This is a genomic window from Ensifer sp. NPDC090286, from assembly GCF_044769565.1.
Taxonomy (GTDB): domain Bacteria; phylum Pseudomonadota; class Alphaproteobacteria; order Rhizobiales; family Rhizobiaceae; genus Ensifer.
Genome location: NZ_JBIVYF010000013.1, coordinates 1 through 53,631, shown reverse-complemented (window position 1 = coordinate 53,631; position 53,631 = coordinate 1). Strand labels below are relative to the sequence as shown.

The 53,631-nt window shown below is 60.3% G+C and carries 48 protein-coding genes and 3 pseudogenes; 28 read left to right on the top strand and 23 right to left on the bottom strand.

The window, feature by feature from the left end; all coding sequences use genetic code 11:
- Together istB and istA are read right to left on the bottom strand one after the other, a co-directional pair.
- The coding region (gene istB, locus ACIQUG_RS34200) for an IS21-like element helper ATPase IstB (RefSeq protein WP_402326832.1) at positions 1-631 on the bottom strand (631 nt) is incomplete at its 3' end.
- Between the two features lie 14 nt (positions 632-645).
- The gene (gene istA / locus ACIQUG_RS34195; RefSeq protein WP_402326837.1) at positions 646-2,157 is read right to left on the bottom strand and encodes an IS21 family transposase; all 1,512 of its coding nucleotides are present in this window, start codon (positions 2,155-2,157) and stop codon (positions 646-648) included.
- A gap of 552 nt (positions 2,158-2,709) precedes the next feature.
- On the opposite strand from istA, the gene ACIQUG_RS34190 reads away from it, so the two are divergent.
- From ACIQUG_RS34190 to ACIQUG_RS34170, 5 genes are all read left to right on the top strand, one after another.
- Positions 2,710-2,964, top strand: a complete 255-nt coding sequence (locus ACIQUG_RS34190) for a type II toxin-antitoxin system VapB family antitoxin (protein WP_402326831.1) — start codon at positions 2,710-2,712, stop codon at positions 2,962-2,964.
- A complete protein-coding gene (locus ACIQUG_RS34185) occupies positions 2,964-3,350 on the top strand; it encodes a type II toxin-antitoxin system VapC family toxin (RefSeq protein WP_402326830.1) in 387 nt (128 codons plus the stop codon). The genes ACIQUG_RS34190 and ACIQUG_RS34185 overlap by 1 nt, the downstream gene beginning before the upstream one ends.
- Before the next feature lie 9 nt (positions 3,351-3,359).
- Complete coding sequence (locus tag ACIQUG_RS34180) at positions 3,360-3,557, top strand: hypothetical protein (RefSeq protein ID WP_156134100.1); 198 nt, start codon at positions 3,360-3,362, stop codon at positions 3,555-3,557.
- Positions 3,554-4,711 carry a site-specific integrase gene (locus tag ACIQUG_RS34175; RefSeq protein ID WP_402326829.1) on the top strand — a complete coding sequence of 386 codons (1,158 nt, stop codon included), beginning with the start codon at positions 3,554-3,556 and terminating at the stop codon, positions 4,709-4,711. Before ACIQUG_RS34180 ends, ACIQUG_RS34175 begins: the two co-directional genes overlap by 4 nt.
- A gap of 99 nt (positions 4,712-4,810) precedes the next feature.
- Positions 4,811-5,986: an ATP-binding protein gene (locus ACIQUG_RS34170; RefSeq protein WP_402326828.1), complete on the top strand. Its 1,176-nt coding sequence runs from the start codon at positions 4,811-4,813 to the stop codon at positions 5,984-5,986.
- Positions 5,987-6,699: 713 nt separating this feature from the next.
- On the opposite strand, the gene ACIQUG_RS34165 is transcribed toward ACIQUG_RS34170, so the two are convergent.
- The 3 genes from ACIQUG_RS34165 to ACIQUG_RS34155 form a co-directional block, all read right to left on the bottom strand.
- Complete coding sequence (locus tag ACIQUG_RS34165; RefSeq protein ID WP_402326827.1) at positions 6,700-6,882, bottom strand: hypothetical protein; 183 nt, start codon at positions 6,880-6,882, stop codon at positions 6,700-6,702.
- Between the two features lie 1,004 nt (positions 6,883-7,886).
- Positions 7,887-8,486 carry an NADPH-dependent F420 reductase gene (locus ACIQUG_RS34160; protein ID WP_402326826.1) on the bottom strand — a complete coding sequence of 200 codons (600 nt, stop codon included), beginning with the start codon at positions 8,484-8,486 and terminating at the stop codon, positions 7,887-7,889.
- Positions 8,487-8,512: 26 nt separating this feature from the next.
- Positions 8,513-9,265: a 3-oxoacyl-ACP reductase family protein gene (locus ACIQUG_RS34155; RefSeq protein WP_402326825.1), complete on the bottom strand. Its 753-nt coding sequence runs from the start codon at positions 9,263-9,265 to the stop codon at positions 8,513-8,515.
- 111 nt (positions 9,266-9,376) lie between these two features.
- On the opposite strand from ACIQUG_RS34155, the gene ACIQUG_RS34150 reads away from it, so the two are divergent.
- Positions 9,377-10,306 (top strand): LysR substrate-binding domain-containing protein, encoded by a 930-nt coding sequence (locus ACIQUG_RS34150; protein ID WP_402326824.1) that lies wholly within the window; start codon positions 9,377-9,379, stop codon positions 10,304-10,306.
- 261 nt (positions 10,307-10,567) lie between these two features.
- Here the strand turns inward: ACIQUG_RS34150 and repC are convergent, their stop codons facing one another.
- The 3 genes from repC to repA form a co-directional block, all read right to left on the bottom strand.
- Positions 10,568-11,782: a plasmid replication protein RepC gene (gene repC, locus ACIQUG_RS34145; protein WP_402326823.1), complete on the bottom strand. Its 1,215-nt coding sequence runs from the start codon at positions 11,780-11,782 to the stop codon at positions 10,568-10,570.
- Between the two features lie 187 nt (positions 11,783-11,969).
- Positions 11,970-12,974, bottom strand: coding sequence for a plasmid partitioning protein RepB (gene repB / locus ACIQUG_RS34140; protein WP_402326822.1), 1,005 nt, complete (start codon positions 12,972-12,974; stop codon positions 11,970-11,972).
- Between the two features lie 142 nt (positions 12,975-13,116).
- On the bottom strand, positions 13,117-14,334 hold the full coding sequence (gene repA, locus ACIQUG_RS34135; RefSeq protein ID WP_402326836.1) for a plasmid partitioning protein RepA: 1,218 nt from the start codon (positions 14,332-14,334) through the stop codon (positions 13,117-13,119).
- Positions 14,335-14,708: 374 nt separating this feature from the next.
- On the opposite strand from repA, the gene traI reads away from it, so the two are divergent.
- From traI to ACIQUG_RS34070, 13 genes are all read left to right on the top strand, one after another.
- Positions 14,709-15,335, top strand: coding sequence for an acyl-homoserine-lactone synthase TraI (traI, locus tag ACIQUG_RS34130; RefSeq protein WP_402326821.1), 627 nt, complete (start codon positions 14,709-14,711; stop codon positions 15,333-15,335).
- 10 nt (positions 15,336-15,345) lie between these two features.
- A complete protein-coding gene (gene trbB, locus ACIQUG_RS34125) occupies positions 15,346-16,323 on the top strand; it encodes a P-type conjugative transfer ATPase TrbB (protein ID WP_402326835.1) in 978 nt (325 codons plus the stop codon).
- Entirely contained in the window at positions 16,313-16,690 is a 378-nt protein-coding gene (locus ACIQUG_RS34120; RefSeq protein WP_402326819.1) for a TrbC/VirB2 family protein, read from the top strand. The genes trbB and ACIQUG_RS34120 overlap by 11 nt, the downstream gene beginning before the upstream one ends.
- Complete coding sequence (locus tag ACIQUG_RS34115) at positions 16,683-16,982, top strand: conjugal transfer protein TrbD (protein WP_402326817.1); 300 nt, start codon at positions 16,683-16,685, stop codon at positions 16,980-16,982. Before ACIQUG_RS34120 ends, ACIQUG_RS34115 begins: the two co-directional genes overlap by 8 nt.
- Before the next feature lie 9 nt (positions 16,983-16,991).
- Positions 16,992-19,469 (top strand): conjugal transfer protein TrbE, encoded by a 2,478-nt coding sequence (locus ACIQUG_RS34110; RefSeq protein ID WP_402326816.1) that lies wholly within the window; start codon positions 16,992-16,994, stop codon positions 19,467-19,469.
- Positions 19,441-20,244 carry a P-type conjugative transfer protein TrbJ gene (trbJ, locus tag ACIQUG_RS34105; protein ID WP_043617623.1) on the top strand — a complete coding sequence of 268 codons (804 nt, stop codon included), beginning with the start codon at positions 19,441-19,443 and terminating at the stop codon, positions 20,242-20,244. The genes ACIQUG_RS34110 and trbJ overlap by 29 nt, the downstream gene beginning before the upstream one ends.
- Positions 20,241-20,441, top strand: coding sequence for an entry exclusion protein TrbK (gene trbK, locus ACIQUG_RS34100; RefSeq protein WP_082006032.1), 201 nt, complete (start codon positions 20,241-20,243; stop codon positions 20,439-20,441). The genes trbJ and trbK overlap by 4 nt, the downstream gene beginning before the upstream one ends.
- On the top strand, positions 20,435-21,616 hold the full coding sequence (trbL, locus tag ACIQUG_RS34095; protein ID WP_402326813.1) for a P-type conjugative transfer protein TrbL: 1,182 nt from the start codon (positions 20,435-20,437) through the stop codon (positions 21,614-21,616). Before trbK ends, trbL begins: the two co-directional genes overlap by 7 nt.
- Before the next feature lie 17 nt (positions 21,617-21,633).
- Positions 21,634-22,296, top strand: a complete 663-nt coding sequence (locus ACIQUG_RS34090) for a conjugal transfer protein TrbF (protein WP_402326812.1) — start codon at positions 21,634-21,636, stop codon at positions 22,294-22,296.
- 16 nt (positions 22,297-22,312) lie between these two features.
- Positions 22,313-23,125, top strand: a complete 813-nt coding sequence (trbG, locus tag ACIQUG_RS34085; RefSeq protein WP_402326810.1) for a P-type conjugative transfer protein TrbG — start codon at positions 22,313-22,315, stop codon at positions 23,123-23,125.
- Positions 23,126-23,127: 2 nt separating this feature from the next.
- The gene (trbH, locus tag ACIQUG_RS34080) at positions 23,128-23,565 is read left to right on the top strand and encodes a conjugal transfer protein TrbH (protein WP_402326809.1); all 438 of its coding nucleotides are present in this window, start codon (positions 23,128-23,130) and stop codon (positions 23,563-23,565) included.
- Positions 23,566-23,575: 10 nt separating this feature from the next.
- Positions 23,576-24,859 carry an IncP-type conjugal transfer protein TrbI gene (trbI, locus tag ACIQUG_RS34075; protein ID WP_402326808.1) on the top strand — a complete coding sequence of 428 codons (1,284 nt, stop codon included), beginning with the start codon at positions 23,576-23,578 and terminating at the stop codon, positions 24,857-24,859.
- A 304-nt stretch (positions 24,860-25,163) separates the two neighbouring features.
- Positions 25,164-25,868: an autoinducer binding domain-containing protein gene (locus ACIQUG_RS34070; RefSeq protein WP_402326807.1), complete on the top strand. Its 705-nt coding sequence runs from the start codon at positions 25,164-25,166 to the stop codon at positions 25,866-25,868.
- Here ACIQUG_RS34070 and ACIQUG_RS34065 read toward each other — a convergent pair.
- The gene (locus tag ACIQUG_RS34065; RefSeq protein ID WP_402326805.1) at positions 25,821-26,183 is read right to left on the bottom strand and encodes a transcriptional repressor TraM; all 363 of its coding nucleotides are present in this window, start codon (positions 26,181-26,183) and stop codon (positions 25,821-25,823) included. The genes ACIQUG_RS34070 and ACIQUG_RS34065 overlap by 48 nt on opposite strands.
- 190 nt (positions 26,184-26,373) lie before the next feature.
- Here ACIQUG_RS34065 and ACIQUG_RS34060 point away from each other — a divergent pair, with 190 nt between their 5' ends.
- Positions 26,374-26,586 (top strand): helix-turn-helix domain-containing protein, encoded by a 213-nt coding sequence (locus tag ACIQUG_RS34060; RefSeq protein WP_402326804.1) that lies wholly within the window; start codon positions 26,374-26,376, stop codon positions 26,584-26,586.
- A 158-nt stretch (positions 26,587-26,744) separates the two neighbouring features.
- On the opposite strand, the gene ACIQUG_RS34055 is transcribed toward ACIQUG_RS34060, so the two are convergent.
- The 7 genes from ACIQUG_RS34055 to traA all read right to left on the bottom strand — a co-directional run bounded on the left by ACIQUG_RS34055 (position 26,745) and on the right by traA (position 42,148).
- The gene (locus ACIQUG_RS34055) at positions 26,745-33,110 is read right to left on the bottom strand and encodes an FG-GAP-like repeat-containing protein (RefSeq protein ID WP_402326802.1); all 6,366 of its coding nucleotides are present in this window, start codon (positions 33,108-33,110) and stop codon (positions 26,745-26,747) included.
- Positions 33,111-33,136: 26 nt separating this feature from the next.
- Positions 33,137-34,270: a hypothetical protein gene (locus ACIQUG_RS34050; RefSeq protein WP_402326801.1), complete on the bottom strand. Its 1,134-nt coding sequence runs from the start codon at positions 34,268-34,270 to the stop codon at positions 33,137-33,139.
- Between the two features lie 166 nt (positions 34,271-34,436).
- Positions 34,437-35,867: a hypothetical protein gene (locus tag ACIQUG_RS34045; protein WP_402326800.1), complete on the bottom strand. Its 1,431-nt coding sequence runs from the start codon at positions 35,865-35,867 to the stop codon at positions 34,437-34,439.
- Between the two features lie 628 nt (positions 35,868-36,495).
- Complete coding sequence (locus ACIQUG_RS34040) at positions 36,496-37,104, bottom strand: TraH family protein (protein WP_043617652.1); 609 nt, start codon at positions 37,102-37,104, stop codon at positions 36,496-36,498.
- A 16-nt stretch (positions 37,105-37,120) separates the two neighbouring features.
- Positions 37,121-38,284: a conjugal transfer protein TraB gene (locus ACIQUG_RS34035; protein WP_402326799.1), complete on the bottom strand. Its 1,164-nt coding sequence runs from the start codon at positions 38,282-38,284 to the stop codon at positions 37,121-37,123.
- Positions 38,274-38,840: a conjugative transfer signal peptidase TraF gene (gene traF / locus ACIQUG_RS34030; protein ID WP_402326797.1), complete on the bottom strand. Its 567-nt coding sequence runs from the start codon at positions 38,838-38,840 to the stop codon at positions 38,274-38,276. Before traF ends, ACIQUG_RS34035 begins: the two co-directional genes overlap by 11 nt.
- Entirely contained in the window at positions 38,837-42,148 is a 3,312-nt protein-coding gene (gene traA, locus ACIQUG_RS34025; RefSeq protein ID WP_402326833.1) for a Ti-type conjugative transfer relaxase TraA, read from the bottom strand. Before traA ends, traF begins: the two co-directional genes overlap by 4 nt.
- A 255-nt stretch (positions 42,149-42,403) precedes the next feature.
- On the opposite strand from traA, the gene traC reads away from it, so the two are divergent.
- From traC to ACIQUG_RS34005, 4 genes are all read left to right on the top strand, one after another.
- Complete coding sequence (traC, locus tag ACIQUG_RS34020) at positions 42,404-42,700, top strand: conjugal transfer protein TraC (protein ID WP_043617661.1); 297 nt, start codon at positions 42,404-42,406, stop codon at positions 42,698-42,700.
- Positions 42,701-42,704: 4 nt separating this feature from the next.
- Positions 42,705-42,920: a type IV conjugative transfer system coupling protein TraD gene (gene traD / locus ACIQUG_RS34015; RefSeq protein WP_043617665.1), complete on the top strand. Its 216-nt coding sequence runs from the start codon at positions 42,705-42,707 to the stop codon at positions 42,918-42,920.
- Positions 42,913-44,889: a Ti-type conjugative transfer system protein TraG gene (traG, locus tag ACIQUG_RS34010; protein WP_402326796.1), complete on the top strand. Its 1,977-nt coding sequence runs from the start codon at positions 42,913-42,915 to the stop codon at positions 44,887-44,889. The genes traD and traG overlap by 8 nt, the downstream gene beginning before the upstream one ends.
- A 972-nt stretch (positions 44,890-45,861) precedes the next feature.
- Complete coding sequence (locus ACIQUG_RS34005; RefSeq protein ID WP_402326794.1) at positions 45,862-46,119, top strand: WGR domain-containing protein; 258 nt, start codon at positions 45,862-45,864, stop codon at positions 46,117-46,119.
- A 402-nt stretch (positions 46,120-46,521) separates the two neighbouring features.
- Here the strand turns inward: ACIQUG_RS34005 and ACIQUG_RS34000 are convergent, their stop codons facing one another.
- The gene (locus ACIQUG_RS34000) at positions 46,522-46,677 is read right to left on the bottom strand and encodes a hypothetical protein (RefSeq protein ID WP_197067143.1); all 156 of its coding nucleotides are present in this window, start codon (positions 46,675-46,677) and stop codon (positions 46,522-46,524) included.
- Positions 46,678-46,862: 185 nt separating this feature from the next.
- On the opposite strand from ACIQUG_RS34000, the pseudogene ACIQUG_RS33995 reads away from it, so the two are divergent.
- Both ACIQUG_RS33995 and ACIQUG_RS33990 read left to right on the top strand, forming a co-directional pair.
- A pseudogene (locus ACIQUG_RS33995) lies at positions 46,863-47,066 on the top strand (transposase); the annotation flags it as partial.
- A gap of 39 nt (positions 47,067-47,105) precedes the next feature.
- Positions 47,106-47,522: pseudogene (locus ACIQUG_RS33990) on the top strand (transposase); the annotation flags it as partial.
- A gap of 57 nt (positions 47,523-47,579) precedes the next feature.
- On the opposite strand, the gene ACIQUG_RS33985 reads toward ACIQUG_RS33990, so the two are convergent.
- Entirely contained in the window at positions 47,580-48,584 is a 1,005-nt protein-coding gene (locus ACIQUG_RS33985; protein ID WP_052201812.1) for an NADP-dependent oxidoreductase, read from the bottom strand.
- A 107-nt stretch (positions 48,585-48,691) separates the two neighbouring features.
- Here ACIQUG_RS33985 and ACIQUG_RS33980 point away from each other — a divergent pair, with 107 nt between their 5' ends.
- Positions 48,692-49,588 carry a LysR family transcriptional regulator gene (locus ACIQUG_RS33980; protein WP_043617677.1) on the top strand — a complete coding sequence of 299 codons (897 nt, stop codon included), beginning with the start codon at positions 48,692-48,694 and terminating at the stop codon, positions 49,586-49,588.
- Between the two features lie 310 nt (positions 49,589-49,898).
- Here ACIQUG_RS33980 and ACIQUG_RS33975 read toward each other — a convergent pair whose 3' ends face one another.
- From ACIQUG_RS33975 to ACIQUG_RS33960, 4 genes are all read right to left on the bottom strand, one after another.
- Positions 49,899-50,063 carry a hypothetical protein gene (locus tag ACIQUG_RS33975; protein ID WP_197067145.1) on the bottom strand — a complete coding sequence of 55 codons (165 nt, stop codon included), beginning with the start codon at positions 50,061-50,063 and terminating at the stop codon, positions 49,899-49,901.
- Between the two features lie 316 nt (positions 50,064-50,379).
- Positions 50,380-50,688 (bottom strand): DUF736 domain-containing protein, encoded by a 309-nt coding sequence (locus ACIQUG_RS33970; protein WP_043617680.1) that lies wholly within the window; start codon positions 50,686-50,688, stop codon positions 50,380-50,382.
- Between the two features lie 381 nt (positions 50,689-51,069).
- Complete coding sequence (locus ACIQUG_RS33965; protein ID WP_402326792.1) at positions 51,070-52,125, bottom strand: Fic family protein; 1,056 nt, start codon at positions 52,123-52,125, stop codon at positions 51,070-51,072.
- A gap of 141 nt (positions 52,126-52,266) precedes the next feature.
- Entirely contained in the window at positions 52,267-52,575 is a 309-nt protein-coding gene (locus ACIQUG_RS33960; protein WP_043617688.1) for a DUF736 domain-containing protein, read from the bottom strand.
- Positions 52,576-53,031: 456 nt separating this feature from the next.
- Here ACIQUG_RS33960 and ACIQUG_RS33955 point away from each other — a divergent pair, with 456 nt between their 5' ends.
- On the top strand, positions 53,032-53,208 hold the full coding sequence (locus ACIQUG_RS33955; RefSeq protein ID WP_402326791.1) for a hypothetical protein: 177 nt from the start codon (positions 53,032-53,034) through the stop codon (positions 53,206-53,208).
- Between the two features lie 4 nt (positions 53,209-53,212).
- Here ACIQUG_RS33955 and ACIQUG_RS33950 read toward each other — a convergent pair.
- Positions 53,213-53,515, bottom strand: a pseudogene (locus ACIQUG_RS33950) (zincin-like metallopeptidase domain-containing protein); the annotation flags it as partial.
- Between the last annotated feature and the right edge of the window lie 116 nt (positions 53,516-53,631).

The window sequence follows — 53,631 nt, the reverse complement described above, 5'->3', positions numbered from 1 at the left end:
CGATCATGTCATACCAGTGATCGACGGGCACCTGGCTGGTGACGATGGTGGATCGCTTCTCGTAGCGGTCCTCGACGATCTCCAGGAGATCGCGCCGCTGCTCGTCGTTGAGCTTCTCGGGCCCCCAGTCGTCGAGGATGAGCAGGTCGGTTCTGGCGAGCGCCTTGAGGACCTTGGGATAACGGCCGTCGCCGCGCGCGAGCGCAAGCGTGGCGAACAGCCTGGGCAGGCGATGATAGGCGACGGAGAAGTCCTCGCGGCAGGCCTTGTGTCCGAGCGCACAGGCCAGCCAGCTCTTGCCGACGCCGGCGGGTCCAATCAGCAAGAGGCTGTGGTGTTGCCTGATCCAGTCGCAGTTGGCGAGCTTCAGGAAGAGATTGCGATCGAGGCCGCGGGCGGCGCGGAAGTCGATGTTCTCGACCTGGGCGTCATGGCGCAGCTTTGCGGCGCGGGCTCTCGCCTCGAAGCGCTTCTGGCGGCGTGTGGTCGCCTCGCGTTCGAGCAGCAGTGCAAGCCATTCGCCATGCTCGAGGTGTCTCGCTTCCGTTTGCGCCTCGAGTTCCTGATAGGCACTGGCCATGCCTGTCAGGCCGAGTTCGCGCAGCATATCGATGGTCGGATTGGTCAGCATCGATTGGTGTCTCCTCAATGAAAGTAGCCGGGGCCACGCAGATTGGCGTGTTCCATGACGGCGGCGGGTTCGGTGGAATGTCTGGTGGCCTTGTGGGTGGCGATGAGCGAGGCAATCGTCTTGCAGGTCAGGCCGCCGATCTCGACGGCCCGTGCCGAAACGGCCTCGGCGCGCTCGCGGCCGATGTCGCGATAGAGGCGCAGGATGCCGAGGCAGGTTCTGAAGCCCTGCTCGGGATGTGGCCGGCTGGCGAGAATGGCGACGATCAGCCCTTCGGTCTGCGGACCGATGGACGCGCCCCAGCGCCGGAAGCGCTCCGGCGTCCATTCGGCGTATCGGCGGTGGGAGCTCGGCATGTGCGCCGGGTCTGTTCCATAGCGCGGCCCGCCATAGCGGCGCTGATGGACCGCGACGCGTTTGCCGCGGTGGAAGATCTCGATCATCCGCGCGGTCGCCCGGATATCGACCTGCTGGCGAATGAGCGCGTGCGGGACGGAATAGAAGAAGGTCTTGAACTCGGCATGGTAGTCCGTCGAGACCCGTGCAAAGCGCCATTCAGCGAACTCGTACTCCTCGGCGGGCAAGCTTGCGAGCGCCGCGCGCTCCACCGTCTCGAAGAGATGCCGGCGGCTGACACTCAACCGGCGCATGACATGATTGTTGATGCGCTCCAGCACCTCGGTGATCGCGGCATTGGCCTCGGCGAGCGAGAAGAAAGTCTGCTTGCGCAAGCGACCGAGAATGCAGCTCTGGGCGAAGCGCACACCGTTCTCGACCTTGGCCTTGTCCTTCGGACGCCGCGGCCGCGCCGGCAGAACGCCGACACCATAGTGAGACGCCATCATGCCGTAACTGCGGTTGATCTCGGGATCGTAAAAGCTGGCGCGGCTGACGCCGGACTTCAGATTGTCGGGCACGACCAGGCGGGGCACACCGCCGAAAAAGGCGAACATGCGCACATGTGAGCCGACCCAGTCCGGCAAGGTCTGGGTCCAGGTGGCCTCGGCGAAGGTGTAGCTCGACGCGCCGAGCACGCCGAGAAACAACTCCGCCTCGCGGATCTCGCCAGTCTTGCGATCGACGATCGGCACCCGCTTGCCGGAATAGTCGACGAAGACTTTGTCGCCGGCCGCATGCTCCTGGCGCATCGTCGGCGACAGGCGCTGCTCGAAACCGCGGAACAGCTCGCAGAAGCGGCTATAGCCATAACCGTCGGGATGGACGCTGCGATACTCCTCCCACAGGATCAGCAGTGTCACGCCAGGCTTCTTCAGCTCGATGGCAAACTCCGCCCAGTTCGGTTCGTGACGTCGCCGCTGGCCCTGTTTGACGCCGGCGCGGATGAAAAGCCGATGCTCCAGAGCATCGTCGGTCAGGTCTCCTGGCAATGGCCAGCTCAGCCCCGCCATGGCTGCCCGCTTCAGGTTATCCTGCACGGTGCTGCGGGCAACGCCGAGGATCACTGCGATCTCGCGGCTGCTGGTTCCGCTTCCGGCGAGCCGGAGCATCTGTCGTAATTGTCTCATGGTCAGCTTTCTCTTTGCCGGCATCAAAATCTCCCCGTGTATCGGGAGGCTTGATGCCAAAGTTGCTGACCCAGAGGGGATCGTTAGTGCCGAAATCCGGCCGGTAATTGATTGGAATCGTGGCCGGCTTCAAATCGGAACGGTGGCCGGATATTGATCGGAATGCCGGCCGGCTTCACGTCGGAATCCGCACGCGAAGGCGGGCAGTCAGGTTTCGCGATCGCAGGGGCGGCGATCGACGGGGATGGCGTCGTTAGGCGCTTATTAACCATATGAATCAATGCCATAAAATTCACAAACGGAAGTCACTACGCGATTACTTTCCGTCATCTGAACGCCTTTTTTCGTTGCGCATCACTATCGATACGTATCAAGTATCGATAGTGAAGGATTTGGAGTCGGAAATCACATAATTCTGTATCACAACACCGTCAGGACCCTCGGAAAACACGCTTTCAGCGACGGCCGCTTACGCCAACGCCTCGCATTGCCCGTGCACAGCGATTGTGCTATCTAGGTAGAATATAGAAACATAGGAACCTCGGAGGCGGAATGGCGCTGAGCATCAAAGACCACGACACCGAGCAGCTGGCCCGCACGCTTGCCGAACGGACCGGCGAAAGCATCACACTGGCCACCAAGCGCGCGCTTGAAGAGCGCCTGCGACGGCTTGGCTCTGACATGCGCAAATCCGCTCTCCTCGAGGATCTCGAAGCGATCCAGCGACGCTGGAACGCTCGGCCCGTTCTCGACAGCCGCACAGCCGATGAGATTCTCGGATACGACGAGAACGGACTGCCATCCTGATGGTCATCGATACCTCCGTCCTTGCCGCCATTGCTTTCAATGAGCCGGAAGCGGCGGCTTTCCGCGAGCGCATTGCAGACGACCCCGTCAGGCTCATCTCCGCTGCGACCGTCCTAGAGGCAGCCATGGTGATCGAAACTCGACTTGGGGAGGCCGCAGGTGCCGATCTCGACCTCTGGCTCTACAAGGCCGAAGTCGAAATCGTCCCAGTTACAGCCGACCATGCTGATCGCGCGCGACGCGCCTGGCGGCGTTTTGGCAAGGGCCGTCATCCGGCCAGCCTCAACTACGGCGACTGCTTTTCCTATGCTCTTGCCGCGCTTTCCGGAGAACCACTCCTCTACAAGGGCAACGATTTTTCGCAAACCGACATCGATGCGGCGTGAGGTTTGTCCATGGCAGCTCAAACCGAGCCAGCAAAAGCGCCCGCTGATGTGTCGGCGACTACACAAGGCGCCAAGCTGAGCCAGAGCGGAGGATCCGCCTCGATCGAAGACGTATGGCTGTGTGCCGCAGAAAGCATCCCGGGTTCGGTGCGCCGCATGACGTCGGCTCACGGCGATCTCTACGATATCAACGGCCTGCCGAAATGAGCGAAGCCTCCTCAGCATCCACCCTAAAACGCGCCGAAGAACTCGACGCGCTCGATTCCATCCTGCCCTTCGATCGGCGTGACCAGCTCGCTTCCCTGCTCACCGACGACGACGTCGCGACGCTCAAGCATCTCGCTGGCGAAGGCATGGGCGACAACACGCTGCGCGCACTTGCCTCCGATCTTGGCTATCTCGGGGCCTGGTGTCAGCTTGCCACCGGCAGCCCCCTGCCCTGGCCCGCACCCGAAAGCCTGCTGCTGAAATTTGTCGCCCACCACCTTTGGGATCCCCTCAAGCGCGCCGAGGATGCCGATCATGGCATGCCGGCCGATGTCGAGGCCGGCTTGCGGGAAAGCCGCCTGCTGCGCGCGAAAGGCCCCCATGCGCCGGACACGGTGCGGCGACGCCTGACCACCTGGTCGATCCTCACCCGCTGGCGCGGGCTCACCGGTGCCTTCAACGGCCCTTCGCTCAAATCTGCCTTGCGCCTTGCCGTGCGCGCCAGCGCTCGACCGCGACAGCGCAAAAGCAAGAAGGCCGTCACCGCCGACATTCTGGCAGAACTGCTGCAGGCCTGCGCCGGCGAGCGCCTGGTCGACCTGCGCGACCGGGCGCTGCTTCTAGCAGCGTTTGCCTCCGGCGGGCGGCGGCGATCGGAAGTGGCGGCCCTGCGCGTCGAGGATCTTGTCGACGAAGACCCTGTTCGTGCCGATCCGAACGACGCGAACTCCCCTCCCCTGCCCTGCCTGTCGATCCGCCTCGGCCGCACCAAGACGACAACCAGCGACGACGATGAAAACGTCGTTCTGATTGGCCGGCCGGTGGTCGCGCTAAAGCACTGGCTCGAGCAGGCGAACGTCAAAGAAGGCCCGGTGTTCCGACGCATTGATCAATGGGGAAATATTGACCGACGGGCGCTGACCCCTCAGTCGGTCAACCTGATCCTGAAGACCCGTTGCAAACAGGCCGGATTCGATCCGGCGCTGTTCTCGGCGCATGGCCTTCGGTCCGGCTACCTGACCGAAGCCGCCAACCGCGGTATCCCCCTGCCCGAAGCCATGCAGCAGTCATTGCATAGGTCGGTGACGCAGGCAGCTCGCTACTACAACGACGCAGAACGCAAGCAAGGACGAGCGGCAAGATTAGTGCTTTGAGGCTGCGCCGACGTTCACTTCCCGCACGCAGAAGCCAGAAACCGCATTCGCCATCATCTTTACCTTGCATTTCTGGAATGGAACTCCATAAATGCAAGGATGATTGAGCGCCAAATAGCTTCCACACTCGCAGAACTTATCGATACGAACCCCGCCGTCGCACTCATTGGACCGCGCCAGGTTGGGAAAACGACGCTCGCTCTCGCAACCGCTGAGCAGCGGCAATCAATCTATCTTGATCTCGAATCCGATGCCGATCGCGCTAAACTGAGCGAACCCGAGCTCTACCTCGAACAGCATGCCGACAAGCTTGTCATCCTGGACGAGGTTCATAGGCTACCCAATCTCTTTCAAAACCTGCGTGGCTTAATCGATCGGGGGCGCCGAAAAGGCAAACGTTCTGGGCAGTTTCTTCTGCTGGGCTCAGCTTCCATCGATCTTCTGAAGCAGTCCGGAGAAAGTCTTGCCGGCCGCATCGCCTATCTTGAGATGCATCCGATCGACGGCCTCGAGGTAGCCGAAAAGGATATCAACCCTCTATGGGTTCGAGGAGGCTTTCCAGACAGCTTTCTCGCCGTCAACGAACGCGCCAGCTCTCGCTGGAGACAAGACTTCATTCGAACATATCTTGAGCGCGACATTCCCCAGTTCGGCCCTCGGATCCCGGCCGAAACGCTCAGGCGGTTCTGGACGATGCTCGCGCATCATCAATCGGGCCTCCTAAATGCCGCCGAATTCGCCCGCGCGCTTGGGGTCGATGGCAAGACCGTTGCGAGCTATCTAGACCTCCTTGTCGACCTCCTATTGGTTCGGCGGCTAGAACCTTGGCACTCCAATGTGGGAAAGCGCCTGGTAAAATCGCCGCGCGTGTATGTTCGCGACAGTGGCATAGCTCACACCCTTCTGGGTCTGACGAACCAAGAACAAGTCCTCGGGCATCCCGTCGCGGGCGCGAGCTGGGAAGGTTTCGTCATTGAAACCCTCTCCGGAGCCGTGCCGTACGGCACCCAACTGAACTTCTATCGGACGGCAGCGGGCGCTGAGATTGATCTCCTCGTAACACCGCCCGGCGGGCGACCCTGGGCAATCGAAATCAAACGCAGCCTCACTCCAAAACTCGAAAAGGGGTTCTATCTCGCCTGTGAGGCGATAGATCCCGAACGGCGACTGGTGATCTATCCCGGACCTGAAACCTACCCTCTGAGCGAAACAGTCCAAGCAATGCCGCTTCCCATCGCAGGAAAACTCTTACGAGATCTCGCCGGATCCCTTTGAGTCGAGCGGCTTCGATGAGCGCTAACCCTCTGCGAGGGTCGGCCCCTTCGCCGAAACCGCCCACGGCGATACCCGCATTGCTCAGTTGTCGCTACTGCCCTTTTTATCGATACGAATGAGCGATAGATTCAGTCGCGATACCTCATGTTCTCCGCCAAGAGCGAGCTATAGAAGGACGCCTATCACTCATGAAAACAATCCATAACGGAGCGGTCATCACCGCTTCAACTGTTCTATCCAACCTGTTTGGCCGTTGCCCCATTGGCTCTCATGTACGTTATCTGCATCGGCCTAATTGAAAACTCCCCGCGTTCCGCGTCAGGTCGCGCAATTGACCGCCGACCGATACGATTTGCCCTTCCCTCTCGAGAATGCACGCAGCAATGATCTCGCGGGCTCCTAGCAGGCGCTCGGACTACCCCCATCATCGATCGGTCGACCAGCGGTGATGATGAAAACGTGATCCTGATTGGCCGACCAGTAGGTGCGTTGAAGTGCTGGCCCCAGGACGGAGCATCGGCGCTGAACCGGCTTCCAACGCGACCGGCCGATGCTAACGCCCCCGTCGGCCGATTCGATCCTGATGACAGGTTGCAAGCAGGCGGACCCAGATCCGCTATGTTTTCGGCGCATGGCTTAGGTCCCACAAAGGCAAGGTACCCAGGAAGGCGACACTGAACTATTCGCCGCGGCCGTTCCCCTACTTGCAGGTATCAAACGGTCGAGGCCCCCCTTCGCCCCACGCGGCTGGTATCGGTCGCATCCATTCGAGGGCAGTCGCAGCCTTGGCCGAGCACCAGCAGATCGCCTTCGCCTTCAAGATCGAGCGCGGCCGGAAGACGGAATGCTCGGAGCTCTTCAGGCAGATCGAGTGCCGAAAGCGACTTCGCGATCACTCCTACCTCGCGGGCCAAAGCCCGCGCGACCTGCGCGATCTGGGGTGCACTCGGGGCTCACTAAACCTGCCACAGGCAACCAACTTAAGGCCGGTCGTCCTAGTATAATCGCGTTGGCGAAAAGACGTGCAAGGACAGCAGAGCGTCTCGGGCAGCACCGAGGTCAAAGCTTCCCCTGGTTCCTGAAACTGCCCTGCTTTATCACCTCAGTGAGGAGCACGTGTTGCGGGAGGTCGCCGACGCTCAGATTGCCGGACGCCCTCGCCACGGCTTCCACCGATTGTTCCCTCTGAGAACTGGCGCGTCGATTAAAATGTGGCGTGTTCCCGTCACATGCCTCGCCAAGCGGCGCTCTGTTGGCTTGTCGCGCCGTCTGTTGGGAGCTCCCAACAGGATAGGCGGCGGCTATCCAAATTCTTCCAGGACGCGGAGTTCCGCAATGGCCATCGGGAACAAGGGGACCCGGCGCATCAAGGCGATCTGAACCCTCGCCACAGTGGCTCTTGGGTCTCGCGTAAACTTGCGCGGGCGAGCGGAAGAACTTCTGTTGGGAGCTCCCAACAAAGCAACCCTGATAACGGTCAGCGCGTCCGTCGAGGGAAGTAGACGTCACCGCCAATCTACGGGCTCGTCACGTCGGTGCTACCCGGTTCAGATTCTCCAGTCAGACGAGGACTGTCGCGTTCCTGCGTTCCCATTGGCCGCCGCCGCACACATGCTTCAGATTGCAACGGTGTCGTCGACTATGCGGGCAGGGGAGGGGATGTGACAACTTGCGACGGTTGAACCAGCGAAGCAATGCCGACATCCAAGACCCTAGTGGCGCACCGGCGCCGAGTAGGGCGAACTGAACCTCGCAGTCCGGAGGGAGCGGCCGATGCTCCCTCCCTGTAACTCATGCGCACAATTGCAGCAGCCGGTCACTCGAGCGTCACTTGTGATGACAAGCCAATCCGTTCAGCAAGCACTTGAGCCCCGAAGCGTATGCTCCCCGCCGAAGTCAGTCATCCAAATTTCACGAGATTGAGTGCGGGGAGCGGACCGCCGGGGAACTGCACCAGCTTTCCACCGATTGCGACCGGACCGAGATCGATCCCCGCGAAGCCCAGCTTGGCGATCAGTGCGCCTACTTGAGCCTTCGACCTCGCGTCGTCCCCCGAATAGAAGAGGACGCGGCTTCCACCCTCAGCACGCGGATCGCCAGAGAGCAGATGCGGAGGGAGATGGTTGAACGCCTTTACGACACGAGCGCCTTGCACCAGGCCAGCGAACACTTCCGTCGACAGTCGGCCATTGAGTTCGGCCGGCTGGAAGAGCGGACGCTCGATCGGGTTGTTGGCGTCGATAACGATGCGCCCATCCCAATCAGGAAGACCCGCCAATGCCTTCGGCAACTTCGACCAAGGCACGGCGACCAGGACGAGATCAGCCTTGGCCGCTTCTTCGATCGTGCCTGCCGCGATGTGTGGCGTCAGTTCTTGCGCGAAGTCCCGCAATGTGTCGGGACCACGGCTGTTGGAGATCGTTGCGGCGATACCGTTCCGGGCAAGCGCGCGGGCGAATGCGGAGCCGATCTCGCCGGCTCCAATGATGCCAATAGACATGGGGGGTCTCCTGGATGGATAGATGATCAGGCGGTGAAGCCGCCGTCGGCCACGATGTCAGCACCCGTTACGAAGGCAGCCTCGGGGCTTGCGAGATAAGCCACGACACTGGCGATCTCGTAGTCCTTGCCGTATCTGCCGATCGCCATACCGGGGCCGACGATCTTCGAGACTGGACCGCCATCGGGGTTCATGTCGGTGTCGGTCGGGCCGGGGTGTACGGTGTTCACAGTGATGCCCTTGGGACCGAGGTCTCGCACGAGGCTGCGGTTGAAGCCGGCGACAGCGCCCTTCGTCAGCGTGTAGAGCGAGGCAGTCGGAAAGGCTGCGTAGCGGACCATGGAAGAGCCGATGTGAATGATGCGGCCGCCCGATTTCATGCGGCGGGCAGCCTCCTGCGTGCCGACGAACACACCCGTCACGTTGACCGCGATCATGCGCTCGTAGTCTTCGAACTTGATGTCCTCGATCGGACCGCCGAGCGCGATACCTGCATTGTTGACGAGGATGTCGATCGAACCGAACGTTTCCTCGGTCTTGGCCACCGCGGCCCGCACGGAGTCAGGATTTCCGGAGTCGGCATGTAGGGCGATGGCACGGCCGCCTGCGTTTTCGATTTCCTTCAAGACTGACGCTGCCTTCTCGGGAGAAGCGCTGTAGGTGATGGCGACCGCGGCTCCATCTGCCGCAAGACGCTTAGCGATTGCCGCGCCGATAGAGCGTGAGCCACCCGTGACGAGAGCGGTTTTGCCGGACAATTTCAGAGAGGTTTTGGTCATTGCGATCACTCCATTGCTTGGTTTCGATGGAGTGAATATCGCCCTCTTATTCCTCTATGATTAGACGGTATTGACTGTTATTAATTTCAAGCAATCATTGAAAGCTGCATTATGGAAACATTGGCTAATCTGGAATCCTTCGTCCGCAGTGCCGAGCTTGGAAGCTTCTCTTCAGCGGCCCGCAGGCTGGGGTTGACGCCAGCGGCTGTCAGCAGGAACGTCGCAACCCTCGAATCCAACTTGAAGCTTCGGCTCTTCCAGCGCAGCACCCGAAGTCTGACGCTCACAGAGGCTGGCGAGCGATTCCTTCATTCTGTCCGCGACCACTTGGAAAGGCTCCAAGGTGCCATTGCCGAGGCATCCAACGATCAAGCCGAACCAGCGGGCGTGCTGAGGCTCAGTATGAGTCCGACATTTGGAGTTGAATACATTCTTCCGACCTTGCCAGAATTCATGCGTCGATACCCGCTGATCAGGCCTGAATGGATGTTTGAAAACCGTCAGGTGGACCTGATCGCCGAAGGCTACGACGCTGCAATCGGTGGAGGGTTCGAGCTCACACCGGGCATCATCGCGAAGACGTTGGCCTCGGCCCACATCATCGCTGTCGCCTCGCCGTCGTACATGCAGGACCGGGTCCCGCCTCACGACCCGTCGGGCCTGATTGAGTTGGACGGCATCGTGATGCGCTCGATGCGCACTGGGCGGGTTCGACAATGGCAGATGAGAAACTTCCCGGGCGACGAACTGCCAGCGGTGTTGAAGGAAAGGATCGTCGTCAACGACCCGGCCGCAATGCGGTCCGCCGCGGTCCTCGGGCTTGGTGTCGCCATGATCGCGAAGCCTGACGCCCTGCCGCACCTGGAGAACGGCGAGCTTGTCCGGCTGAACTCTGCCTGGTACGCCGATGCCGGTCCGATTTCGATTTACTATGCGAGCCGCACCTTGCTCCCCACCAAAACCCGCGTGTTCATCGATTTCATCGGCGAGATCGCTCAACGCGAAAGGTGGCCAGAACGATTTGCCGGTACGTTGGGCTAATGTCAGCCGACCGCGGCACATTCCGGACAATGCCGCCGCGGCTCTTGCGAAAACGAGCAGCCCCCGCGTCATTTTTCGTCGAGGACTGGGGCTGTCCATTGCGGTTGGTCGACCCTTGATCAGCAGCGGCATTCGCTAGCGGCCGGCTCGATTTCATCTTCGTAGGGAACCTCGCTGCTGATCTGCCACATATACCCTCGGGCGCGGGGGCTGGGACTTCGGCTTTTTCGCTGTGGCTGCCCGTGCTCGGAAGGGCAGGGGTTACGCCGATCTGAGCTGCACTGCGCCCCCCGTTCGCAGAAGCGCCATCAGCATCGGCCCCAGGCTAAATTCTCCCTTTGCCGCGCGCCCGGTAAGGTCCCGGAGATATCCTCCCGCAGAGTTGATGTGTCCAGCTCGCTCAAGAATGCAGGCAATAACGACCGCCGCATTCTCAGGCCCCATGATTTCGCAAGCTTCCTGATAGGCCGACGGCGAAACTCCGAGCATAGACCGGACGACTACCGCGGCACTCATCAAATCGCGCCAGCTCTCAACTCGGCCAGCTTGCCCGTAGTCCGCTATCTGCGGGCAAGCTCTCAGAACCATGCCCAGAGGAAACGCCGAGACCGCATCCTTACGACTTAGCGGTTCTTCCCGCGACTTCGCCCCCAGCTCGTTTCGTGAGCTAGGTTCAAGTTCAATTTTAGATTCGGTATTTGAATTCTGTATGTGCTGACGGATTTCGTCGCCATTGATAGCGCTTTTTTCCGAAATAAGCTGTACTTCCAACAGGTTGACGATACCTTCGTGCAAAAGGACGAGCTCGTCGAGGCACACTGTGAAGTCCGCCGCTTCTTTCGCCGTCCGTAGCTTCGCCACTATCGCAATGAACTGTGCTTCGATGCTTTCCCAATCACCCGAGGCCCCCTCATCGATCGCGGCAGATATGAGCTTGCGCACATCGCGCCTGGTAATCGTAACCTTCTCCTTGATCACTCTCAGCCGACGGATTTCGTCATTGACCTGTTGAGCCAAGAGAGCGATCTCTTCCGAGCGCGCAAGCAGGGGCGCCAGGCTGAAACCATATGCAGCTTCGATCGTGCCATCGCGATCTTTGCGGGCGTAGCGCTTGCCGTTAGGGCTGTCGTGGCGATGAATAAGCCCGGCTTGTACCAGGATCGCCAGGTTCTCCCGCAGGGTCGTACCTGCAATTCCGTTCGCGCGTGCTGTCAGCTGCGCGTTGGAGGGAAACACGATGAGGTTGGAAGCTTCGCTCAGATCGTTCGCGGGGTAAAAGGACAGAAGCGCGCTGAGCACTGCCAGTGCCCGGTCGCGCACGCCCAGAAGGGAACGTGCTGCGCAGGCATCCTGATAAACCTTCCACTTGTCGACTGATTTGCCTTCCTCGATGTCCGCCGCGGCGAATTGATTTTTCACGAGGGCAAGCGTCATCGGCCGCCGCCCAAAAGGCGTCGTCACATAACCACTCTGCATTTTTCTTCACCTTTCGAGAGGCAACAGAAAAACGCTCACCGAAGACAGTGCCAAAAACTCTTGACGGGGATTCCGGGAAGTGCGATTCTCTCAACCGACCAAAGTGGAGAAGGCTCTTCGGAATTCGTTTCGGGGGGCTTTTTCTTTGCCGTGTGAGTGCGATCTACCAAACCATCACACGCTTATTTCATAGGTTCTCTCCCTCGCCTTTAAGCTGTTGGAATTCCTTGAACAGGATGTCCAGCTTACCCGATACGAACTGTGCGAAAGCCGGGACCGAATTCTCGTCGAAGGTAATCGTTGTCTTCCCCTCGCGCGCCTCGATTTGAGCTCCGCGCTTTCCATGCGGGGTGCGCCAGTCTTCTCTGTCAGGCTTCGAGTTCTTGGTAGGCTTAAGCATTGCACGAAGCAGAGCGTCTAGACGTGCATCGCTCTCAAGCTGGTTCTGCGCGTATTTCGCGAGGAGTTCGTGCGCAGCGGCCAGCCTCTCGGGGGAGGAGAGATGATCAGCCAGCGCCAGCCAACGCGCGCGCCCAGCTTTTGCCGCCGGACCGATCTTTCTCACCAGGTCCTCAGGTATCTGACGTGCGATTGCTATGTAGCGGCTCACATCTGCCTTATCTGCAGCCAGCGCGGCAATAATCGTCGGGCGATCGCATCCGCCATCTTCTAGGTTCTTCGCGAAGAACGCCTTTTCAATGAACGACAGATCCTTGCGGTCGAGGTTTTCGCGGCCCTGGGCGATGTAGAGCTGGCTATCAGAGAGGTTTCGTACGATTGCCCTGACTGGTCGGCCCAGCTTCTCGGCGGCCTTCAATCGACGACGACCGTAGGCAATCTGGAAGCGGCCGGAATCCTGCGGGTTCGGCCGAACAAGGATCGGGACCTGTTGTCCGTGTTCTGCGATGCTCTCGACAAGTGCGTCGAAGGCTGAATCAACGTCGATGGGAATGCGATCCAAGATCTTGGAGCTATCGACTGATCCCGTCTCGATCGAGATGACAGCTTCGCCTTCAGCCAACTGCTGCTGAAGTCTTGTAGCCTGCTTCGCGTTCTCGGCCATCTCGTGCAGCGAGGTTCCCATTGCTGAGATTGCACCTGTTCGCACGCGGTCGGCAGATTTCGATGCGGAAGACGCTGCCGCAACTGGCTTCTTCAGGAAGAGAGAGTCAATCGAGTCTCGCCTGCTCATGTCGCCTCACCTGTGTTGAAGTCACTTGAACCTGTACGATTGTTGAATGCCTCTGGTGTGCCCACGAGCGAAGCGCGCACACGCATTCTCGAAGGCGCCGCAGGGGGCATTGATCCCGCGCTCGTGATTTCGAGAGGATGCATTACGCTCGGCCCCACGCTTGCTTGATCAAGGTCTCCACCTCGGAATTGACTGCGTCAAGCGCTTCCATTGCGCGGTCATAGGTGGACCGCGTCAGATTCTCGCGGCCAATCTCATAAAGCGTCTGCTTCGTCAGTCCGGCGTCCGAAACGGCTGCGGATTTGACCATCGGGTTTGTGAGCACGTGATCGTCGAACAGGTTTCGCAGAAGCGCCGCCACCTTCGTCTGGGGCGCATCTTGAGGTTCGAAACGCGTCAGGAGGTAGCGGATAAAGTCATACTTCAGGTCGCCGCCTGCATCCCGGACGACACCCAGAAGATCGCGCGTCATCAAGAGGAACTGGCTCATCGATGAAATATCGAGCATCTGCGGATGCACGGTCACGATCATGGAGGTAGCAGCGCACAAGCCGCTCAATGTGAGAAAACCGAGTTGGGGAGGGCAATCGATCACGACGATATCGTAGTTGTCGGCCACCTCGTCGAGTGCCGCCGCCACGCGAGCAAAGAACAGTGTTTCGCCAGTCGATCCAGCGCTCAGCGCCCTTGGCGTCGTATGCTCAAACTCCATCAATTCAAGGTTGCCCGGCACGAGATCGAGGCCGTCAAAATAGGTCTTGCGGATCACTTCAGACAACTTCCGACGCTCATCGTCATATCGGATCGCGGCATAAAGGGTCTGGTTGGACGCGACATCGAGCTCGGGAAGAACTCCAAGCAGCGCGGACAAACTGGCTTGGGGATCCAAATCTACAGCGAGAACCCGGTAGCCCTGAAGCGCCAGATACTGTGCCAAGTGCGCCGAAGTGGTTGTCTTGCCCGACCCACCCTTAAAGTTCGTTACAGCCAAAACCTGGAGATGTTCGCCGGCGCGGCGATGAGGAACAAAGTCGATGCTTTCCCGTCCGCGCGTCGATTGCGCCAGGAGATGCCTGATCTGATTGATTTCCGGCAATGTATATAGCCGGCGGCCGTTGCTCGTGGTCTGGGGCTGCGGTCCCTCGCCAGCAAGCGTCATCTTCCGAAGGGTAGAATCAGATACCTTCATCAGACGGGCGGCTTCCCCGGACGTGAACTTCCGCAGAATTTTGTTCGCCGTTGGCGGGAACAGCGCCTCGCTCATCGACCGGAGCTGTGAACTTAGAAGATCGGCCTGCTCGCCAATCGTCTCGTCGACACTGGGCAAAGCTTCAAGGTGTTGGTTTCTCGCCACGCTCACGCTGATATCTCTCGTCACGGTTTTTTCGCCAGTTCGGCATATTTATCGTGACGATACGCAAAAGGCATTTCTTGGCAAGGACTTAATGGTTAATCGATGGTTAACGGCGCGGCAATCTTGCGAAGCGTCTAAACCGAATATCCTCTTTGAATCAATCCATTAACAATCCGTCCGGCTCATTTTGTTCACCATAGGTTTTACTGTGAATCCTGCAAGACGTGCGCCCGAGAGCTGGCTTCGAAACCCCAATCTTTAATCCCGCCCAAGGACTCACCATGCGACTCAGTCCGGAACGACCTTGTTGAATCCTACAACTGCCGCCTCAATGCGATTCGTGCTGACTTCTTTCCGATCGAGGTCGATGGGAGGAGTTCATGCAGATCCGCGCGATTTCAACGCCCCGAAACAAAGACGAGGCAAGACTTCTACACGCCCAACATCAACTGCGGGCTCGTGTGTTTTCTGATCGGATGGGTTGGGATGTCCAAGTTTCCGACGGATGCGAACGGGATCGTTTCGACGAACTTCAACCGACCTACATTCTGGGTATCTCCGACGCTGCACGGGTGATTGGTTGCGCCAGGCTTCTTCCGGCGCTCGGCCCCACCATGCTGGCCGATGTTTTCCCTTCGCTTCTCCCTCATGGCCGGCTTGCCGCTCACTCCTCCATGATCGAAAGCTCGCGCTTCTGCGTGGACACCGCTCTCGAGGAGGGAGGAGCAGGGGGCTCGGTCCACGAGGCAACGCTCGCAATGTTTGCCGGCATCATCGAGTGGTCCATCGCGAACAATTTCACCGAAATCGTAACCGTGACAGATCTCCGGTTGGAACGGATCCTCTCTCGTGTCGGATGGCGGCTTCGGCGCCTTGGCGAACCAAGAAACATCGGAAATACCGTGGCAGTCGCAGGCATTCTGTCGGCGGATGCGGACACATTTATCAAGCTTCGTCCTCCCGGCTACCACTCTCAGATTTCTGGCCCTTTCGGCCAAGCCGCGTGAGGAAGCGCCGATGACACAGCTTCGATCTCATCCCCGCCTCATTCGAAAACTCCAGGAAGCGCTTGGCGACCAGATCTGCAATGCACTCGACGACAGCGCCGTCGTCGAGATTATGCTCAATCCGGATGGAAAGCTGTTCATCGAACGGCTCGGGCAAGGCGTCGCACCCGCCGGCGAAATGTCCACGGCTGCCGCTGAGATGGTTATCGGTACGGTCGCTCATGCCCTGCAGTCGGAGGTGGATGCCACCCAGCCCATCATTTCCGGGGAACTCCCGATCGGCGGCCATCGATTTGAGGGCTTGTTGCCGCCGATCGTCGCCAGGCCCACGTTTTCCATTCGCCGGCGTGCGTCACGCATGATCCCGCTGGGCGAATATGTGCGTACCGGCGTCATGACGGAAGCACAGGCGACCACCATCAGGAGCGCCATAGGTGCGCGCCTGAACATCATCATTTCCGGTGGAACCGGTTCGGGCAAGACGACACTTGCCAATGCCGTGATCAATGAGATCGTCAAATGTGCTCCTGAGGATCGTCTCTTGATCCTCGAGGACACCGCCGAAATCCAGTGCTCTGCCGACAACGCGGTTCTCCTCCACACCAGCGACGCAATCGACATGGCTCGGTTGCTGAAAAGCACAATGCGCTTGCGACCCGACCGTATCGTTGTCGGCGAGGTTCGCGACGGAGCGGCACTGACACTGCTTAAGGCGTGGAATACCGGACATCCCGGAGGTGTGGCGACAATCCATTCGAACACCGCGACGTCTGCCTTGCGTCGCCTGGAGCAACTGACGGCAGAAGCCAGCCAGCAGCCCATGCAGGAAGTGATCGGAGAAGCGGTCGACCTCATCATCTCCATCGAACGCACGCCACACGGCCGGCGCGTTCGCGATGTGATCCATGTCGAGCAGTTCGCGAACGGCGAATACGAAATCGAATCCGAAGAACTCACTGAGGAACAGGAGGCGCGGCATGTCGCCTGAGAATAGGGCCCTCTTCGGAGTTGTTGCGACGATGGTAGTTCTCTCAGCCACCGCACCAGCGTTCGCCAGTTCTGGTGGCGGTCTTCCGTGGGAGGGGCCGCTTGAAAGAATTCAGGAGTCCATCACCGGCCCGGTCGCCGGCTACATCGCTCTCGCAGCCGTCGCGATCGCCGGTGGTATGCTGATCTTCGGCGGCGAACTGAACGATTTCGCGCGACGATTGATGTACGTGGTTCTTGTCGCCGGCGTCTTGCTCGGTGCAACGCAAATTGTCGCCCTTTTTGGCGCAACCGGCGCGTCCATTGGATTGCCCGAACCGCTCGCAAAACAACGGCCTTCGGTTGAAGGGGAGGGCGCGCGTGGCTGAACATCGGTCTGGTCTTCATCGCAATCGCATTCATCGCGCACTCTCGCGGCCGAACCTTCTGATGGGCGCGGACCGGGAACTGGTCCTGATCACCGGCCTGGCTGCGGTCATATTGATCTTCGTCGTGCTCACTCCCTATTCCGTGCTTTTCGGTATCGGCGTTTGGATCGCCATCGTCGGGTTGCTGCGCCAAATGGCGAAATCCGACCCACTGATGCGGCAGGCCTACCTGCGTCATATCTCCTACAAGCCCTACTACAGAGCGACCACTTCGCCATGGCGCCGGTACTGAGGGTCAACAATGGTCGCTCTAAAACACTTCCGGTCCACCGGCCCGTCCTTCGCTGACCTCGTTCCTTACGCCGGCCTGGTCGATAATGGCATTCTCCTGCTGAAAGACGGAAGCCTGATGGCCGGATGGTATTTCGCGGGGCCAGATTCCGAAAGCGCCACTGACCTTGAGCGGAACGAGCTTTCGCGGCAGATCAACGCGATCCTGTCAAGGCTCGGCAGCGGCTGGATGATCCAGGTCGAAGCCATCCGTATTCCGACGGTGGATTACCCATCAGAAGACCGTTGTCATTTCCCTGATCCCATTACACGTGCGATTGATGCAGAACGTAGGGCCCATTTTGCGCGAGAGCAGGGCCACTTCGAGAGCAAGCACGCCGTCATACTCACCTATCGACCCACTGAGCCCAAGAAAGTGGGACTGAGCAAATACATCTACTCGGACGAAGAAAGCCGCAGGAAGACCTACGCCGACACGGTCCTTCTCACTTTCAAGAGCGCCATTCGCGAGATCGAACAGTACCTTGCGAACGCGCTTTCGATCCGACGCATGGAGACGCGGGAGATGGTTGATAGGGGAGGGGAGCGCATCGCGCGCTATGACGAGCTGCTGCAGTTCGTTCGTTTTTGCATCACAGGCGAGAACCACCCGATCCGGCTGCCAGACATCCCGATCTATCTGGACTGGATCGCGACGGCTGAGCTTCAGCATGGGTTGACACCGAAGGTCGAAAACCGGTTCCTCGGCGTCGTGGCTATCGACGGGCTGCCAGCAGAGAGCTGGCCAGGAATTCTCAACAGCCTGGATTTGATGCCGCTCAGCTATCGCTGGTCGTCGCGTTTTATCTTCCTTGATGCGGAAGAGGCGCGTCAGAAGCTCGAGTGGACCCGCAGGAAGTGGCAACAGAAAGTTCGCCCCTTCCTCGATCAATTGTTTCAGACGCAAAGCCGCTCCCTGGATCAGGACGCAATGAGCATGGTGGCCGAGACTGAAGACGCGATTGCCCAGGCGTCATCGCAGTTGGTTGCCTATGGGTACTATACGCCGGTAATCATCCTCTTTGACGATGACCGGGAGGCATTGCAGGAAAAGACCGAGGCGATCCGCCGGTTGGTGCAGGCTGAGGGCTTTGGTGCAAGGGTCGAAACACTCAACGCCACGGATGCCTTCCTCGGCAGTCTTCCAGGCAACTGGTTCTGCAATGTCCGGGAACCGCTGATCAACACCTGTAACCTTGCCGATCTGGTCCCGCTCAATTCAGTCTGGTCGGGAAGCGCGATTGCCCCTTGCCCTTTCTTTCCCGCCAATTCTCCCCCCTTGATGCAGGTGGCGAGTGGCTCGACCCCCTTCAGGTTCAATCTGCACGTCGATGACGTTGGCCATACCCTCATCTTCGGTCCGACCGGTTCGGGGAAGTCGACATTACTGGCGCTCATCGCGGCACAGTTCAGGCGGTACGAGTTCGCGCAGATCTTTGCGTTCGACAAAGGCAATTCTCTCCTTCCGCTCACACTTGCTGCCGGCGGCGATCACTACGAGATCGGCGGGGATCACTACGAGATCGGCGGGGATCAAGAAGAAGAGGGGAGGGCGCTCGCGTTCTGCCCGTTGTTCGAACTCTCTACCGATGGCGACCGCGCCTGGGCAGCTGAGTGGATCGAGATGCTCGTCGCCTTGCAAGGCGTGACGATCACGCCAGACCACCGGAACGCCATCTCCCGACAAGTTGGTTTGATGGCGACCGCCGCCGGCCGATCGCTTTCGGATTTCGTCAGCGGCGTTCAACTTCGCGAGATCAAGGATGCGCTTCACCACTACACGGTCGATGGCGCATTGGGACAATTGCTCGACGCCGAAGAGGACGGTCTAACGCTCCGATCGTTCCAATGCTTCGAAATCGAGCACCTCATGAACCTTGGCGAGCGCCATCTCGTTCCAGTGCTGACCTACCTGTTTCGACGGATCGAGAAGCGGCTCGACGGGTCGCCAAGCCTGATCGTGCTGGACGAGGCCTGGCTGATGCTGGGGCACCCGGTCTTTCGCGATAAGATCCGCGAATGGCTGAAGGTGTTACGCAAAGCGAACTGCGCGGTAGTGCTAGCGACCCAATCCATTTCCGACGCTGAGCGCTCCGGCATTATAGACGTGCTGAAGGAATCTTGCCCGACCAAGATTTGCCTTCCGAACGGCGCCGCGCGCGAGCCCGGCACGCGGGAATTCTACGAGCGGATCGGCTTTAACGAGCGCCAGATCGAGATCGTTTCGACGGCCATTCCCAAGCGCGAATACTACGTCGCCACTCCCGAGGGCCGCCGGCTTTTCGATATGGCATTGGGTCCGGTTGCGCTGAGCTTCGTGGGAGCGTCCGGCAAAGATGACCTCAAGCGCATCCGCGCGCTCAGATCTAGACATGGCCAGGACTGGCCGGTCCGCTGGCTCGAAACACGAGGAGTTCACGATGCCGCATCGCTACTCAAGTTCGCGTAGGTCAATGGCAGGCCTAATTGTGTGCGCTCTCGCATCAACCTCACCACTCTCGGCACGAGCAGGTTCGGCAACGGGTGTCGCCACCGAATGGACCCAACTCGCCAACAATGCCCAACTCGTCGACCTTCTCAAGAGCAATGGTCTGCAGGTTGACAACCAACTCACTCAAATCAGTCAGTTGGCCGAACAGATCCAGAACCAGCTGAAGATCTACGACAACATGCTCCAGAACACGGCGCAGCTGCCAAAGCACATTTGGGGCGAGGTCGAGCGCGACCTGAACAAGCTCCGTAGCATCGTCGACAAGGGGCAGAGTATCGCGTTCTCTATGGGCAACGCAGATGACGTCCTGCAGCAGCGCTTCAAGAGCTACGCGGACTTGAAGACGAACCTGCCGAACGGAGAGAGCTTTTCCTCAAGCTACCAGTCCTGGTCAGATACGAACCGTGACACCATCGCCGGCACTTTAAGAGCAGCAAGCCTCACGGCCGATCAATTCGATACGGAGGAGGGCACCATGAATGAGCTCCGATCGATGTCGCAATCCGCCGACGGGCAGATGAAGGCGCTACAGATCGGACATCAAATCGCCACCCAGCAGGTCAGCCAGATGCAAAAGCTTCGTGGCCTCGTTTCGCAGCAGATGACGCTGATGGGCACCTGGCTCCAGTCTGAGCAGACGAAGATGGATCTGGCACAGGCACGCCGGGAGAGATTTTTCGACGCAGCCGTCAGCGACATCCCAGAAGGTCAGAAGATGGAACCACGCTGGTGAACCGCGCTCTTACAACTGCGTCCCTGGTTGCCGTGGCAATTGCAGCATGTGCAGTGACGACTACCGTCTTCATTTTGCGAAGCTCCTGCGAGCCCGTCGTGTCCGACGAGCAGAGAGCGACGCAAGACAGATTCTTCGGCTCTAGCAACGAACTACCTCCGATCGAAAAGGGCCAGGAGATGAAACCGCGATGGTGATCAATTCACTCTCCCGGACCCTTGTCCTAAGCGCCGCGATTGTCCTTTTCACTGATGCACCGACCTTGGCTCAAACCGGCCAAGTCCTAACGGAGCTCGAAAACCAGGTCGTCGCAGCAGCCAGGGGATGGGAAACAACCATCATAGATGCGGCGCGATCGCTGTTTTGGATCCTTGCAGCGATCGAGATCGCAATCTGTGCAGTCTGGTTGGCTCTTCAGGCGGCTTCGCTTGACGGTTGGTTCGCCGAACTCGTTCGGCGGATCATGTTCGTGGGCTTTTTTGCGTTTGTCCTCGATCAGGGGCCGACCTTCGCCAAAGCCGTCATCGACAGCCTGTTCCAGATTGGCGCGGGCGGTGGATCAGCGTCGCCAGCCGAAGTCTTTGACGCAGGTATACGCGTCGCCTCACAGATGTCGCTGCAAGTAAAATTCGGCGTGTTCGAGGACAATGCTCTTGGCGTCGCCGCGGTTCTCGCCATGGGAGTGGTGGTCATCTGCTTCTCGCTCGTCGCCGCGATTTTCGTTTCCGTCATGATTGAGATGTACATTGGGCTGCTGGCGGGCATGATTATGCTCGGCTTCGGCGGTTCGTCTTTCACCAAGGACTTTGCGGTTCGTTATCTCGTCTACGCGTTCGGCGTTGGCATGAAGCTGATGGCGCTCGTAATGATCGCAAAGATTGGGTCTCAGGTCCTTACGGGCTTGGCAGCTGCTCCAACCGGGTCCTCCGACCGGTTTGTTACGATCCTGGCGATCGCTGGCATCTCTGTGGTCGTCTTTATCATAGCAATGTACGTGCCAAACATTATTCAGGGGGTTGTTCAGGGCGCCTCTGTGACCGGCGGCATGGAGACCATACGGCACGGCAGTCAAACGGCGTCGTTCGCGGCCGGCGCAGCTTCACTGGTCGCCGGCTCCGTTGGCGCCGGCGCTGCTGCGGCCAAATCGGCTAGCGCCGCTGGCTCATCGATCGCCGGCTCAGCGCTTAGTGGGGCTTGGTCAACTCTCACCTCGGGGGCGAAGGCAACCGGTTCTGCCGCCAGGGACAAGTCGATCGGATCGCCTGGAGCCTATGCCGGGTCGTTGCTGGGCCTCGCCAATGCAAAGCTGGATGAGGCGCGCGGCCGTGGAAAGACAAACAAGCCCCTACCTGAACGAAACGAACAATCATAATCCGGAGAGATCCACACATGACCGTGAACCGCGTCCCCGAAAACCCGTACCTTGCCGCGCGGCAGGAATGGTCCGAGCGCTATGGGTCCTACGTGCAGGCCGCTGCCGTCTGGCGGATAGTGGGCATTCTTAGCCTCGGCATGGCCATCATCGGCTTCAGCTATGCCATGTATCTGAGCACTCAGGTCAAGCTGGTGCCCTACATCGTCGAGGTCGACAGGCTCGGCACGCCGATCGCTGCAGGCTTCCCCGAGCAGATCGAATATGCCGACGCGCGCGTTGTGCGCGCGATGCTCGGTAATTTCGTGACCAGCTTTAAGAGCATCTCGCCGGACGCGGTCGTTCAAAAGCAGTATATAGATCGCACCTATGCCCTTGTGCGAACCGCAGATCCATCGACCCAGAAGATCAATTCCTGGTTCCGCGGCAACTCCCCATTCGAGAAAGCCAAAACGTCCACCGTTGCAATCGAGGTGAACAACATCGTCGCGCTATCGAACCAGACGTACCAGATCGACTGGACTGAGTATGAGCGAGACCGGAAAGGCAAAGAAACGGGTATGCGCCGGTTCCGCGGGATCGCAACAGTCGTACTGATCGCGCCGCAGGACGAGGCGATAATCCGTCTCAATCCGATTGGTCTTTATGTCCAGGATTTCGACTGGACCGCACAACTCTGAGGGCGGGGACATTCAAATGCACAAAACAGTTCTGAGCGCGGCCGCCGGCTGCATGGCTGGGTTCGTGTTCGCAATGACGGCAAACGCCCAGAGCATGAGCAAGAACGAAGCCAAGGCGACGAGCATCTCCGGGAAATGGCGAGGTTCTTCAGGTCTCGTCACCAAGGGACCTGATGGGAAAGTCATATTTCTGTTTGGCGAGACCCAGCCATCAGTCGTCTGCTCTCCTTTGCAGGTCTGCGACATCGAATTGCAGGGCGGCGAGATTGTTCGTGACGTCCTCGTGGGCGATACGGTCCGCTGGAAGATCGAACCTGCAACGTCAGGGGCTGCTGGCGGGCAAGCAATTCATTTGATCGTCAAGCCATCTGAAGCTGGCCTCGTGACCTCGATGGTCGTCACGACGTCGCGACGAACCTATCACATCCAACTCAAATCCCATCCGAGCCAGTATATGGCGAGGGTGGGTTTCGAGTACCCGGAAGACACCTCGAACAAACTGGCGGATATCAACTCCCGCCTGGAAACCGTTAGCCTTGCGGGAGGACGACCGGAAGCACTGAGCTTTGCCTATTCGATCAGCGGTAGCGCGCCATGGAAACCGAAGCGGGTCTTTTCCGACGGGGTCAAAACCTACATCCAGTTCCCACGCTCTATCGCAGGTCAGGATGCGCCCGTGCTCTTCGTTGTCAGCGGGGGCCAGAACCGCATCGTCAACTACCGCATGAAGAAGGACATGATGGTCGTCGACTACGCAGTCGAAAAGGCGGTTCTCGTTTCCGGTGTTGGTTGGCGCCGGCAGAAAATTACGATCCGAAGAGGAGGCTGACGATGCGACGTTTGCCGATGGCAATTCTTGCCGCAGCGCTGCTTAACGGTTGCCAGACCGCGGATGAAGCACTTACCACGAGCGCAACTCCGGCTGCGGTTGCCGGAGGCGCCGCCAGTGCAATCGCCGGCGATATGGCAGGCCGGTTTGCCGAACAGATCGGGTCCCCGGCAACCACGACGATCCGGTTCGACAACGACGAAACCGAATACGCGACCGCCCTTGAAGCTGCCTTGAAGGGCTGGGGATATACCGTCGCTCCGCAGAAAAAGACGACCAAAAGTCAAAGCTCCATCGTACTTGCCTATTCGAACGACGCTTTTGAGGGCCAGATTCTCGCGCGCCTGACGACGCCATCGATTTCGATTTCCCGCGCCTATGTGCGCACAGCCGGTGGCGCGATGCCCGCAAGCCCGCTGTCCGTCATGCGCCATAACTGAGGAGAAGAGGATGGTTCAATCCCTCCAGCTTGGCGCTTCCGTCAACGATCATCAGCAGGAAATGCGTCGTCTCAATCGCCTTCCGATCATCATCGCGATCGTGGTCATCGTCCTCTTCTTTGGCATCGTTGTTCTCGGTCTTTCATGGCGAGGGCTCGCATTCAACCGAGACAACGAACTTGGGCGCGCGTCGGGTTCTCCCGCGACGAGTTTCGGCGATCAGCTCAAGCGCGGTGTTTCGGATGGCATCATCGGAGAGCCCGACAAGCAGGAGGTCTTCAAGCCGACGCCTGTAGTCGTCCAAAGCCAAGCTGACCAGGAACCTGCCGCTGATCGTCGTCCGATCGCGCAGACTTCGCAGCGCGACAGCGAAAGTGATTGGAAGGCACGTCTGAATCGAGAGCAAGACGAACAATATCTTCGTGAGGCACAGCGCCAGCGAATGGCGCGCCTGCAGGCACGGGCAACTGCTTATGACTCTCCCTTGAAGGTGAACATCGCAGATATCGAAGGCAGTCCCAGCAATTCGAAAGCCACGGTTGCACCGGCCCGCGACATTGCAAACGGTGCGTCGGACCTCTACGCGGCAGCGCTCAACGCGGGCCTGACAGGCCAAAAAGGCGATCAAAATGGACAGACATCAAAGGAAGACTTCTTCAATCAGGACATCAAGGAGCTTGGTTACCTGCCAAACCAGGTCGTCCCGCCGCTATCGGCATACGAGTTGAAGCGCGGCTCAGTTATCCCTGCCACCCTGATCACGGGCCTGAATTCCGATCTACCGGGCCGGATCACCGCGCAGATCAGTCAGAACGTGTATGACAGCGCAACCGGCCATCGGCTGCTCATTCCACAAGGCGCCAAACTCTTCGGCCGCTACGATTCAAAGATTTCCTTCGGCCAGGAGCGTGTACTCGCCGTCTGGACCGACCTGATTTTTCCGAACGGATCGACGCTCCAGATCGGTGGCATGGCGGGCACCGACGCAGAAGGCTATGGGGGCTTCAGCGACAAAACCGACCGAGATCTCCTAAGGACTTTTGGATCGGCGGCGCTAATCGCGCTCATTGGAACCGGGATCGATATGTCGATGCCGGAGAGTTCGACACGTGCGACACAAGATACGGCCTCGGACGCTGCTCGACGAAACTTCGCTGAAACATTCGGGCGCGTAGCTGAGCAGACCATTTCGAAGAACCTCAATGTCCAGCCAACGATCCGTATCCGGCCCGGCTACAAGTTTAACCTCCTCGTCGACCAGGACATCATCTTCCCATCTGCTTATCGGGAATAGTCCATGGCTCGGCAGTTCCGGCGGGCATTGAAATCCTGCTCACAAGCTGAAGTCCTTGTGGCGCCCAACCAAAACGGCACTCTCTCGCCCCCTCACACGGCCCAATTTACGGTTAGCGCCCTTGAAAGATCTCTCTCGATACATAGGAATACAGAACACGGCGAAGAAGAATCGCCTGGCACTTAGCCACCAAAGGTTGCCGTCGATAAATCCCGTGCGTACTCAAGTTCGTGAATTTAGATGAGTACGGCTGACCGTTTCTAAAAGGAAAACTTGCCGGATCAAGACGATAGGAGAGATAATCGTGACTGACCACCTTCGCTCGTTCATTGACAGGCTGGAAGCCGCCTGCGATGAGCAAATGATAAAGAGTGCGGTCCACCGCTTCGCCCGGTCCCATGGATTCGAGCGGTTCGCTTATCTTCAAACCGACGGCTACCAGGTCAAGACCTTCAATTCCTATCCAGGGCCATGGGAACGCGACTACTTGAAGAGCGGATACTCTACCCTCGACCCTGTCGTCATCGAAGCGCGGCGGATGCGAGAGATGTTTGAGTGGACCGCCGACGACTGGCCGACGCGCGGAAGCTCGTCTCTTCGGCGGTTTCGCGACGAGGCAATCGATCATGGCATTCGTTCCGGTGTCACCATTCGCGCAGAAGGCAGTTATGGATCCGCGATGATGCTGACATTTTCATCGCCGGAAAAGAAGGCAGACATCTCGGGCGCACTCGATTCCAATCAGGCGCTTCAATTGCTGATGGCCGTCCACTACCAGCTGAGGGCTGTGGCGGCGAAAGTGGTAATGAATCCGAAGCGACTACTGTCGCCGCGAGAACTGCTCTGCCTCGTCTGGTCTACGAAGGGGAAAAAGGGCGAGGAAATTGCGATGATTACTGGGATCAAGCCGCGGACCGTGCAGCATTATCTCGATCAAGCACGTCACAAGCTGGGCGCTGATTCAGTCCCTCAGCTCGTTGCCATTGCCAAAGATCGACGCCTCGTCTGAGCCCTGATCGTCGTCGAAAGGGACATCGGGCACAAAGCCGAGTGCGTCAAGTATGACCGATAGCTCTTCCTGTTGGGCCGCGGAGTTCTTTTGACGTGTGAGATACTCCTCCTGAAGGGTGGGGAGCATGGATCTAGAAGTCGACGGGTCGTCGCTCGCTCGTAACCAATCCTCGTAGACGGCCTGATCTGCTGCGAGGAGTGCGCGGTGTTTACGGATCGCTGAAACCGCCAGCGTCTCCAATTCAGTCTTGCTCATCGCATCGTATCGAGGTTTGCGCTGCGTTTCATTCTCAGAGGATCCGGCCTCTTCCATCCCTCAAAATCCCCAACTCTCTTCCAGCGTGTTATCTCGCCCGTCTGCCATGCTCGGCTCCGTGCCAGAGACGATTACTCTTCCAGATCGTAACAACGGGATGATCGTCAGAGGCGTATTATCACACGCCACGTCGAATCGGAACTATAGTTCCTGGAACGATAGTTCCGATTGAGGTTCCGCTTATGCGATGGATCTCAAGGAGGTCATGGCGGTGAACTTGCGTCGAATACGCCATGGCATGAAACTGACGCAGGAAGAACTCGCCCACCGCACCGGCGTGAGCGTCCGGCATATCGGGAAGATCGAACGGGCCACTGTTTCTGCCAGCGTCACCGTACTTGGACAGCTTTCCGAGGGATTGGGCGTTGACCCGTGCGAGCTCCTTGCAAGGCCGCATTGATCCGACCGGTGCTTGCAACCCGATTGTGGTGATAGACCTCTACCAGAACCACTTCCTGAACCACCTTTCAAGCTGAGTTATACCTTCTTCGCAAAAGGGTATAACTCGCCGGACAGCCGGACGCCGCCATGGGTCTCTATGGCGGCGTCCGGCTCTCGTTAAATGAACAACAGGAAGATAAACGGTAGCGCATCGAGGGCAGCTTCACCGGTGGCCGCAGCCGTGGTGTCAGCCGCAATCTCCGTCACGACCCCTGTCGTCGTCGCAGTACTTTCGGCGACCTCGCCGCCGGTCGACGCTGAAATGCTCGCTTCCAGCCCGGTTGCGTCCCCTTCGGTCGACGAGACAAGGGACGACGAGTTCGACACGGCCGCGTCATTGACGCCGTTCTGCGATGCCGCTGCAACCGTCGGCAGTTCCTGCTGGCTGCCGGAATTGGCGCCGAGTTCCGTCTCGCCGATCGCGTCGCTCGTCGACTGACTGCTCGCCAGTTGCGGCTCGCTGCTTGAGCTCGACCCATCGCCGGTGTCGACGTTGCCGTTGCCGTCACCGTCTCCGGATTGCTGGCCGGAACCATCGTTTCCATCCTCGTCGTCGCCGCCTTGCGAGGATGAGCTGCTTGAAGAGGACTCGTCGCTGCCATCCTCGCTGTCGCTGTCATCACTATCCACGTGAATGTTGCCGCCTGGATTGCCAGGATTTGGCGGGAGCTGGTCCATTGGGATGCCATCCTGGCCGAGGTCGTCGTTCGGCAGACCGCCGTCTTGACCATCATCATTCGGGCCGCCCTGGTTTCCACCGTCGTTGCCGCCGTTGTTCTGCTGGCCGGCCACCCGGGCGCGGTAGTATTTCAGGCAGGCAGAAGCGCCGGCGCTGGCGGCAAAGATGCCGCCGACCGTCGTCGTCGCGCCGACGCCTGCGGCCGAAAGCTTGTTCTTCTGAAGAGCGCCGTCGATGGTCTGGGAGATGCCTGCGGCCGTTCCGAAAGTGCCGCCGCCAAGACCGATGATGCAGGCCGGCAACCCGTGTCCGCTCGGGTCAAAGCCCCAGGTGGGATTGTTCAGCATGAAGGCATAGCGGTTTGCACTGTCGTGCCGGTAGATGCTGGCCGAATAGAGGGTATCCGGTCTCGTAAACCGCGCAAGCGTCGGCTGATAATATCGCTGGCTGAAATAGTAGAGACCGGTGTCGGCGTCATAGGGTTGCCCCATGAACCCGTAGTCCGGTGATCCCGCCGCGCGCCCGAGTGGAAGACCGTAGGCATTGTAGAGGAACCAGTCGGTCGCAGCGCCCATATTGTCGGTTGTCAGTGTGAGGCTGTGGCGGGCATCTGTGTGAAGGTAGTTCTCGCTTTGCGCACTGCCGCTTGCCCTGTGGCTGTAGGCCGGGCCGAGAGCGCCATGCAACACCAGTTCGGACACCGTCGCGCCATCCGTCGTCACCTGCCGGAATTGCGGCGAGAGATAGAGATAGTCGTTGCCCTCAAGGTCTTTGCGCCAGACGCGGTTGCCGGCGTGATCGTAAGCAAATTGGGCAGCCTCGCCGTTGCCGCCGGATGCAAAGCTCTGCAGGCGGTTTCGACCGTCGTAGGCCGCCGAGAAGGATAGGCTCGGCGCCGATGTCGACACCAGATTTCCCATTTTGTCGTAGCGGGGTGCGAGCATCTGGCCTGCGATGGTGCTCGACGCATCGAGCAGATAGCCGCTGCTTGAAAGGGAGAGGTCGGCGGACGATTTCAGGTTGCCCGCAGCGTCGTACTGATAGGTCTCGCCGTTCGGCATCCGGCTGTCGGCGACCGCTGTCAGGCGGGCGTTTTCGAAACTCGATGTCCTCGTATAGGTCGACCACTTTGCCGACGACCCGGTGACGCTCAAGGGATAACCGTAAGGGTCCAGCTGGTAGGTTTCGCTAAGCAGGCTCTGGTTTCCGGCGGTAACGTCGAGTTTCGAGGTGCCGAAGTCCGGTGTGTATTCGAGCGTGGTCGTCACGCCGTTTGCATAGTGGATGGTCTGGGGCTGCCCCATCGCGGTAAAGTCGGAGAGGGTTATCTTCGGCACGCCTCCGATCGATTGGCTCACCAGGCGATCCAGGCTGTAGGCCAGGCCTACGACGGTACCATCAGGCATGGTGATCGCCGTGGGTCGCCTTTGCGGGTCGAACCGGGCTGAAAGCGAGACGGTCTGTGCGGGATTTCCGGCTTGCAGCGTGCTGTTGGCGGTCGAACCGTAGGCATCATAGGAAAACGCGCGCTGGACATCAACCGCCTGGCCGGTGACGGTTGCGGAGGCAAGCCGGCCAAGGCCGTTCGATCCGCCGTCATAGCTCAACTGGACGGCGATGCCGCCGGGATAGGTGATCCCGGTCTTGCGCCCAGCGTCGTCATAGGCATAGGCGATCGTGCCGTTGCCCTGGGTCCTCTTTGCCAGAAAGCCGTTGGCGCCATATTCGAACGTTGAGGCCCCCAGCGCCGGTAGCGCCTTCGCCGAGACGCGGCCGAGGCTGTCATAGGTGTACGTCGCGGCCGTCGAACCTGCATCCGCCGGCGGCTCGACCGCAATGACGCGACCCGAGACGTCGCGTTGATAGCCCGTCTTGACGCTCTCCAAGCCGGGCGAGCGCAGATCCTGGAACGCTTGTGTCACGGCCCTGGCCCTGTTGGCGAAGTAGGAGCGGTCTTCGACAAGGGTTGCGCCATAGGCGGTGTCGCTTGCCATGTTGTGGGTGACCGTCACGCCGTCGCCCGTCATTTCGTAGTTGGTTTTGGACGTAATCGCCTGGATCTCGTCACCGTTCAGCCACGGGAATGTTGTCTCGGTCGTCCGGTCGAGCGGATCATAGGCGGTCGTTTCAAACAGCACGTCGTCGCCGCCAATATAGGGTAGGGCGCTCTTGAGCGTTTTGTTGGTGGCACTGAAGGTCAAATCTTCCATGACCCGATCGGTTGCACCACCGTCACTCGATTGCGTCAGCATCTGGTAGCGGCGTTCAAGTCCGTCATAAAGATAGGTCACAGTCTGCTTGGAAGGCGTGCTGCCTTCCTGCGGCCACTGGGTCAGGTTCGTCTGCGTCACCGCCGGCACGCCATTTAACCAGCCATGGGAGAAGGTCGAAAGCGTTGCAAGCTTTGCCGGCGGCACGCCTGCAGGTGCGGTCACCGATGCCGTCAGGCAGGCCGGCATCAAGGCGCTGCTGTCGGCGCCTTCTGGAGCCGGGCCCTGAATGAGTTGCCGCCGCCCGAAGCTGTCGTAGCACGTGGTGAACTGGTTGCCGTTGGCGTCAATCTTCAATGTCTGCTTGCCGAAACGGGCATCGTATCCGTATTGCGACACCAGGACCGTCGCGTTCGTGCCGGTCGGCTGCGATCTCTTTTGAATGTAGGTATTGAAGGCCGGGTCGATGACATTGGTCGTGGCCGCAAGGCCGGGTCTGGCGACGGTAAGCCGATTTCCGAAGGCGTCATAGGTGTAGGCCGTTTCAAGATAGGCCTGTCGCGCCTGGTCCCAGCCGCCACGGGCCGAAACGTTCATTGCATCGTCGTAGGTCCACCGGGTCAACGAGATATCCTGATCCGGCTGGAAGGACTGGATACCGGCAAGCGACGGGTTCTTCGTCGTCTTGGCATATTGCTTGAAGCCGAGGCGCCAGCTCGCCGCGTCGTTCTGATAGGCTGCGTTCATGTAAAGGTTGTCGGACGCATCAAGGTCGTTGCCCGTCCTGTCGACGAGGTTGAGCTTGGCCGACTGCGTGCGATTTCCGTAGCTGTCGTGTTCGAACGTCTGGCCGAGCGAATGCTTGTATTGACCGCCCTGGTACTTGTCCGATCGCGTCGACGACGGACGCACGAGCGTCGCCTTGTAACCGTTCTCCTTCGACACGTCCGTGGTTGTTGATTTGTAGGCAAAGGTATCGAGGGAGAGCGTGTCTCCTTCGGAGCAAAGCCCTGCTTGTGCGGTGGCGCAGGAGATGGTGCGCGATTGCGGCCTGCCGATGAGCGGGAAGGTTTGATTGTACGCCACGCTCGTCGTGCGGCCGATCGAGACATTGGTATGGGAGCTGACCGCAAAGCCTAACCAACCGCGACCGGTGTTGCTGACCTGGCCGTCTCTGTAGGAGTGGGTGATCGGGTAGCTGTAGGGGCTGGCGCCTGCGGCCGGATTGTTGCTGTCTGTGGTCTTTGCAACCACATAATACCTGCCCGTGAGGTTCGAGCTTGCCCGATATTGCGGCAATGCTTCGTTCTGGATGAGTGGCGGATAGCGTTGATAGGTCGCAAGCGCGCCTGCGCCCGCGCTTTCCGAGTAGACGGCGGGATCCGAGATCGGCTTATAGGCGATCGCAACGACCCCAAGCGACGAGCGCTCTATGCCGGTCATGAGATCCGGGAAGTCTCCCCCGGTCAGCCCGACCTCGACCGCTTCCTGAGTGAAGGCGACGACATCCAGAAGTCCGTCGCCATTGATGTCGACGACCTGCCGGTTGGTCTGGTCCGCAGCGCCCCCTTCGTTGAGGCCTAGCCCGTTCAGCGAGCCCTGGTTCCAGGATCCCGCAATGAAGGCTGACCCGGTCGAAAGGGCGATCGATGTTCCGCCACCGTTGAAACCGACGATGTCGCCCCGGCCGTCGCCGTTCACATCGGTCATCATCCGCGGCGTCTTGCTCGACCAGTCGGGCGCGCCGAACGACGACGACCAGGTCGCAGGCGGTTCAAAGCCTGCGCCGTTCGAAAGCCCCACCGAGACCTCTGTGCTGAAGCCGATGAGATCCGCAAGGCCGTCGCCGTTGACATCCGACATCATGCGCGGGTTGTCAGCGCTCCAGGCGCTGTTGTCGGCGAAATTGGCGTAGTTCTGGTTCCAGCCGGCCTGCGTGAAGCTTGTTCCAGTCGAAAGGGCGACGTTGACCGAGCGCGTCTGTTGGTTCATCGCGATGACGTCGCTCTTGCCGTCGCCGTTCACATCGGCCATCAGCAGGTCGTCGCCCTGCCATCCCTGCCTGATGCCGATATCGGCGAACCAAGTTTGCGGGCTTACAAAGCTGCCGTTCCCGTCGGCCAGCGCGACCTGAACGCCGTCGTCGAACCCGACAATATCGGCGGCGCCATCGCCGTTCACATCGGCAAGATAGCGCGGTGCGTCCACACTCCAGCCGGCATTGGGTGCGAAGTAGGGAAACGTGGCTGAAACTTTGACAAAGGCTGAACTGGCCGCATCCGCCAGAGCCATTTCGACGCCGGTATCGGAAAACCCGACAATGTCGGCAAGCCCGTCACCATTGATATCGGTCAGGTAGCGCGGTTCGTCGCCGGACCAGTCGTATTCCGGCGAGAAAGCGTCGAGCCATGTGGTCGGTTGAGCAAAGCCTGCCGGTTTGGCAAGCGCCACCTGTACGCCGTTCTTGAAGCCGACGATGTCCACGAGCCCGTCGCCGTTCACGTCTGCGAGCGTCACCGGGTTATTAGTCGGGTCCCAGCCGTTTGCTGGCGTGAAGGCGCCCTGTAGCCAGGTCTGGCTGCCGGCAAAGGCGTTGGCGCCGGTTTGGTAGGTGAAGCGAGATGGGGAAAGGCCTTTTGCGCTTTCGTCCTCGCTGTCAAAGAGCTGGACGGTTGTAAGACGCGAGGCGCCGGTCGAGGGTGACGCCTCGTAGCTTAGGCGATAGCTGCCGACAATGTCGCTGCCAAGGTAGGTGCTTACCGCACTCAGGCGCAGCGTCGTCTCAGCTACCGCGCCGCCCATGTAATTGCCGATCGGATCGGGACGCGCTTCGTAGCGCAATCTTACGAAGCGGTTGGCTGCCGTCGCAGGCTCTGTGCCCACATTGCCGCCATAGGCGATCTCGACCGGATAGGCCTGGGTGCCTGGCTGGCCGGTCCCGGTCGGGTCAGTGCTGTAGGTAAAGACGACCTGATTGCCGTTCCTGTCGGTCTGCGACGACAACAGCCACTCGCGAACGGTTTCCTGGCCGGCGGCAACGAGAACGCGGCTGTCGGCGGTTCCGCCGAAGACCAGCGTTTCGCCGTTTGGCTGCTGAACCACGAAGGATTGGGGCCCGGTGCCGCTGGCACCCTTTGCCGTGACCTGGTCAAAATTGTCCAGTTCTGCGCGATAGACACTGCCATCACTCCCATAGGCCCCGCTCATGACCAGCAGCCGCTTGCCGTTGAAAGCGAAGCGGTCCTCAATGCCATAAGTGATGTCTCCGTCCACGCCGTCGATCGCGATAATCTTGCGCACGCGGCTTATCTTGGAAAAGCCGCTCAGGTTCCACCCAACACCGACAAGGCCGTTCTGGCTGGTGCTGTTGTAACCGAAGGAGAGCACCGGCTCGTAGCCCTGGACGCCTGGCGGGATCTGGACCTTGATCGTGTAGATCGCGCCGCCCGAGGACGTCACGCTGAACCGGCCCTTGTCGGACCCTGCCTCGTCGTCGGCTGCCGCAAGTGCCGTGCGCACGGTGACGTTCGACGGGCCCGATAGGACAAGCGTTGCTGCGAGGATCAATCTGCAGAACTTAGCAAAACGCGTCATGACTTTCCCCTTTGGAAAAACAGGCGTCAAGGTTTCAGGGTTTCATTGATGTGGATGCGGGCCTTCGGCCGGCGCCGGCCGACAAGTCCCGCTGTTCCGGGCCGTCCGGGGTCGCCAGGCCTGGCAATGATATTTTCCGCCATCGCCGTTCCGGCAGGGCCGCCTTGTCCTTCCACTCCGCCTTCTCCCCCACGTCCGCCCAGGCTGTCGGCAGATCTGGCTTCGATGAGATGGGCCTGAGCCGGTGGACAGGAAATGAAAACGTTCGAGGAGATCCCGCCGTTTCCGCCGTTTCCACCTCGTCCGCCATCGCCACCGTTTCCTCCGGCGCCCGCATGTCCAACGTGGCTATCGTTAAGGCTCGCGCCGTCGCGCCCGGCATGTCCACCGCGGCCGCCGTTTCCGCCGTTCCCGCCCCGGCCGCCCGAGCCGCCTTGCCCGGCCTGACAAAAGATCGAGAGGCGATGGCTGGCCTCTGCAAACGAGCGGATCGTGATTTCCGCCGTCTTCAACATGCCGCCGGTGCGGCCGCGGCGCCCATCCTGTCCGTTTGAGCCGTGCCCGCCGTCGCTGCCGTGGCATTCGTCGACTGGAACGGGATCGGCTGCGGCAGGCCCGAATACCGAAGCGCGTACATTCAGCGACCTGCCGTCGCATCCGGGTTGTCCGTCGCTGCCGTTACTGCCGGACGGACCATCGAGCGGGCCGCTAAGGAGACTATCGACGGGATGGGGCGTTGGCAGAATGCCGATATGGTATTCTTGGGTCCCGGCCTCGCCTGCAAGAACGTTGAGGCGTTGAACCACCATAGAAAATACGTTTCCCCGGACGACGAGCCGTGCGCTCGCGGCAAGTGTCAGGCTTTCGACGTTGAGGACGGTATAGAGCTCCTCGCGGGTGCCGACATCCCAGTCGTCCGCAGTCGCGCTGACGTCGAACACGGCTCCTTCGGAAAGTTCGATGCTTCGGGCTGACACGACCTTCAGCCGAGCCGGGAAATGTTCGCGCATTCGCTCGACGTCGTGGGGGTCAAGTGCCCGTCCGGCAAAGATGTAAGCCTCGCCGCGGTCATGCACGCCCTGCCAAAGGCGCGTCCGACCGCCGAAGTCGCCGAAACTTCGAAGGCGTCTTCGGCGGGCCTTTTCGCCGGCGTGCGACATCCACTGTCTCAGGGCGTGGATGTCGCAAACGCGAAGCCAGGCTGTTTCGATCTGTCCGGCTTCCAGTCCCAGGAGATCGTGGCCGGCAGCGGCCGCGATCGCCTGGAACTCCGTCAAGGGCACCCGCTCGGCGCCCGCTGTAGAAAGGTTGCCGGAATACATCGCTTCAGCCCGTGGTCGTGATGGAAATCGTGCCGGGATTGCCGGTGTAGGTGCCGGTCGTGCCGACCGTACCGTTGGCGCCCGGAGAGCCGGCCGTGCCGGCGGTCCCTGCGGATCGATGCTTGCCGCTGCCCGAGCCGCCGGCGCCACCGGTTCCACCGGTTCCACCGTTGCCGGCCGCCCCTCCGGTGCCTGCGGGCGCCACCAGCCCCCCATTCTGGAGCATCGACGAGGCGATGCCACTCGCAAGCATCACATTGATCGGATGCCCATCAACGCCGTTGCCTCCCGGGCCACCATTGCCGCCATTGCCGCCCGCACCGCCGTTGCCGCCATTGGCGCTTTGCGTTCCCTCGCAACCCGATTGGCATCCGTCGCCGCCGATGCCGCCTGTACCGCCTGCACCGCCGCTACCGCCAGCACCGCCTTGGCCGCCTGCGCCCGATTGCGTGAGAAGGTAGATCGGATTTTGAGACATCGCATTGAAGGTGAAGTTTGCCGTGAGGTTCGGCGTGCCGTCCGCCCCGCGCTGGCCGTCCGTGCCAGCCGCGCCATTGGAGCCTGCGGTCCCCGCCGTCGGGTCCTTCGCTCCTGTGCAGACGCCCGGTGAAGGCGTTCCCGAGCTGCTGCCGTTTTGACCGCTCTGCGCCTGGGGCTGGTTTGTCCCGGCAGTACCGGCGGCTCCCGGCGCGCCGAAGATGCCAATCGTGTAGTTTGCGCCGCTGCTCCCGCCGCTTGCGTTGTTGACGACGGCCTGAGCGACGAAGGTGACGCTGGTTGCGTAGGCGTTGATGTAGCCGCCCTGGTTGATCGTCAACGTGCCGACATTGATCGAAACGGGCGTGCTTTCGTTGCCCAGGGTCCATTCTGAAGAGATCGTCTTGTCGAGCGCGGACAGCAGCCTCACTGTCGTCGGAAAGACATGTTTGAGCGCGAGCGCGTCGTCATGGGAAAGCGGTCTGTCGGCATGGACGGCCGCCTCTGCCCGCAGATAGAGAGCTTCCATGCTGCCGTTCGCTTCATCCATGAGCTTTGGATGGTCTTTTTCGTATTGCCGCGCCCGCGCCTGGCGCATCTCCGGGCTTGAGCCGTCATGAAGGAGGTCTCGAAGCTCCTCGATGGAGTGGACTTGGCGCGTGGTCTGGATTTCGTCTCCCGCCTTCAGAGCCTCGAGACTGTGTCCGAACTTCAATGCACGTTCATTGAAAGACAGCATGGCTTTCTCCTTTTGAGCCAGGTTGGGGGCCGAACTGGTCGGTGGATGATTAGGCTTTACGTTTTGACGGCAACGGTTCTTGTGCGGCGCCGAGGGCGACAAGCCCCGGTGCAATGTCGCGACACGACCCGCCGCGCGGCAAAGCCGTCGGCTGAATTCGGTAAAATGCGGAAAAGCGATGAAACTTTGAGTAGAGTAGTGCCGGATCGTACGCGGCATCTACCCTCAGATTGCAGGGCTTTTGCGTCGCAATTCTGGGATGGTTTATTGAAGACTAATGCAATCCTGAATTGGAACGATCACGCCGTCTTCGTCGAAAACCGTACCGTGTGCTCGGTGCATACAAGCCCAGAGGCGCGTGATCGACATGTCGTGGAAGCACACTCCTGCTGACTCACGATCGAATCTGCAACGGGAGACGATCCGACACTTGTAGCAATGCCGCGCTGTGAACCCATGGGCACCAGAGGCACCGAGCGGTGTCGAGCTGGTCGGAATCTATTGCGCCGCTATCACACCGTTGGCCACGGGCTGACACACTCGCCGATCGGAACGGATAACTACAAGAGACCGGCAAGCTTGCGCTGGGCCGCCAAGCCGAAAACAGCGCACAATGCGCAGAAGATGAGAAGAATCCGAGCCGGACAGGGCGGGATGCCAGACAAGAGGACGACGAAAGTGAGGCCGGGGTCCGTCAACGCGCGCTACCCCTTAAGGATGCCGAAGGCAGGGTTCGCGGACACCGAGAAGGTGCCGTCGTTTGGAGGTCTCATGACGGGCAAGAGCAAGAGGAGGCGCCGCAGAGGCAGTTATCCCGCTCCGTACGCGCTGAACTACCGCATCGAGGTCAATTCCCTCCAATACGGGACAAGTCTATGCGAATTCCCGCATGGCCAACGTCCCCATTCGCCTCGGCCAATTTCTCGGGCGATGCCACGCCTATTCTTTCCTCGTCGACGGCAGGGAATTTGCGTTGCTGCGGTAACTCGATCGCAGCCCCAGGATCTTCTGCTTGGAACACGCGAACTCCTTCGAACTCTCCGGTTTTCCATGCGTAGACCGCATCCTCGAATATCTGAGGGAAGACGTCTTGCGTCTTGGGATTGCCGTACCATTTGGCGACAATCCGCAGCACCTTGGCGAACATGGCCGTCCCCTTGCGGAGGTTTTCGCAAGCATCGACCAGTTCAGGCTTCAGCTCGGACGCATCCTTGATGCCGACACCCGCCGGAAACTGTGTCAGGCCGACACGCACCACGGCCTGGCCGACATACCGCCGGACGATCGCCATCGCCTCGTCCGGCGTCGTCGCTTTCGGGATGAGGATCAATCGGCCACCCGATTTGACAGTGACGGCAAGCGGATCGTTCGAGCCCGTGGCGGACACGAACTGCTCGACGATCGCCGGTTTCAGCGAGGGGTCCGCGCATTGTTGGATCAGGGCAGCATCGAGCATGAGGGGCTCCTTGGCATCACGTGTTGAAGGAAAGGACGAGCGGTTTGGCGAACAGGCGCGCCCAGGCTTCAATGCTGGCGCGCTGGATGGCGACGATGGATGTCCCTTTGGTCCACCAACCGTTGCCGACGGCGACGATGACGTCCGGATCGTGGAGCATGGATTGGAGAACGGGCCAGACGATCAGCTGCTCGTAGCAGATCAGGGGCGCTATACGGCTGTCGGCAACGGTCGCGATGGGGTTTTCGAAGAAGTGCGCCCGCGCGCCGCCGCTTGCCCCAAGCAAGGAGCGCCAAGGCTGCCACATCGAACCTGGCACCGGCATCCGCTCACGGTAGACGATTTGGGCGCCGGCGCCCGAGATGGCGATCAGCACATTGTCGTATCCGCCTGCATCGACGACCGCAGCACCGGCGATGACGGTGGCGTCAGTTCCCTGTAGTGCTCGCACCCAGAGCCGCTCGACGGTTGGTGTCCAGAAGCCGAGCGTGCTCTCGGGAAGAACAATGGTGCGGGCGCCGCCGGATGCCCGATCCGTCACCGTGGCAATCAGATCACGGTGGTGCTCTATGCTGGCGTCGCGCCCCAGCGACGCGCCCATTTCGAGGTCGACCCCCTGCCAGGATTCCGGTAGTTTCGGTTCGTCCCAGGTTGCGGCGGACCCGATCCAAAAGCCTGCCAGGATGATCGCGACAGCTGGCCACATGCGGGTTACGAGGCCCATGAGGCCGGCTGTCGTTGCAGCCAATCCCCACCATCCCCATCCCGGAAACAGCACGCCCGCGGCCGTGATCGGATGCGCCCAGCCAGTAATGCCGAATGGCGGAATGGCCATCAGCAATACTGCCGCCAGATAGCGAAACGGTCGTCTACGCTCGTATCTCGTCCAGGGTAGCGCGTGAACGCCGACAAACCCGAGGGATGCGCTGAGCCAGAGCAGCAGGCCCGGCCACAGATCCGAGGAATAGAAGGTCGCAACGCCTTGCGGCAGACCCCGGGACGCTGCCAGGAAGTAGCCGGCCGAGACAAGCGCGGCGGTCAGTCTCGTTGGCGCAAACGCCCAGAGAACCGGAAACATAAACGCGACCGGAAGAAGGAGCGCGTAGCCACTCCACGCAAGCGTTCCGGCGACGATGGATGTGGCAATCAACAGCGTCGTCCGGACCTTGTCATGGCGCATAGGTAAGAACCTCTTGCGCCAGGCCGAGAATGCCGGATGCGGGCAGGGGACCGAAGTAGCGGGAGTCATAGGAGCCGGCGAATGGTGAGTGGAGGAAGAGGCTTCCCGCCGGCACCACGCCGCCAGGGAACGGTTTCATCGGCCGACCCTTGCCGTCCCGCTGTGCCAGCCTGGAAAAAGGAATATCTCGCCCGTCGACCGTCACATGGGCGCCGATTTCGACACTCTGCCCGGCGATGGCAATGACCGTTTTGATGAGAGGCGCGACGCCGCCCGGACACGTTCCGGAGTGGAGGTAACCCCGCTCTCTCGCCTCTCGCATTGCCGTTGTTTTCGGCGGGCAGATGAACACGAGATCGCCTGTCGCCGGCGATCGATCAAGCGCGACGATGCGCCAGAGGCCGAGCGGTTCGCTCGGTGTCAGGTTGATGCGGTAGCCGCCTATAGCCGCGACAGCTGCACTGCCGCCAACGATCGATGCCGCCAAGGCCACCAGCACGACTGCATGCGCCCTTTGGGCGCGTCGCCTCCCGAACGCAAACACGGTTATCTTCATTTGAGCGAAAGCCCCTGGCTCTTCGTCTGGCGCAGGGTTTCGGCATGTTTCAACGCCTCGGTCGTGCGCTCATGCGCGGCCAGTTGCTGCGCGGTCCGCATTAAATTCCATGCGGACTGCACCTCCGCCTTCTGCCCGGGCGTCATCCCCGCGGTGACGGTTTTGAAGGTCTGTCCGTTGGCTTCTTTTGCCGCGAGAGGCAGGAAGTTCCGCTCGCCGAAACGCTCCGCTACCGCCTTGGCGAAACCCTCCAGTTCCGCCTTCACCAATTTGTCGGCGAGCGCATATTCGAGGCCGGCCGGCAGGTCGTTCCGGTCGATCGCATCGCGAACGCGCTCCAATGCTTGTTTTGCGTTTGGCGACAGTGCGGGAATATCGATCGAGACCTTCAAGCGGACGGTACGCTCTTCGACCTCGTATTTGCGTTCCGCTTCAGCCCGCTGGCGCAGATAGCGCTCCAAGTTGCGGGCCAGCGCGGGTGCGTTGGTCAGCGCCTTTTCGCGCTCCAGTTTGTCGGCGCGGCTGGCGAACATCCCGATCTTGCCCTTCAGCGCGCCGAAGTGTTCAGGGTTCGATCCGATCTTGGCCAGGGTGGATTTCGCGACATTCTCGTCCTTCAGCATCGCATCGACATTGATTGCCTTGAACGCGCTTTCCGGCTGGGCATAGACGAGATGGAAGCGGGTCGAGACCTCCTCCCATTGCTTCTTCAATCCTGGATCGGCGGCGACCTTGTCCTCGATCGCCTGGTCGACCGATTTGGCGAAAGTTGTGAAACCCGAGACCATCGGCTTTGCCTCCTTGGTGCTGTTTTGGGTTGGGGACTGAGCGGCGCCGCGGACGAGCCCGAGCTTGCCGGCGACGGTGGCAAGGCGCGCACCGAGATCGGCAAGTTTTTGCTTTTGACTGACGACCCAATCCAGCCGATCGCGAACCAGGGTTCGGGCGACGCTGACGAGATGCAGACCGCGCGCTTCTGCAAAGCGAAGCGCCTGTCGATAGAAAGCGCTCTTCTCGTAATCGAGCGTCGTTTCCTTCGCGTTCCTCCGCGACAGGATCGGGATCAGCCCACCGTTCTTTGCGAAGGACCGGCGGCCGTAATAGACGGCCAGGTCCTCACGATGGCGGGTCATGGCGACATAGGTGAGATGGCGGTCCAGCGAGAGCGAGGCGAGCACCTTGACCTGGTCGACAGTCGCGCCTTGGCTCTTGTGGATGGTCGTGGCATAGCCGTGATCGAGGTTGTTGTAGAAGCGCTGTTCGACCAGCACCTGGCGGGCATTCTCGCCATCGCCGATCAACGCGGTGATGCGTCCCGGTCCCACCTCGATCACCTTGGCCAGCATGCCGTTCTTGACGCCGAGCGATCCCTCGTTTTTCAGGAACACGATCTGGTCGCCGACGGCGAAACTGCGATCGCCATCGGCCGTCTTGAAGATCACCCCCTCAGCGAGAATCCCGCGTTCGATGAGCTTGGTACGCGCCATCTGGTTCAGCATGCGGACATCGCGGCGCAGGTGAGCAAGGATGAGTGACGTCTTCGCCGGATCGTAATCGCGGTCCCAGGCGGCGATCAGGTTGCCAACCGCGTCTGCCTTCAGGTCCGAGCCTATCACCTTGCCATTGGCGCGGTAGGCATCCACCGCCTGGCCGACTTTGCCGCGCGCCAGATCGAGCGAGGCATCGCGCATCCATTGCTGGCGCTGGCGATAGATGGTCTCGAGCTCTGCATATCCGATGCGATCGGCAATTGCTCGAAAAGCGGCACCCGCCTCGATCGGTTGGAGCTGCTCGGGATCGCCGACGAGAACGAGCTTGGCGCCGGCTTTTGTCACCGCTTCGACGAACAGCGCCATCTGTGGCGACGACACCATACCGGCTTCGTCCAGCACGAACACCGTCTTGTTATCGAGCTGATCGCGGCCCTGGTTCCAGCGGAGTTCCCACGACGCAAGCGTCCGAGAGATGATGCCCGCTTCCCGCTCCAGGCCCTCGGCCGCCTTGCCGGCAAGTGCTGCACCGACGACCCGATAGCCGGCCGCTTCCCAGGCCTCGCGCGTCGCCTTCATCATCGTGGTCTTGCCGGCGCCGGCGCGGCCAATCACGGCGGCTATCCGCTCGGGTCCCGCCACACGTTCGATCGCCGTCTTCTGCTCACCTGACAGACGCTCATGGCGCTTGAAGGTCACTGCTAGCACCGCTTCCCGCACGCCATGTGACGACCGCTGGGACAGCCAGACCGCTCGATTGGCCATCTCCGCTTCCAGCCGGATCATGTCCCGCGTCGTGTACTTGGCCGGCACCCGGGTGCCGGTCGCAAGGTCGAACCGCTCGCGCTCGAGGCGGAAGGTTTCGGGGTGGAGGATGATCCGAACCATGAGGCTTTGGAACAGAGCGGGATCGTCGATGTAGCGGTGCAGGATCTTGGCGACGTCACGCTCGTCGAAGACGCTCTTTTCGCGCGTGATCAGGTCCAGGACAAGTTTGGGGCACCGCTCGATCCGTCTCGTATTCTCGGCCCTTCGCGCGTCCTGCAATTCGAGGCGCTCGAGTTCGATCGGCTTTGAAGCAATCTCGGATTTTCGCTCGATCGCCTTGGTCCCGACGCCAAGGTGGATAGTCGGTTCGAGATCGATCCCTTGCCTTTCGAAAGACCGCCCGTCGACGCGAATGTCGAGACCGGCAAGCGCCAGATGCCGGTTCTGGCAGGCAAACCATCCGTCACGAAACGCGTTGAAATCATCGATGCTTCCGGCCCAGAGCTCATAGACTATTCTGCCGGCATCGTTGCGGATCGGATTGCCGTTCGGTCCAAAAACCGCGACCTTCTTTGCGCCGAAACCGTCCTCGGTCAGCGGCCGCAGCGTTGTCATCAGATGCACATGCGGATTGCCCGGCGCATCGTGATAGACCCAGTCCGCCACCATACCCCTCGAGGTGACGTGCCGCTCGACGAAGTCACGCACCAGCGCAATGTTTTGCTTTGGCGTCAGTTCGATCGGCAAGGCGATCGTCACATCCTTGGCGAGCTGCGCGTCCGAGCGCTTCTCGAAATCTTCGACTGTGTTCCAGAAGGCTTCTGACGCACCCGAAACCGAGCGGTCGGCAATCATCGTTCGCAGCCACTCAGGCGCGTCGGCGGGGATGACGAACTCTTCGTGCAGCAATCCCTGCTTGCGCGTGTAGTCGATTGTCCGCGCCTCGCGCTCGAACTCCATCTTTGCGCAGTGACGGTAGGCCGCCGACAGGACGGCGCTGCGGCCGGAGCCGCGGGCGACGACGCTGACGGAGAAATGGGGGACGGCCACGGCAGGTTCTTTCCCGATTGCGAACGAAATCAACAAGTTCGTCGGGAGCGGCAGGCCCGCCAGGGCCTCACGCAAGGGCGTCGCGGCAGCGACGTATAATTGCGCCCTTCGGATCCGCTCCTTCGGAACGGCCGGGATCATCCACCAAAGCTTGCGCCTTGGCGATTGTAGGATTCACAGTAGTGCTTTCCGCGCTCATCTCCGGAAAAACTGGGTTCGAAAGGCAAGCTTTCTCACCCAAGGGAGACTACGGACATGAAGAAGCCATCCTCCAAGATCCGCGACGAAATCGCCAAGCTCCAGGAGCAGCTCAAGATCGCCGAGACCCGTGAGGCCGAACGCATCGGCCGGATCGCGCTCAAGGCGGGCCTCGGCGAGATCGAGATCGACGAGGCGGAGCTGCAGGCTGCTTTCGAGGACCTGGCGAAGCGGTTTCGCGGAGGCGAGGGCCGTTCGAGCGGAGGGAAGAGGGGGGCAAGCGCCGGCGAAAGCGGCGCACCGTCCACGCAGAACGCGTCTGGCTCGGCTGCGGGCGGGGTTGGCGAGGCTTGAGCGCATGAGCCGCACCATGACTTCCGACGCCCGCAAGAAGGACACGCGGGAAAAGATCGAGCTTGGCGGACTGATCGTCAAAGCCGGTCTTCGCTTCGAGAAACGCGCGCTTCTGCTCGGCGCGCTGGTCGATCTGTACCAGCGTCTGAAAGTCGACCAAACAGAACGATCACGACTGATGGCGATTGGCGCGGAGGCCTTCGGGAAAACCGATGAATAGGATCCTGCTGTTCGTCGCGCCCGCCGCACTGATGATCCTCTCCGCCGTCAGTATCACGGGGATCGAACACTGGCTGTCTGCCTTCGGGAAGACGGAGGCAGCGCGGCAGACGCTCAGCCGGGCGGGCATCTCTCTGCCTTATATCACGGCAGCGCTCGTCGGCGTCGTCTTCCTGTTTGCAAGTGCCGGCGCGATCAGGATCAAGACGGCAGGATGGGGTGTAGTCGTCGGCGATGTGGCGACGATCCTGATTGCCGCGCTTCGCGAAACGATCCGGTTGTCGGGACTCGCGCACCAGGTGCCAGTGGGCAAGTCCATTTTCGCCTATGTCGATCCCGCCATGCTGATCGGAGCGGGCTCTGTGGCGATGGCGACCTGCTTTGCGCTACGCGTCGCGCTGGTCGGCAACGCGGCATTCGCCAAGGCCGAGCCCAAACGGATCCGCGGCAAGAGAGCGCTGCACGGCGAGGCGGATTGGATGAAGCTTGCCGATGCGGAAAAGCTGTTCTCCCAAGCCGGCGGGATCGTGATCGGCGAACGATATCGTGTCGATAGGGACAGCATTGCGGAGCGCTCGTTTCGGGCCGACAATCCCGACACATGGGGGAGCGGCGGCAAGTCCCCACTGCTCTGCTTCGACGGCTCGTTCGGTTCGTCACACGGCATCGTCTTCGCCGGTTCCGGCGGCTTTAAGACGACGTCCGTGACGATCCCGACCGCGTTGAAATGGGGCGGCTCGCTGATCGTTCTTGATCCCTCGAACGAGGTGGCGCCGATGGTCTCGGCACATCGCACCGGCGCGGACCGCGACGTGTTCGTGGTCGATCCGAAAAAGCCGGAAACCGGCTTCAATGCGCTTGATTGGATCGGGCAATTCGGCGGCACCAAGGAAGAGGATATTGCCTCCGTCGCCTCTTGGATCATGAGCGACAGCGGTGGCACCCGCGGCGTCCGCGACGACTTCTTCCGAGCCTCGGCCTTGCAATTGCTCACCGCAATGATCGCCGACGTTTGCCTGTCCGGACATACGGAAAAGGAGAACCAGACGCTTCGCCGGGTGCGCACCAATCTTTCTGAACCGGAGCCGCAGTTGCGCCAACGCCTGCAGGAGATCTACGACAATTCGGACTCAGATTTCGTGAAGGAAAATGTCGCGGCCTTCGTCAATATGACCCCGGAGACGTTCTCCGGCGTCTATGCCAATGCGATCAAGGAAACCCACTGGCTATCGTATCCGAACTATGCCGCACTGGTGTCGGGGAATACGTTTTCGACAAGCGACCTTGCAGCGGAAAACACCGACGTCTTCATAAACATCGATCTCAAGACTTTGGAGACGCATGCGGGCCTGGCTCGCGTCATCATCGGTTCCTTCCTGAACTCGATCTACAATCGCGATGGCTCGGTGAAGGGAAGGGCGCTCTTCCTTCTCGATGAGGTGGCGAGGATTGGTTACATGCGCATCCTGGAGACCGCGCGCGACGCCGGCCGCAAGTATGGCATCACGCTTCTTATGATCTATCAGTCGATCGGCCAGATGCGCGAAACCTATGGCGGACGCGACGCCGCCAGCAAGTGGTTCGAGAGCGCGAGCTGGATCAGTTTCGCGGCGATCAACGATCCGGAAACGGCCGATTACATCTCCCGTCGCTGCGGCACGACGACCGTCGAGATCGACCAGGTCAGCCGCAGTTCCCAGGCGAGAGGATCGTCGCGGACGCGATCGAAGCAACTGACCGCGCGGCCGTTGATCCAGCCGCACGAAGTTCTTCGCATGCGAGCGGACGAGCAGATCGTCTTCACGGCGGGCAACGCGCCGCTCAGGTGCGGTCGCGCGATCTGGTTTCGGCGCGACGATATGAAAGCCTGCGTCGGGACGAACAGGTTTCACAGGCTCGCAAACACGTCTAGCCCCTCTCGGATCGAGCCGGCGCGCAGCGCAGCGAGCAAGGCCGATCCGGAACAATGAAGAGTATCGGAGAAATCAGCGTGAGCGACGACCGAAAGGGCGGGATTTCGGGAATTCTCGTCGTGCGAGGGCGGGAGAGAGCGCAGCCGCAGGAGCCTCAACATAGTGGCCCGAAGGGGAGGCGGGACCGACTGCGCCCCGACGCTCGCACACCGCCTAAAGATCGCCTTGCGCGAGGCAAAGTGGAGAGGACCGAGGGTGACGAAATCGAATGTGGTTCCGTTCAGAAAGCCGTGGCAGTCCGACAGCAGGAACGATCGACATCGCTGGCAAGTCGCCCCGGTGGGGACCGTGCCGCCCGCGCAAAACCCTGACCGCGATCCTCTGCGCCATGGTCTTTGCTGCGGGAGGCTGACTTGCCTTCGGAGGCGTTGATAACTTTCTGGGCTTGTGACAGCTGTCAGGACGCCAACAGCGGATTTATCGTCAGCGGCATTTTCATTCTGCAGCGCCGAGCGCCATGTGAACTGCGTCGTCGACGGCGATACGCTCTGGTCCCGGGGCGAGAAAATCCGCATCGCGGATATCGGCACGCCGGAACTCGAGCCACCGCGGTGTGAGGCGGATCAAGGCGAAGCCGTCAAATCACGTCTGCTCGCGCTGCTGAATGGTGGCAAGTTCTCGCTTTCAGTCGGGTTTGGGCGACGAAGACAAATATGGCCGTGAGCTGCGTACCGTCACGCGGGAAAGGCGCTCGCTCGGAGACGCACTCGTTGACGAGGGTCCGTCAGGCGCCGGGACAGCGCAAGACACGGATGGTGCTGCTGAGAGCCACGAGAAGATATCACCAGATGGCCGAAACCGTGTCGCGGGTTCGGGGTGCGTCAGGGAGTGGAGTAGAGCCGTGCGCCGAAGGTGTCTCGCCCAAGCCTGTCTCGATCTTCCGAAATCATCACCGATGTGAATCGATCCAGGCTGACCGATTCATAACTGTCGTTAGACGGGGTTCCAGAGATCAGCGATTCTTCTCTCATGATCTCGCAGCCCTACCATCTCTACGTCGAGCGCTCGGACTCCTCCAGGAACATGGCACGCTATTACGCCATGTCGATCGAACCGAACCTCTTTGGCGATGTGTGCCTGCTCAGGAAATGGGGCCGCATCGGAACCAAGGGACAGATGATGGTCCATCATTTCGGACGGGAAGAGGAAGCCGTCCAGCTGTTTCTCGATCTGCTCCGACAAAAGCGGAAACGCGGTTATCGGCCGCGCGCATCGATGCCGAGATGAAAATGACCCGTCGTGGCGTGCCGGAGCGTGCCTTATCGACGTCGGCTCCAGTTGGTCTCGAAGGAGACTTCGTCCTCTACGAAGAACGGGATCTTGATCGCGAGCTTCAGGCCAAGCTTTCCCTTGCGGAGGAATGGCTGAGCCAATGCCGAGAGTGCGGACCCGACGGCCGGTGGTGGCGAGGAATTGAGCGAACTGTTGCATGTCGTTTCTCCTTTCGAATTGCGGTCATCGCGGGGATAGTCGTCGGACCGGAAAGGAGGGACGCACCCCCGGAGTCCCCGTTGCGCGAGCGCAATGGGGTGGCGTGTACGGCCGAAACGAATGTGGAGTCACCCTCGAGCTGATACTCGGCGAACTCGTCGTCTCCGATGAGAACGCTCCGCTATAGCGCCACACTGATCATCCGCGCGCCCAATTGCGGGCCTCCAGTCCTTCGATCAGGCGATCGTGGAGACCTCGCGAGAAGTCTGTCTCGCAGCCGAACTGGTTTGCAAGGACGACGAGGCGGAAGCCGGAAAGCTTGGTGTAGAGCATGAGCTTCTCATCCCTTGCCATAATGTGATCTCCTTGGTTGATGACAGAGATCGGCCACCCTGTTGCAAAGAGGGGTCAAGGACCGCGGAACGCGGAACGCAAGCGGGGGAACCGATTTTTTCGGTACCGCTGTTTTTCCCCCACATTGCCCTCTGTCGTCTGATCTGTGATCGAGTTTCCATGGACGAGCGGCAAGGAGTTTCTCCATGGACACTACATTGGAGGTTCTCACGAAGCGACGGAGCCGAAGAGAGGCTCACCGCCAATGGCCGGACGAGGTGAAGGCACGGTTCGTTTCGGAGAGCTTGCGTCCGGGCGTGACAGTGAACGAGGTGGCCGAGCGCCACGGGCTGAAGACCGACCACCTATCATCCTTGCGAACACTGGCGCGGCAGGGGAAGTTGGTCTTGCCTCAGCCCGAAGACGCGGTCGAATTCGCGGCCATGGTAGACGCTCGCCTTGCTGGGCGGCAGGAGCGGTCAGCGCCGCTGATCGCCGACATGCAGACCTGGCTCGTCCATCACCGTGCCCGTGTCGCGACCAAGTCCCCGCTCGGCGAGGCATTGGCCTACATCGCCAAATACTGGGACGGCCTAAAGCTCTTCCTAACCGATGGCCGCATCGAGATTGACAATAAGACCGTCGAGCGAGCCATCCGGCCGATTGCTCTCAATCGCAAGAATGCACTCTTTGCCGGACATGACGCCGGGGCCGAGAACTGGGCGACCACCGCCTCGCTTATCGAGACCTGCAAGCTCTACGCCGTCGATCCCTTGGCATATCTGATCAGCACGCTCATCGCCATCGTCAACGGCCACAAGCTGAACCGGATCAATGAGCTTCTGCCGTGGAATTATTCCGCTTGAGTGCCGCGTGCACAAAAACCGCAGTGGGCCGTAGCCGACAAATGCTCATTCAGGGCATCATAGCTTGACCAGTTGCTTGCCGAAGTTCTCTCCCTTCAACATCCGAACGAAAGCGTGGGGTACGGTCTCAATCCCTTCCGCAACATCCTCCCGTGTCTGAAGCAGTCCCTGTTTGTACCATGACAGCAGATCGGCAATCGCCATCTCGTATTCTCCCTCGTGGTCGTCGAGCAGGAACCCTTCTATCCGCGCACGGGTAATCAGTGTCCTTCTGAGATGCCGGAGGCCGATATCGGGCTGATCAAACCGGTCGGCCAAGGCAATGGTCCCGACCACCACCACCCTGCCAAAGGTGTTGAGGTTTAACATGGCTGCATCGTGAATTGGGCCGGCAGTGTTGTCGATAAAGACATCGACGCCTTTGGGGCATGCGGTTGCGACATCTGCCACGAGATCAACTGAGCGTCGATGATTGACCCCGGCCCGATATCCAAGCTCCCTGCACCATTCCAGTTTCTCGTCGGAGCCCGCAACAGCGACTGCGTCGAACCCTTTGATCCGCGCGATCTGTCCCGCAATCTGCCCCACAGCTCCTGACGCGGCCGAGATCAACACCGTTTCCCCCAACTTCGGTTTTGCTGTTCTGAGGAGCGCAAAATAGGCGGTGAGACCGGGCATACCAAGATAGCTAAGCGCGGACTGAATCGGAGCGTCGGTACTCATCACTGATTTCGCTGACGCGGCCGGGATTACACTGAACGGCTGCCAACCAAAATGATCGCTCATCACGACGTCGCCTGCCTTGAAGGCTGGGGACTCAGACGCAATTACCTCGCCAATTCCGCCGCCGCACATCAGATCGCCAATCTTGAAACCAGCAGCATAGTTCTTCGCGGGGCTGATCCGGCCGCGCATATAGGGATCGACGGAAAGCCACAAAGTTTTCACCAGCAGCTCACCATCCGCAGCCTCGGGAATTGGACGGTCCTCCAAGCCCCAGTTCTCAACGGAAGGCATTGCGGAAGGGTAGCTTCGAAGTATCCAGCTAGGATTCGTCAACATGTCCATCTCCTCGAATGAAGCGTTCGCCGCATCGATGCATGAATCCGATTTCCGTGTTAATACATGCAAAGTGAAAGATATTGTTTTGAATTTCGGAAGAATGGCGCATGGATATGATCGAAGCCATGAAGGTGGCAATGGCAGTCGCCAGGCACAACAGCTTTTCTTCCGCGAGCCGGGACCTGCGCCTTTCGGCTGCCTCGGTCAGCCGCATCGTGGCAGACTTGGAAACCGACCTCGGCGTACGTCTGTTCAACCGCACCACCAGGCAGATCAATCTGACGGATGCCGGGATGGAGTTCGTGCAAAAGAGCACCGGCCTCCTGGAGGAGCTTGATCTGATGCGGAGCGCGGTACGCGAGCGCCATGAAGCCCCTCGCGGCCAGCTTCACGTCTCCTGCGTAACCGCCTTTGGCAATGAGTGCCTGGCACCAGCGGTTCCTGAATTCGTGCGACGGTTCCCGCAGCTCGATGTCTCAATCGACCTTGGCAATCGGCTGGTCGATCTCATCGGCGAGCACTTCGATGTCGCCATCCGAGTAGGGCCGTTGAACGATTCATCCCTGATCGCGCAGAGGATTTTCACACAGAGGATCGTGTTCGTCGCGACACCCCAGTTTTGCGAGCAACATGGGACACCCAGAACCTTGGACGAGATCAAAGGTTGTCCATCCGTCATACAGGTCAGCGGAGAATGGGGGCGCGTTCATAGGTTTTCGCATCAAGGAAAGGTCATTGACTTCGAAGTGCCGCAGCATCTGACGCTGAATTCAGCGCGAGCGGTGAGAAACGCCTGCCTGGCGGGAGGTGGCTATTCCCTCTTGGGCGATTTCATGGTCGCCCGGGATATAGCGGAGAACCGCCTCGTGCGGCTGCTGCCGGATTATGAACCCATCGAGCAACCGATCTTTGCCTTCTATGCTCAGCGACGTCACACCCCACGTAAAGTCAAAGTGTTCATTGACTACTTGGTGGAGGTCTTCAGTGGCAAAAGTATCAGGTGAGGCGCAGGACATCTTTTCAGGCCCGCTCCGGTCACAGGGATTCTTGTCTAGGTGCCGATGGCACACCGCTTACTTTTTCCGGGAAGCGCAGTGCAACGCAGCGGCGGAATAATTGGGGGAGACCGCGCCGTCCTTGACGCCGGATTTGCTGGCGTAAATAGGACGTCATAGAGAGAAGAGATCCGCGGCCCCGGAGGCGGCGCGACCGCATCCGGCGTGAGCAGGAGGGGTGAGAGGGGTGAAACCCGTGGCAGCCGGGAGGCTGGTCGATCCGGCGGACCGGCTCACATACCCGAAAGAAAGAGCCGCCTCAGAAGGGCGGCTCGGCTTCGACGGCGCCCTCCTGTTCGGCAAGCATGACAGCCAGAACGGCTTCAGCGAGTTCGAGCTCCGTCTCGATCTGGCGGCGCTCAGCGGCATTGTACACGCTCTTCAGCTCCAGCCGCAGTTCCTCGATGTGCTGTTCGATGGTCATCGTCTCATCTCCTTGAGTTCGTGAAAGACGACGACGCGGGGCGGGACGGGATGGCGGGGTCAGGGATCGCGACCGCCAGCGGCGGCGGGTGGGGGAGCCGATTTTGTTGGAGCGGCGGGAACCGGAGCGGAGGCAAAATAGGGGGTTGACCGCCCGTCCTTGAGGCCGCGATGCCGGCACGGCACACTGAGGCGATCTGAGCAGACATTTCCGGTTCCGTATGGCACCAGAAAAGCCGGAAGCGGGTTCGATGCCCGCTTCCGGCTTCTCAATTCGGACGATTGGCCCCGCCTTGCGGCGGGGCCTCGTCTGGGTGTCACTCGCGGTTGGGGCGGGACCAGATCAGCTGGTAGCCGTCCTCGCCTTCGACTTCGGCGAGGGTCGCGTAGATCGGCGCAGGGAAGCTCGGGTCGTCCAGTTTGACTGAGAGGTAGTCGCGGTCCTGCTCGGAGCGCTTCTGCCAGGCCGCGCCCAGCTCCACATTGCCGGCGTAGATGCGGTAGTGCGGGCCTTTGTCGGAGGGGTTTTCGATGCGGGCGATGCGAGCCTTGACGTTGAGGGCGAGGGTGCGGATGGAGCCTGTGAAGCCGGCTTCGGTTGAGGTGAAAGTGCCGATGGTCGCCATGGTGATGTTCCTTGTCCTGTGTCTCGGGCCGCGCCATTGCGGCCTCGATGGCAGTCGCAAAGACCGGGGACGATCGAACCGCACCCGCCGGGGTCCCCATCGCGCCTGCGCAGTGGGGTGGCATAGGGCCGCAATGCAATGGAGGGCGGCGAGCCGCAGATTTGTTAGTCGGAGAGGAGGGTGGCGGAGCCGGCCGGGGTAAGAAATCTGCGGGTGCCGTTGCCGGAAAACGATCGAGGCGCAGCCGCTCTCCGGTCAGACATGCCCCATCGAGCCCGCGGATGGAGCGCCGGAATCGGGGGGAAGGATATCGCTTTGGCGATGTTCCCGGTTGAACGATCGCTTCGATACCGGTGCGCCGGCCGGCCCTTCACACTGGTTTCAGCTCAGGCCGTACCAGGTCCCGCGACCCGCTCCATGAAGGGTCAGTTGTCGCTGCTCGGTCAACGCCCGAAGATGATCCTTGACGGTGTTGCGGCTTGCGCCTGTGGCCTTGGCCGCTTCCATCACCGTAACGCGCCCACGCTCACGCGCCAGTTCGAGGATCGAGACCGACAACTCCGGAAGGTCGCCCAGCAGGATGCGTTCACGCTCGATCTTGCGCTCGAGCCGCTGCTTCTGCCGCTGCAGGCTCCGGAGGAAAAACTCGACCCACGGATTCCAGTCCTGTTGATCTGTCCGGATCGTGCCCTGCGTTCGACGAAGCGCGAGGTAATAGGCTTCCTTGTTCTGTTCGACAACGCTTTCGAGAGAGCTGTATGGCACGTAGGTATAGCCCGCCCGAAGGAGCAGCAAAGTGGTCAAGGCTCGCGACAGGCGGTCATTGCCGTCGTGGAAAGGATGGATTTCCAGAAACACCACCACGAAGACAGCGACGATGAGCAGAGGGTGAAATTTTCCATCCGTCTCCTGGGCCTTTTGCCAGGACACCAGTTGCGACATCCGGCCCGGAGTATCAAAGGGGGATGCTGTCGCGAAGACGACGCCCAGGCTTCGTCCATCTTCGTCGAAGGCTTCGACGTTGTTGGCAAGGGTTTTCCAGTTTCCCCTGTGTCGCTCATCCTTGGTCGAGTGAGCGAGTAGATCGCGATGGAGTTGGCGGATGTGATTTTCGTCAAGCGGGATCGCTTCGAAGGCAGAGAAGATCGTTTCCATTACCTCGGCATAGCCTGCGACTTCCTGTTCGTCTCGGCTGGTGAACGAGCCGATGCGCAGGTTCGAGAGCAGCCTTTCGACTTCTCGGTCGCTTAGCTTTGCGCCTTCGATACGGGTGGAAGAGCCGATGCTTTCGATCGTCGCGACCCGGCGCAAGCTGGAGAGCCGGTCTGGCGCGATACGACCGAGCGCTCGCCATGCACCTTTGAATTCGTCGATCTCGGCGATCAACGACAGGATCTCGGGCGTGATACGCAATTTCGCGAGATCGAGGGCCGTCATCCATTATCCCATCCGTTTCCATCCAAATGAGATACGACATACCCTACTCCATTTTTCCATCCGTTTTCATCCAATAAGGAAGAATGGCGGAGAAAAGGTCAGAGGGAGAGGCCCCGCCCATCGGGCGGAGCCTGGAGGATCTCAGTCGCGGTTGGGGCGCGACCAGATCAGCTGCAGGCCGTCTTCGCTTTCGACGTCCGCCAGCGTGGCGTAGATCGGAGCGGGGAAGCTCGGATCGTCCAGCTTGACCGAGAGGTAGTCGCGGCCCTGTTCGGAGGTCTTCTGCCAGGCTGCACCCAGTTCGACGTTGCCGGCGTAGATGCGGTAATGCGGGCCCTTGTCGGAGGGGTTTTCGATGCGGGCAATGCGGGCCTTGACATTGAGGGCAAGTGTGCGGATCGAGCCGTTAAAGCCGGTTTCGGTGGAGGTAAAGGTGCCGATGGTTGCCATTGTCCAAGTTCCTTTTGTTGGTTTCGGACCGCGCCCTTCGCGGCCTCGATGGCTGTCGCAAGGATCGGGGACGATCGGACCGCACCCAGGGGGCCGGAACAACGTGGAGGGCGGCCGGGAGAAACTTTGTTGTTTCGCGAGGAAAGAGCGCCTGAGCGCTCAGGGGAAGAAAGTTTTGTACGGCCGTTGCGGGAGGACGATCGAGGCGAAGCCGCTCTCCGATCAGACATGCCTCATCGAGCCCGCGGAGGACGTGCCCTATGCCGAGCGATCAAGAGGAACATGGTGATGGCAGCGTGCCACCGTCTTGCCCAAGCGCAACATTGCTGCGATCGAACCGTTTCTCTGTTGCAATGTCAGGCCCACAATTCGGTGGCGACGGACCGGCCGGCTTGGAAGTTGCCTCCAGCAACCAACCCGGTATCGTGTGCTGGCGATTCGTCGCCTGGAGGAAGTATGCGTCAGCAGACAAAGCCGTTTACCGTCGAAATCAAGCAATCCCGGAAGCTCAAACCGACCGACCGCAAAACCTCGATCTGGGGCAGGCTGGACCTCACACCAGATCAGAGCACGCTTACGGAAAGAGAGCCAAGAGAGGTGTCGGCCGTTGGCGGCGACAACGACCGACCCTGATTTTCTAGGCCGCGACTTTGCCCTCGGCTGCACGAGGCTGCAGATCATGAAGGAAGGTCACTGCCCGCTGCGCATGAGCGGCCGCCTGAAAAATCGCACGCCGGTCTTCGGAAAGCACCTTGAGCCAAGAATCAAGATAGCTCGCGTGGTCGGGCCTCGGCTCCAACTCCGGGGCGATGCCGAGGTCCGCGCAAAGGAAGCAGCTCCCGAGCTCGGCGATTAGTTCCTCACGTGCCCGTTCCGACCGGTCCTTGTGGTAACGGCTGAGATCGCGGTTCAACCGATGCGAAGCGCCGGCCCAGTGGGTGTTATGCCGATATCGGCATAACATCCATTATGCCGGGTTCCGGATTATGCCGCGCCGGTGTCCGAAGGCTAGCAATAACCCCAGCTACCGGCGCGGCCAGTCGGCATAATCAGAGC

Excerpts from the sequence above, each read along its gene's own strand:
- istA (WP_402326837.1), bottom strand. The coding sequence starts at position 2,157 with ATGAGACAATTACGACAGATGCTCCGGCTCGCCGGAAGCGGAACCAGC.
- ACIQUG_RS34190 (WP_402326831.1), top strand. The coding sequence starts at position 2,710 with ATGGCGCTGAGCATCAAAGACCACGACACCGAGCAGCTGGCCCGCACG.
- ACIQUG_RS34185 (WP_402326830.1), top strand. The coding sequence starts at position 2,964 with ATGGTCATCGATACCTCCGTCCTTGCCGCCATTGCTTTCAATGAGCCG.
- ACIQUG_RS34180 (WP_156134100.1), top strand. The coding sequence starts at position 3,360 with ATGGCAGCTCAAACCGAGCCAGCAAAAGCGCCCGCTGATGTGTCGGCG.
- ACIQUG_RS34175 (WP_402326829.1), top strand. The coding sequence starts at position 3,554 with ATGAGCGAAGCCTCCTCAGCATCCACCCTAAAACGCGCCGAAGAACTC.
- ACIQUG_RS34170 (WP_402326828.1), top strand. The coding sequence starts at position 4,811 with ATGATTGAGCGCCAAATAGCTTCCACACTCGCAGAACTTATCGATACG.
- ACIQUG_RS34160 (WP_402326826.1), bottom strand. The coding sequence starts at position 8,486 with ATGTCTATTGGCATCATTGGAGCCGGCGAGATCGGCTCCGCATTCGCC.
- ACIQUG_RS34155 (WP_402326825.1), bottom strand. The coding sequence starts at position 9,265 with ATGACCAAAACCTCTCTGAAATTGTCCGGCAAAACCGCTCTCGTCACG.
- ACIQUG_RS34150 (WP_402326824.1), top strand. The coding sequence starts at position 9,377 with ATGGAAACATTGGCTAATCTGGAATCCTTCGTCCGCAGTGCCGAGCTT.
- repC (WP_402326823.1), bottom strand. The coding sequence starts at position 11,782 with ATGCAGAGTGGTTATGTGACGACGCCTTTTGGGCGGCGGCCGATGACG.
- repB (WP_402326822.1), bottom strand. The coding sequence starts at position 12,974 with ATGAGCAGGCGAGACTCGATTGACTCTCTCTTCCTGAAGAAGCCAGTT.
- traI (WP_402326821.1), top strand. The coding sequence starts at position 14,709 with ATGCAGATCCGCGCGATTTCAACGCCCCGAAACAAAGACGAGGCAAGA.
- trbB (WP_402326835.1), top strand. The coding sequence starts at position 15,346 with ATGACACAGCTTCGATCTCATCCCCGCCTCATTCGAAAACTCCAGGAA.
- ACIQUG_RS34120 (WP_402326819.1), top strand. The coding sequence starts at position 16,313 with ATGTCGCCTGAGAATAGGGCCCTCTTCGGAGTTGTTGCGACGATGGTA.
- ACIQUG_RS34110 (WP_402326816.1), top strand. The coding sequence starts at position 16,992 with ATGGTCGCTCTAAAACACTTCCGGTCCACCGGCCCGTCCTTCGCTGAC.
- trbJ (WP_043617623.1), top strand. The coding sequence starts at position 19,441 with ATGCCGCATCGCTACTCAAGTTCGCGTAGGTCAATGGCAGGCCTAATT.
- trbL (WP_402326813.1), top strand. The coding sequence starts at position 20,435 with ATGGTGATCAATTCACTCTCCCGGACCCTTGTCCTAAGCGCCGCGATT.
- ACIQUG_RS34090 (WP_402326812.1), top strand. The coding sequence starts at position 21,634 with ATGACCGTGAACCGCGTCCCCGAAAACCCGTACCTTGCCGCGCGGCAG.
- trbG (WP_402326810.1), top strand. The coding sequence starts at position 22,313 with ATGCACAAAACAGTTCTGAGCGCGGCCGCCGGCTGCATGGCTGGGTTC.
- trbH (WP_402326809.1), top strand. The coding sequence starts at position 23,128 with ATGCGACGTTTGCCGATGGCAATTCTTGCCGCAGCGCTGCTTAACGGT.
- trbI (WP_402326808.1), top strand. The coding sequence starts at position 23,576 with ATGGTTCAATCCCTCCAGCTTGGCGCTTCCGTCAACGATCATCAGCAG.
- ACIQUG_RS34065 (WP_402326805.1), bottom strand. The coding sequence starts at position 26,183 with ATGGAAGAGGCCGGATCCTCTGAGAATGAAACGCAGCGCAAACCTCGA.
- ACIQUG_RS34060 (WP_402326804.1), top strand. The coding sequence starts at position 26,374 with ATGGATCTCAAGGAGGTCATGGCGGTGAACTTGCGTCGAATACGCCAT.
- ACIQUG_RS34055 (WP_402326802.1), bottom strand. The coding sequence starts at position 33,110 with ATGACGCGTTTTGCTAAGTTCTGCAGATTGATCCTCGCAGCAACGCTT.
- ACIQUG_RS34050 (WP_402326801.1), bottom strand. The coding sequence starts at position 34,270 with ATGTCGCACGCCGGCGAAAAGGCCCGCCGAAGACGCCTTCGAAGTTTC.
- ACIQUG_RS34045 (WP_402326800.1), bottom strand. The coding sequence starts at position 35,867 with ATGCCGCGTACGATCCGGCACTACTCTACTCAAAGTTTCATCGCTTTT.
- ACIQUG_RS34040 (WP_043617652.1), bottom strand. The coding sequence starts at position 37,104 with ATGCTCGATGCTGCCCTGATCCAACAATGCGCGGACCCCTCGCTGAAA.
- ACIQUG_RS34035 (WP_402326799.1), bottom strand. The coding sequence starts at position 38,284 with ATGCGCCATGACAAGGTCCGGACGACGCTGTTGATTGCCACATCCATC.
- traF (WP_402326797.1), bottom strand. The coding sequence starts at position 38,840 with ATGAAGATAACCGTGTTTGCGTTCGGGAGGCGACGCGCCCAAAGGGCG.
- traC (WP_043617661.1), top strand. The coding sequence starts at position 42,404 with ATGAAGAAGCCATCCTCCAAGATCCGCGACGAAATCGCCAAGCTCCAG.
- traD (WP_043617665.1), top strand. The coding sequence starts at position 42,705 with ATGAGCCGCACCATGACTTCCGACGCCCGCAAGAAGGACACGCGGGAA.
- traG (WP_402326796.1), top strand. The coding sequence starts at position 42,913 with ATGAATAGGATCCTGCTGTTCGTCGCGCCCGCCGCACTGATGATCCTC.
- ACIQUG_RS34005 (WP_402326794.1), top strand. The coding sequence starts at position 45,862 with ATGATCTCGCAGCCCTACCATCTCTACGTCGAGCGCTCGGACTCCTCC.
- ACIQUG_RS34000 (WP_197067143.1), bottom strand. The coding sequence starts at position 46,677 with ATGGCAAGGGATGAGAAGCTCATGCTCTACACCAAGCTTTCCGGCTTC.
- ACIQUG_RS33985 (WP_052201812.1), bottom strand. The coding sequence starts at position 48,584 with ATGTTGACGAATCCTAGCTGGATACTTCGAAGCTACCCTTCCGCAATG.
- ACIQUG_RS33980 (WP_043617677.1), top strand. The coding sequence starts at position 48,692 with ATGGATATGATCGAAGCCATGAAGGTGGCAATGGCAGTCGCCAGGCAC.
- ACIQUG_RS33975 (WP_197067145.1), bottom strand. The coding sequence starts at position 50,063 with ATGACCATCGAACAGCACATCGAGGAACTGCGGCTGGAGCTGAAGAGC.
- ACIQUG_RS33970 (WP_043617680.1), bottom strand. The coding sequence starts at position 50,688 with ATGGCGACCATCGGCACTTTCACCTCAACCGAAGCCGGCTTCACAGGC.
- ACIQUG_RS33965 (WP_402326792.1), bottom strand. The coding sequence starts at position 52,125 with ATGACGGCCCTCGATCTCGCGAAATTGCGTATCACGCCCGAGATCCTG.
- ACIQUG_RS33960 (WP_043617688.1), bottom strand. The coding sequence starts at position 52,575 with ATGGCAACCATCGGCACCTTTACCTCCACCGAAACCGGCTTTAACGGC.
- ACIQUG_RS33955 (WP_402326791.1), top strand. The coding sequence starts at position 53,032 with ATGCGTCAGCAGACAAAGCCGTTTACCGTCGAAATCAAGCAATCCCGG.